The following is a 57,671-nucleotide window of genomic DNA, read 5'->3' as shown; positions in this document are numbered from 1 at the left end:
TCGCCGTTAGCATTCGGGTGGAATCCTGGTTTAGATAACACCTCGATCAGTGTGGGAGGGGGCTTGCTCCCGATGGCCAAGTATCAGCCACTGCATCGGGTGACTGACCCACCGCCATCGGGAGCAAGCCCCCTCCCACATTTGATCGTCGGTGAGATCAGTCCGTGCCGTACTTCGGATTACGCGGACCGTACAGCAGCCCGGTGCGCTGCCCTGCCGAGAGCAGACGCGCACTGGTGATGCCCGCGATCGGATGCGCCGCGTCGGTGGAGCTGTTGATCACTTGCTTGACCGCCGCCGTGATCAGCATGCCCACCAGGCCGCCACCGTTGTTGTTGTTGTTGCCTTCCTCGCTAGACGCGCGCGCCGAGCCGGTCCACAGGGTGATGCCGGTGCGCAGGTCCACCAGTTTGGCCGAGGCGGTCACCGTGGTGTTGCTGGAGATCAGCATGTACTGGGTGCCGTATTCGCTGACGGTGATGTACAGCGCCGCATCCGCACCGAAGATGTCATGCAGTTTGGCTGGCGCCACGCCCTGGATATCGTTGGCGGTGGTCAGGCCGTTCTGGCGGAAGGTTTCGTCCACCAGGGCAATCGGCAGCACGTAGTAGCCGGCTTCGGCCAACGGGTAGGTCACCTGCGAGACCATGCTGTAGGACGCCTGCACTTCCGGCGATTCATTGATCGGCGGCAGTACCAGGATCGACTTCGGCCGCGCCTGTTTGTACGCCGTGTAATCAATGGTCTTGGGGGCAGCGCAACCGCCGAGCAAGGCCAGGGCGAGCAAGGCGCCGGTGAGTTTCAATAGGCTCATTTAGTGGCGACTCCGGTCTTGGCGTTTTTCAGCAAAAAGTCCATGTACGCGACGGACTCGGGGAACAGCGCCTTCTCGGTGCGGAACTCCTGCACCATCTGGTCATCCTTGCCCATGCTCAGGTACAGCATGCCCAGGTGGGCGTGGTAACCCGGCGGCGCTTTGCGGCCACTGGCGTTGATCTTTTGCAGATCGCGCTCCAGGGCCTCGACCTGCGCTTCCTTGGGCTCGCCCTTGAAGTACTCGTAAACCTGCGGCTGGTAGCTTTCCCATTGATACAGGGGTTGGGGCGCCGTCTGGCACCCGGCGACCGTCGCGATTGCTGTCAGCATCAGCGCCAACTTCACTGCCTTGCTCATCCGTGTATTGCTCCTTGAGGTGTTGCTGATCAGTTGCGCGGGTTCCAGGCGCCGGCGTTGATGCCGTCGACCAGGCGGTTGATCGCTTCGCGCATGGCCAGGTCGAGCACCTTGCCATTGAGGGTGGAGTCGTAGCTGGCGGTGCCGCCGAAGCCGATCACTTCACGGTTGGACAGCGCGTACTCGCCGGCGCCCTGGGTGGAATACACCACTTCGGAGGTACTGATGTTGACGATATTCAGCGCGACTTTGGCGTAAGCCACTTGCGTCTTGCCACGGCCGAGAATGCCGAACAACTGGCGGTCGCCGGTTTCTTTGCGGCCGAACTCGGTCACATCGCCGGTCACCACGTAATCAGCGCCTTTGAGCTTCTGCACGGTGCCTTTGATCGCGGCTTCCTGGGAGATTTCGCCCATGTTGTCGCGGTCCAGCACGCTGAAGCGGTTGGTCTGCTGTAAGTGGGTGATCAGGATGGTCTTGGCCTGGCCGCCGAGACGGTCGACGCCGTCGGAGAAAATGCCGCGCATGTAGCTGGAGCGGTTATCGAACTTGCCCACGGCAATCGGCACGCGCACGCCGGAATAGGCGACGTGGGCGCTGGCGACTTGTTCCACCGGCATCGCGCGGTTGCTCTCCGTGGCGCAACCGGCCACGGCCAACAGCGCTGCAGCGGCAAAGCCGGAGAGCAGGATTTGGGACAGTGTTTTCACATGTTGCTCCTAAAGTGAGGAAATCAGCAGAGCTCGGTGTAGCGCAAAACCGGGCACGAGGCGATACCCACTCCTTCAAGGTCGAAGGCGTCGGGCCAAGGGCGGCAGTTTCAGGGAGGGGGGGCAGGCAGGCCTGCGCAAAGGCAAGAACACGCGCGTAACTGACTTCATCCCTGAACATGTCGTGTCGCAACGGCTGCGACATTTTACGGGGTTGAGAGGGGTTCTCAAGGTGTTTCGTCGGATGGCGTGCGGTGACGCACATTCCTCAAGTTTTCGGCCCGCCGGTCGAGACAGTGGCCTGGCTCATTTATTAATAGGGATATTGCGTGTTGAAAAACCTCTTCCGAGCAGCGACCCTGATCGCCGCCCTGTCGATGACCGGTTGTGTGTCCTACACCGTCACCGGCCCCATTGGCGCCCCGCTCCACCCCGCCGCCGTCACCAGCCCGCGCAGCGCACAAGTCGCCGATGTGACGGTGAGCGTCGCCGACGTCAACGACGCCAACAAAACTGCCATCAGCCGCTCGCTCACCGCCCAGCTCAATCAGTACGTGAGTACTGCGGGCTACTTCAAGCAGGTCACCGAATACCCCGTGCGCCTGGGCGAGCAGGACGTGTCGCTCAAGTTCAACATGACCTCCCTCAAGGGCCACCGTGGCATCCACCCGGGCTATGTCCCCGGCGCCTTGCTGACGCTGACGGTCTGGATCTGGGTCAACGGCCCGATCTACGTCGACACCTTTGACGTGGCCGGCGACCTGGTGATCGTCGATCGCGACGGCAAGCAACTGGCGAGCGCCAAACACGAGGTCAAGTTCGAGCGCAACGTCGGCCTCTATGGTCGCGAATACTGGGCGCCAACCATGGGCGCCAAGCAACTGAACGAACTGGTCGCGCAACTGCTCGACAGCGCCACTGCCAAGCTGGCCAAACCGTAATTTCAAGGAGCGACATATGAAAGGATTGATCAAACACAGCCTGGTCCTCGCGGCCATCTTGCTGACAGGTTGCGTGTCTTACTCGCAACACGAACTGCCGCCCGTACAAACCTGGCCGCCGACCGCCAACGCACCGGCGCAAAAACCCAGCGCGTTCGTACGCACCACCGCGCTCAACCAGGTCAACAGCGGCCCGGGCAACACCGCCGCCGGCGCTCCGGCGGCGTTGTGGGAAAAGGCCGTGGCAGATTCGTTTCGCCAGTCCAACCGCTTCTCGCGGGTGAGCACCGACAAGGTCGACTCGGACATCTACGCCGACGCCACCCTGTACAACAACGAACAGTTCAGCATGGCCTCGGCGATCATCACTGGCGTGACGTTCTTCATCATCCCGTCCACGGCGAAGAACACCTTCACCCTGGAAACCGTGTTCAAGGACAAGGACGGCAAAGAACTCGGGCGCGTCAAAAAGAGTGAGTCGGTACGCACCTGGATGCACCTGGTGCTGATCGTGGGCATCCCGTTCCAGGCGGACACGCGGGAAGTGGTCGAGGCGTTGACGCGCAGCACGCTGGATGAAGCGGTGCAGCGCAAGTTGCTGTAACCCCGCCCTCTGTAGGAGCGAGCTTGCTCGCGAAAAACCAGAGAACACCGCAGGCATTCAGCATGCCCGCGGTATCGTTGCCGGCCTCAGTTCACTTGATCAGGTCAGGTCGAGTGGTCTTGAGCATCGCTGCGCTCACCGCACCCTGAACCGAACAGGTGATCATGCCTTTGCTGGTCTTGGCCAGGTCACTGGGTGCGGGCTCGACCATCAAGATGCGTTCGGCCGTATCGGTGACCAGCTTGCCCGCGTTGTCATCGCCGCCCTCCGGTACCCAGGCTGATTGCTTCTGCGACCAGATCTGCGCACGCGCGTAGATACCGTTGGCTTTCTCCAACCCCGTACCCGGAACTTTACTCAGCTGTGCGTAAAGTGCGTCGGGCGCCTGCTCGGTGTAGAAGCCCCAGTTGATGATGCGCGAGCCCATCAGGTCCTGGTCTTCGGCGAAAAAGCCGGTCAAGGTCATACCATCAAGCGTCAGTGGCGTGTCGAACATCCAGCGCTGGCCCATATCGGATTTTGTGCCGCCGCTGAGCGTGATCTTGCCGTTCTCCACCTTATGGGCGACACGCTCCTTGAGCCCTGGCTGGCTTACCTCCGCCAGGGAGTTCTGGTCGCAGGCGAGAAAACTTTGCAGGGCAGGCGCCGCGGCGAAGCTGCTGGTGCAGGTCACCAGCGCAGCGAGCGAGATAAACAGACGATGCAGTTTCATTGAAAGCTTCCTTGGGTCTAAACAATTGCGGGCCGGAAGGGTCGGGCGTTTAGCGGGGGATTTGCGTCCATACGGTGCCACTCCGGCTTATGTCGCGTGTCAGTCAACGAGGGTTGAAGAGTCGCGTGTCAGCCCCTTATCAAGCTAAGTGTGCAAGGCGGATGAACAGCGACAACGGCCAGGCTCCGAGCTCGGCCGCCTTAAGCGCTTTTAACTTACTTGCTTTCTTTTGCCACGGTGCCCAAGGACGCATCCTTGACCAGATAACGGCCTTCCAGATCGCTCAGCACTTTGAGGCTGTTGCGCGCCACGGCAAAGCCCATTTCGACTTCCTGCTTGAGGTAAACCACCTCACCGGCCTTGACGTCGATTGGCATGTCCGCCCAGTTTTCAGCCTTGGAGCTGATCACGTGCTTGCCTGGCGTCACGAAAAAATAGATGTACTGGTTACCGCGGTTGTAACCCATCTCCGAGTCGGCTTCCTTGTCATCCAGGAACACGTTGAACCGTACTAGCATCCCGACGTTGCTAGGGCGCACGACATACACCAGGCCTTTATCGGCCACGGCAGCCTTGGGCAGCGAATAGCTCGCCACGTCAGCCTGCATCTTCTCCACCGACGGGGTCGAAGAACAGCCAAACAGCGTGGCCAGGGACACAACGACAGCGGCTTTGCAGAACAACTTGATCATGTATTTCTTCCTTGTGGGTAGCGGTGGGGCGGTTTCGAAAACGCTGGCGAAGGCCGGTTCAGATTTTTGATGCGTCTGGGCATCACCAGTGTGTCGGCAGCGGATGGCATTGCATGAGGCATTGTGCCATCACTCTGATACCTTGCGCGGTTTTGGGTGAGGGGCTTATAGTCCGGCCGTCGCCCAAATGGCGATCAGGTTTGGCGACCTGACAACAGAGTGCAAAAGCAATCCGCTTTCATGCAGGTGTTTTTGCACCCGCAAAGTCGTGCCTTTTATGGCGGCTGTGCGCGGGAGACCCCCGGGTCTGCCGGTTTACTCTGTTGCCGGTTCGCCAACCTGCGTACAGCTGCCACCCATTCGTTTGGCGACGATTGAGTGGTGGCCTCAACCACTTAACAGAGTGCCAATTATGAACCGTTACATGCCCCTGACCGGCCACGACTGCACCGTCCCCGCGCTGCTCATCGACACCCAAGCCCCCCTCGACGTCCTCCACGAAGCCGCCGTGCACCGGATCCAAGCCGTCACCCAACTCCTGGAAAACCTGGCCTTCCGCGATCAGCTCAGCAGCGATGCCGTGGTGCTGCAGGACTTCGCCCATCTACTGGCGATTCCGCTGCGCGATGGGTGTGATTTGTTGGATGTGATCAGTCGCAGGCTGAACGCCAACCCGTCCTGAGTTATACCGGGCGGCCCGTCCAGGCCGCCCTGCTCAGGTATTGATGACAATTAGAAATAGGGGTCAGACCACCAGTATAAGACTAAGAAAAAACAGCCTTCGGACGACACACCACTCCTCGGATAACTCTCTTTTTAAAGAACAGAACAATAGCCACGAAAACTCCTTAAATGCAAAACGTGGTCTGACCTCTATTTCCTACCATCCCCGCACTGGTGATCGATACGCAAGCACCCCTCGATGTTCTCTATGACGCCGCCGCGTATCGCATTCGTGCGGCAACTAAATTTCTGGAGAACCTCGCATTTCGGGAGGAGATCAGCAGTGACGCGATAGTGCTTCACGACTTTGCGCTGTTGCTGGCTATTCCGCTGCGGTATGGGTGTGATTGGGCGGAAGTTGAATTCACAAAATTCACAAATGAAAATGGACGGTTATTTTTATAACCGCCTTATTTAAAGCATTTCAAATAGATAAAAATAAAAAACTAATTTTTAAAGATCGTAATATTTCAAGGTCAGCTCCACAGCCACTCAAACAAACGTTATCTGACCCCGATTACCCGCTCTACCACCCACCACGCCCGGATATAAAAGATTTCACATAATCCCACCGTGTAACTATCCAGTACACAGCAAATATTCCTGACAAGGGAAATCCAATCCAGATGAACACCCAGTTCGAATCTGTGCGAAGCAGTATACCAACCACTATGGCGACCATCATGCCGAAAAACGTACTCACCCCACACACCACCGCCAACAATGAAACTATCAGCAGCAGGGTATTTATAAGTTTACTTGCTCGCATCGACCGCCTCATTGTAAAGGCTATTGCCTTTCGTGCCCACGGACAGAAAATACAGCAACATTGCACCACCATACGGCGCCTTTTTACCAAGAATAAATTGGTTATTATCAAACTTTCTGACCGTCACATCAAACATTGATTTTTTCTTGTTCAAACCATCAGCCAACCCCATCTTCAGAGGCACTTTTACAAACCCCGGAGAAATAGGGATCAGACCACCATTATAAGACTAAGAAAAAACAGCCTTCGGACGACACACCACTCCTCGGACAACTCTATTTTTAAAGAACCGAACAATAGCCACGGAAACTCCTTAAATGCAAAACGTGGTCTGACCCCTATTTCCTCTTTGCAGCTTTATGCGCATTCAATCTAGACAAAAACCAAATCCCTACTGTAGCAAAAACGGTATAAATCAAAGCACCAGCGATTAAACCTGTTATATCAGACCATCCGAACTTCCATAGACCACCTTTAAGAAAATTTATTACTGCTCCTAAAAGTACTCCAATAATGCTTACGGACATAAACACTACAAAACAATATACAAACAACAGTGCAAATGCTTGCAAACTCGATTTCGGATTAATCATTTCTTGCCCCCCAGTGTTCCGACCTTTCCACCAATAACTTTGGAAGTAAGAAATAGAAGAAATAGGGATCAGGCCACCATTATAAGACTTAGAAAAACAGCCTTCGGACGATACACCACTCCTCGAATAACTCTCTCTTTTAAAGAACATAACAATAGCCACGAAAGCTCCTTAAATGCAAAACGTGGTCTGACCCCTATTCCCTCCAATATACATTGGTGCACTAATCGTGGTCTGACCCCTATTTTCCTTATAAGATTAAGGCATTTCAGCTTAGCCCCCCTTAACGAGAGCAACTCAACACAATAATTGCAAAATATTTTTAAAAAAATGAACAATATCCGCGAAAACCACTTAAATGCAAAACGTGGTCTGCCCCCTATTTCCCCCTGGTTTCACCGCCGAATAGGTGCCTTCAACTTTGCCAAAACCTTTTGCACCGTTACCGTTTCAGCAACTTTTCAAATCTTTATTGCACCGTACAAAACGGGGTTGAACCCACTGGGCCAAACAGTCTCGCTGTCATACTGAGCACCAGACAACTCAGACTCTTCTATTTGTTCGACTAAAAAATTAGCACCACATAGATTAGCTCCTTTAAAGCAAGCCCCTCGCACATCTAAACTCTTTAGATTTGACATCGAAAGATTTGCCCCAGCAAAAATTGCACCAACAGCAATAGCGCCCGAAAGATCGACACCTTCCATTTCTGCACAGGTCAATGTGGCATTCATTAATGCTGCATTACTCATGCAGGAGCCATTCAAAATAGCAAAGTCAAAAATAGCATTTCTTAGATTTGCATTGGCAAAATTTGCATTACTGACATCCAGCCCTTGAAATATAGCACGATGCAAGCTAGCTCCATTAAAATCCAAACCAACAAAACTGTCGCATGAATACTGCAAAGCCTCACCGGTTTCAAAATACAAAGTAATCATTTATTACCCCAATCAGCCGGATCAACTTTGACATCAGATATAGGCTTAGTCATACCCACTTTGTTAGGTGGTAGCACCCACGGTACCACATCAGGCTCTAGCCCCAGTATTTTGGCAGCAATATATCGATGATTTCCATCAACAATTACATTACCGTCCATCTTGATTGCCGGAGCTGTATCTCCAGCAAGAAGTCGATCAACGTATCTCTGAATCGCAGGTAGCGACACAAAATTTTGTGCACTAATAGTCGAATCGACTTGTAAAGCTTTTTGAATAATTTCAGGAGTTACATCCGCCCCCTTGGAAACCAGAGGCGCTTGAACTGTCGCTTTTGGACCTTTGGCGAAATCTGGACCGGCTTGCAGAACGTTTCTATCAACCAAAACGCCGAGCTCCGCGTCAGGTATTGCCCCAACCACGCTCTCATTTTTGGGTGTCATCCCCTTCGTGCTGCCTGCAACCGACTGCCCCTTAAACACGCTCGGCAACCCAGCAGCTGACGCGTTCAAAAGCCCAAGGAAAATGTTTTGGGCGCCGTCGCCCGAATCACCGTTGTAGGTCTGCACCCCACCATAAGTAGCCTGCAATACGCCACTTTCAGCCGTCACCAACCGTATCGCCAAACCCACGCCCCCGCCCAGCACATACAAAGCCGGCGTACCGATTGCAGCCTCTCCTTGGTAGTTCTGTCCGATGCGCAATGTCTTTTGCGCTTCGCGGTAAAGCTGTTCGTTTTCGCTAGGAGTGCGGTTCATCTGCGCCGACAAATCGCCGGGATAGAGCCGTTCCAGTGAAGCGTCTTTAATGGAATTCCCAGCCGCGTACGCCACATCGTTGCTTTGCCGCAGAGGACCGGGCCGCATAAGCGCGTAGATGCGACGATCAGCCTCATCCTGCCCATACGCCGCAACGAGTGCGTTTGCGTAATCCGCGAGGTACGCCAGCGCTGCGGCTTTATCGGCAGCCGACATCGAGTCTGGGTTGCGGCGCAGGCGCTCAACCAGAGCATCTGAAATCTGACCTCGCTGATCGAGCGCGATAAGCGTCTTTGCGTCCTCGACGGTGTACTTGTTGCGCTTGAACGAGTCGCGAGCCTTTTGAAGCAAAGACTCGTTGGATGGGCTCAAAAGGTTATTTTCAACAGCGTTCTTCCCAACCTGCGCGGCTGCCACCGCATTCAGCGCGTCCTTGCCAACCAACGATCCGGAGAGCCCAGCCGCCAACGTCGCGAGACTGGAAATTGTCTGCTTTTGCGCTTCGGACAGGTTTTCGTTACTGACATCGCCATACAGGCTTTCCTTGATCAGCCGCGCGGTTCCCTCCGCAGCGACAGCACCCACTGCACCTGCGAGTGCTGAGTTACCGCCAGCTTTGGCAAGAATGGCACCCAACACCGCGTGAGCCATCACGTTGGCATTCGGGTCTCCCTTGGTCATGTCCTTGACGGTTTCTGCCAGATACGGCGCCGCCGCCCCCGCCAACGCTCCACCAACACTGCCGCCCATGGCCGCTTGCACAACAGCCGTCACTGCCTGGCTGGCTTTCTGAAAGCTGCTCCCTACGCCATAGTCCTGCTGGGCACGTTGGTTGATCTGATCCCGCGTCGGGTTGGTAACCCCTTCCTGCACGAGCTTGTCTCGTGTCGCTTTGTTCACATCGCTGTTAGGGTCGTCGGCGGCCCTGATCCTGGCCGCAGCAATCGCATCGCCAATGCCCTTGGTCAGCTCCATCGAGCTTTTGATCAGGTCCATGCGTTCCCGCATGGCCTTTTCGTCAGGCTTGTCGAGGCGTTGGTTGGCGTTGGCCGTGTCACGGTTAAGGCCGACCAGGTCACCCGCTCCCTCAGGGTTACGCACCACGATCGTGCCTTCGCTAACCGCGCTACGCGTGTAGCTGTGGTCCGAGTCGTTGAGTGCCATGCCGTACAGGGCGCCCGGTGTGAGGGTACTCGCGCCGCCACTGTAGGAACCGGAGACGCTGACGCCGGCCGACTGGCTCTTGATCTCGCTCTTGTTCTTGATGTCGCTGACCAACAGGCGATCCGTCAGCAGCAGGTTTTTGTCGGCCGTGGCGTCACTGGCAATCACCGCACCTTGCAAGGTGGTGTTCTTGGCCACGTCGATGGTGTAGCCGCCCTTACCGGCGAAGAAGCCGCTCTGGTCGGTGACGGCCTGGTAGTCGCTGTTCATTTTCGACGCCGCCAGGCTCGCGGACGCGGTTACCGGGGAGCCATAACAGATCGGCAAAAATAGGGGTCAGACCACCAATATACATTGGTGTACTAATCGTGGTCTGACCCCTATTTCCCCCAACCATTTTTTAAACGCAGAATCGTTATTCAACTGAAAGACATTATTCTTTTTTCTAAGAAATCGATAAAGTTTTTCGCATACAAACTAGAAGTTTGATCAGAAAGTTCAAGCCTATAAACAGGATACTCTCCATCATTAAGACCATCGTCCGTGACAAAATAAAATGATTCCCCTGCACCCGGCGGTTCGCAGATAAATAGCCTCTCCTTCCCACACAACCCATTTCGACCGTTAACGATTGACATATAAACGATATCACCACCCCTTACACTATCAAAATCCATTTCGTAGATACTATAAATCTCCTCCCCAGATATTTCCCCGCCAGAATAAAACTTCAGCCACCATTTATAGCTATCAGGCAACTTCAACCCAAGACGAGCTTCAGCTTTATAAATCCACTCATCAGCAATCCCGTCACCATAATCAGCAAACTCAACGAAATCCGACTCTTCAATAAGATTAATTATTCTCGAATAATCCACGCCTAATTACTCCCCGCTCCGAGCCCGCAACTTCCAATAATCCGACTGATAAGAGTTAAACTCTTTAGCCTGCTTTGTCAATGTTTTTGCATTCAAGTCCGTAGGAACTGAAACATAATCAGTCGTAGGGTTTCTGTATTCTGCAGAGTCTTTGTAACGAGTATACCTAAAGCTTTGAGCGGCATTGGATGGGACATGAAGAACACTGCTATTCTGGCTATGGAAAACAGAACCAACTTCTGCAAGTGAACCACGAGTACCAGCGAATCCATTAACTTCAGTTTGCGAGAGATGATGTAACTCAACTGATTTCCCATCATACCCAATTGGTGCTCGACCCGAGGCCATCCTCTCAAGGTTTGAGCCTTCAACAGTTTTACCTCGTACTCTCCAGGTCGATAGGGCCTCTGGGTCAAAGAGGTCGTTACGTTGATAAACAGTCCTATCTAGAACTGTTGTTTTATTCCAAAAAACATCAACTTTAGGCGTTGTACTTGCAACATTACTACCCGCCGTCGTGCCCGTACCAGCAGAACCTGGCCCTTTTGCACCAAATTATTTATCTTTATAGCGAATATCTTCTCGCATAAGCCGTAAAACTTCAGACCAATTCCACAGTATTCCTGGGATATGATTTTCAGGCACAATCTTTCCGCGGTCACTTTCAGGAAAAATCTTCATTGCCGCTTCGCAATGGCTATAGAACAAATTGAAGCAATCGTCTGTAATATTATCTAGAACGATGAAGCTCTGCGCTTGCTCATCTAGAGCCTCGTATATCTTCCTCATACAGCTACATTGATCATGAGTGAAGAGTGCTCTTGTACCTTCGACAATACAATCAAACACCCCACCTGAAGTCCCCCAGCCTGAAGACTCATTTATTGATATATACATACCCATAGAGATCACCGCAAAATTAATATTTTATTTTGTTGCTCTTGTGGCAGCAACTTAATCCAGCCGTTGACCATCCCTTGGTTACCGGGCGTAAGATTTCTATAGTCGATAGGAACTATATCAGCTTTATTTAAGTGATCAATGAGCTGCCTTTGATTTTGCGCTGCATTATTTGAAAAAAACTTATTAATTTGCGAGGATCGACTTGAGTCAGTCCACATAAAATCAACCGTTTTCCCAGAATATGGCCCATCCGTAAATACAAAGTCAGGATTTTTCTGTCCTAAGATAGGCTCTACCCGTTCCAACGTACTTCCAAACGTATTTTCTAGCTGAACGGCTGCTTGGCCTTCATGCAACGCCAGCTTTCCTTTGTCAGGGTCCATACCTAACTCCTGAATTCTCCCTCGGTTATTTGAGGCAATAGGATTTACAGCGTTCAAACCTGTATCTGTATCTTTAAATACCGGCGATAAGGACGTGCCTACCTCTTTTGCACCGTTTGCCCCAAGGACGAAAACCTCACCTGACGCCTCCGTCGCCAATTTCCTTTTCGCAAAGGCAGCGGCAATGGCCGCCGAAATCCTCGCTCCCAGACCTACACCTGTGAGCGAAAGGGCCGCCTCATCCAACGCCGTGACCGGTTCAGCCGATTTCCTAGCTAATAACAACAGCCTCGACATCGCGTCTTTTGAAGCCAGCTCGTCGGTCGAGACGTTAATGAATTCTGTCGCATGTGCATCTGCCTGCTCCCGACCGTATTGAACCCATTTGTCAAACAAGCTCAATTCGCCATAAAGGCCGTCGCCCAAACCATTAAAAAGGCTCGTGTCTACAAACTGCTCTTTGGTGGAGTTGAACGCATAAACTGCAGAGCCATTGGCAATAATTGCGGTGCCGTCTTTCCACGTTAATGGAATCTTCTGATCAGCCAATTCTTGAATCGCGCCTCTGGCAATCGCCAAATCACGATCAAGCCAATCCCGCGTCGGGTCGCTGCCCCAGTTCTTTTCCAGTGCATCTAAACGGGCGTTTTCGACGGCATCGACCTTTGATCCTGCTGCCATACGCAACAAGTCTTCCCAAGAGGCATCCGATTTTGGCTTGCGCCAGGTTTTCTCTAACTCTTCAGCTTTCTTCTTGAGTAGTGGCACCTCTTGGGTCAGGTGAAGTTGTCGATTGAATACTTCGACGCCGTAACCGGTCCCGGCCCCGACAGCAGCGCCGCCGGTGCCATTCCCGGCGCCTGCTCCAGCGCCGATCCCGGTCGCAACCAACGCGGCGATGTTGTCCTGGCTGGCCTCAGATAATTTGCTGTTTTCCAACGCCTTTGCAATCGAGGGCATCAACGCAGCAGAAGCACCGGCCCCCAACGCGCCACTTTCCACGCTGCCGCTGGACAACCCAATGGCGGCACCTGCCAACGCGTGCAACATGACGCGTGCTGCTCCACCTTCTGCCCATGCGGCTCGGGTGGCCGCATCCGATTTCGGGTTCAGGGATTGCGCCTCGGCGTAATCACCCACTCGCTTGAAGATCTCGCTGGAAGCTGTATTGGCAACGATACCGACTGTCGTACCGACGGGCGCGCCACCAAGCCCCGCGGCGATCAGTCCCGTCGCGATATCGGCCATCATTTTCTTGTCGCCGCCGAACTGCCAACGCTTGGCTTCCGAATAAGCCAGATCAGCAGCACGGGCGGTATCAGCAGCACCAGGCGAGCCTGCGTCTGCTTGTTCCTTCGCCGCCTGCCCAAGCTTCTTGGCCTCATCGGCCTTCGCCCTGCCTACCGCACTGATCACCCCACTGGCCAACTGCGCCGAGCTTTGGATCAGGTCAATACGCTCTTGCATGGCCTTTTCATCAGGCCGGTCAAGTTTCTGATTGGCATTGGCGGTGTCACGGTTCAGCCCCACTAGGTCATTGGCGCCTTCGGCATTGCGAACCACAATCGTGCCTTCGCTGACCGCGCTACGGGTGTAGCTATGGTCTTTCTCCTTGAGTGCTATCGGGATGCTGCCGCCCATCGACGCACCGCTGGTACTACTGGAAGACACCGAAATACCGGCAGACTGACTTTTGATTTCGCTGACATTCTTGATGTCGCTGACGATCAGGCGGTCAGTGCTGAGCCGGTTCTTATCAGCTGACGCTTCACTGGCAATCACCGCGCCTTGCAGGGTGGTGTTCTTGCCGACATTGATGTCGTAGCCGCCCGTGCCCGTATACAAACCGCTCTGGTCGGTCACGCCCTTGTAGTCGCTGTTCATATTGGCGGCGGCAAGGTTCGCCGAGCCCGCTACGGTAGAGCCGTAGCAGAACGGCGGGATGCAGATACTGGCGCCGAAGCCTGCGCTGCTCTGTTTGCTGCGCGAAGACTCGGTGTCTTGGAGGGAGATGATATTGAGGTTGCCGCCAATATCTGCCTTGATACTGTCCGCACGAACCTGGGCGCCTTTGAGGGTGGTATCGCCACCGCTTTGTAACAACAGGCTGCCTGTATCGAGGGTGCTATTGACCTGAGTGACGGAGTTACCGTTGCCATTGTTCTTGGCACCCTGCGCTCCGAGGTCGAGGGTGAAGCCGTTTTGCTCGCCAATATTGAAGCTGGCGCCGATGGCGGTTTTACTTTTCGACCCTTCGTTTTTGCGGTCGGTGGTGTTTTGTGCGCTTTGCATCAACACATCGTTTTTAGCTAACAACAAGGTGTTGGCGGCTTTCAAGCTGCTGCCGGTGATCTGGATATCACCCTGAGTACCCGCCGCAGCGCCCGTGGCAACGATCGACAAGTCTTGCCCTGCGTTGAGCGTGCTCTGCTTGGCGGTGACACTGTTGAATTCGCTGCTGTTCTTGCTGCGGTTATTGGCCAGTTCAGTACCGATCTTGATCAGCGAACCGTTGCCGGGCGTGCCGCCGGTTTTGTTTTTGAAGCCGGAGCTTTGCGCATTGGCGTCCGAAGCCTGGCCGTTCAGGTTGTAGGCGGCTAGGGCTGCCTGGGCGATTTTGACTGCCTTAAGTCGTGGGTCATCAGCACTACGGGCCGCTTTGACGGCGTCGCGCATGCTGGTGGCGGTGTCCACTACCGAGCCCGCGATCACGCGTCCAACCGCCAAGCTCTTGGAACTGTCCTTACTGGTCTGACTGGCAGTCTCCATCCCTGAAGTAACGGTGACATTGGCACCACTCAACTCCATGTTCTTGGTGCTCACCAGATCACTGGCCACCACCTTCAACTCACGCCCCGCCGTCAACGACACATTCCCCGCACTCGAACCAATAGTGCTGCCGGTCAAGGTCATCTCATTGGCCGTGCCGTTGTGCTTCGAGCTGTTGATGTACAGCTTCTGGTTGCCGGTCATGTCATCCAGACCGAGCTTGTTGCCGGTCAACACGCCGGTCAGGTCGCGATTCTTTTCCTTGTGCATGTCGGTGCGGGCGAAGGTGTTCTGCGCCGCGTCGATGGTCAGGTCGCGGCCGGCCTGGACGGCGAGGTCGCCGGTGCTGGCCAGGGACGAGCCGGTGACGGTGGCATCGCGTTTGGCCGCGACGGTGACCGTTTCGCCGGAGACCATGCTGCCCATGGCGGTGGTGCGTTTTTCGTCGACGTTGTCCTGGACCTTGCTCGACTTCAGGCCGCCCCAGCTGCTTTTGCTTTCCTTGCGTTCGTGACGGGCGCTGTCGGCATTGCTGACGGCGAGGATATTCACGTCTTGGCCGGCGACCAGTTGGGTGGCGCCTTTTTCGGCGGTGACGGCACTGCCGGCCAGCAGCAGGTCTGCACCGGCGACGACGGTGCTGTTCGTCCCCGCACTGACCAGGCTGCCAACGTTGTTCACTACATCGGTTTCATCCAGGCGGAATTTTTTGCCCTGGGAGGTTTTCTTGGTCTTGCTGTAGAAGCTGTAGTCCTGGTCTTCGGCGCTGCGCAGGCTGAGGTTTTTGCCGGATACCAGGTACGCCTCGTTGCCGGCATTCACCTGGCTGGCCACCAGTTGCAGGTTCTGCCCGGCGCTCAGGGTGGCGTCGCCGCCGGCCTTGATCACGCTGGACACTTGCTGCACGTGGTCTCCGATGCTTTTGATTTTTTTCGAGTTGTACGTCGAATGCTGCTCGTTGGCTGCCGCGATGGCGTTGAGGTCGCGGGTGGCAATCAGGTTGATGTCGCGCTTGGCTTCGACCTGGCTGGCCACGGCGCTGATGTCGCGCCCGGCGACCACATGCAGGTCGCGGCCGGCTTCGACCACGGAGCCTTGCTGGGCGATGGTGGTGAAGTTCGAACGGCTGCCGATGTTGCCGCTGCTCAGGGTTTGCGAGGCGGTGATGTTGACGTCGCCTTTGGCCTGGGCGGTGGTGTCGGCGCCGCTTTTGAGCACGCCGCCTACGTTGTTGATGTTGCCGCCGGCTTGCAGGGTGAGGGCGTTGGCCGATTCGATGCGGGCGGCGTTGTCGACGAAGTCGCTGCGTTCGGTGCGGTAGTTGCTGGCGCTTTCGTGGGTGGTGACGGTGCGCTGGTTGAGCAGCTCGGCACCGGCGGCGAGGTTGACATCGCGACCGACGATCACGCCACCGGCGCGGTTGCTCAGGTTATTACCGCTGAGCAGGTCGAGGCGCCCGCCGGCTTCCATCAGGCCGCTGTTGGTCAGGTTGCCGCCAGCACTGGCGAGCAGGCTGCTGGTGGCGCGCAAGGTGCCGACGTTGTTGAGGTCGGTGCCGGCCATCAGGCTGAGGTCGCTGCCGGAAATCAATGCACCGTTGGGGGCCAGGCGGTTGTTGGCCTGGGCCAGGTACAGCACGGGCACCAGTACTGGCTGGCCGGCGACGGTAGCGTTTTCCAGCCAGACGATGTCGTGGGTCAGGGCGGCGACCTGTTCGGCGGTGAGGCTGACGCCTACCGACAGGTTGAGCGCGGTTTTGCTGCCGATGGCGTTGTCCATCAAGTGCTTGAACAAGTCGGCGTCGCTGGTCTGGCCGTCGATGAAGCGCTGGCCGGTGCGGGCAAGGACGGCTTGCTGGATCAGGCGTTGTTCGTAGAAGCCGTCGCCCAGGCGCTTTTGCGCGGTGTCGGGGTCGTAGCCGAGCTTGGTCAGCAGGTAATCCGAACCCAGGAACTGACGCATGTCGGTCAGCGCCGGGTTGGTTTCGATCAGGTACTTATGCGGGCTCGCCGTGAACTGGCTGGTGGGCAGGCCGTTGACGCCGTTGCCATCGTTGAGGTGGAACAAGCCGTTCTGCCCGGTGGGCAAACCAAAGCCGGGCAGGCCCAGCGGGTTGATCTGTTGCTGGGCAACATCCGGCGGCAATTGCGAGTTGAGGCTGATCAGGGTGGAGTAACCCGGTGCGCGGGTGTTGGCTTTGACACCGCTGCCCACGTAGGTGTAACCGCCGCGTACAACGCTGTTGTCGATACCGGCCTGGGCCCTCACATCGACCGCACCACCGGCCTGGATCACGGCGCCATAGCGCTGGTCCGAGGGTGCCAGCTCAGTCGTCTTGAGGCCGACCCATTCGCGTTCCATGGTGCCGATAAAAGCGGCCATGGCAGCTTCGACGCCGCTCATGTTCTGCGGATCGTAATTCGCGCCGCCGATCGAATAGCGCTGGCTAAAGGCAGCGGCCGGCCCGGCCCAGATTTCCGGGTGGCGACTGCGCTCGGAGGCGAAGATGCGTTCGCTGAGGGTGTCGTGGGTCACCAGGCCCACGTTGGTCAGTTGGTTGACGGTGGCGGTCAGATTGCCGCCCGCTGCGATGCTACTGCTGCTGTTGAGCAACGCTCCACCAGTGAGCAACATGTTGGCGCCGGAGGTGATGCTCGAGGCCGCGCTGGCTTGCGTGACAATCAAGTGCTCACGCTGGGCAATCAGGTACGGACGGTTTTCCTTGCCGCCGTCGCAGTCGCCGCCGGTGACGTTGAAGATGCAGGCCGTGGGCGTGATGGACGCGCTGTAGATACCCGATTCGCTGGTCAGCATCGTGCGGATATTCTGGATCGTGCTCGCCGCGAGGATCAGGCCGGCGTCGGTCTGGATCGAGGATGAGCTGTTGATAATGCTGCTGGCCAACCCGCCCTGGCCGTCGCGGTCCACGCGCAGGTTGCCCATGGCGTAAATGTCGGCGCCGAGGTTTTTCAGGCGGTCAACGCGCAGGCCCATGTCGCCACCGCTGAAGATCAGACCGTGGTCGTTGAGCAGGCTGGCGGCGGTGACGGTCATTGCCCGGCCGCTGCCGAGGGTGCCGAGGTTGTTGACGGCGGCAGCGCGCAGGCTGAGGTCGGTGGCGGCAGTGACGCGACCGCTGTTGTTGAGGGCCCCGCCGAACGTCAGGTCGAGACTGCCGTTACTGGCGATGGCGCCAGCGGTGGTCCAGTCCTGGCCGCGGCCGATCAGGCTGCTGCTGCCGAGCAATTTGCCGCTGGCGGTCTGCTGCAGGTTGTCGACGTTGACCGTCAAGCGCCCTGCCTGAATTACCGTGCTGTTGGTCCAGCTGGCTTTGTTGAGCGTCAGGTCGCCGTGGGTCACCAGGCTGCCACCGACGTCATCGAGGCTGATGCCGCTGAGGTCGAGCGCGCCCGTGCCCACATGCAGCACACTGCCGCCAGTATTCTGGAACGTGCCGGCGGCGAGGCTCAGCTCGGTGTTGGCGGTTTCCAGGCTGCCGCTGTTGTTCAGCAGGCCATCGATGGCGTAACGGGTTTTTCCGCCGGGGCCGAGTGCCCGCATCTGGCCACTGTTGGTCAGGCTGGCGGTGCCGATGTCGAGGGTCGTGGCGCTTTCTATCAAGCCACGGTTAGTGAGCGAGCCACGCAGCCTGACGTCGACGGTTTGCCCGGCGATCTGCCCGGCGTTGTCGACATTGCCGCCACGCAGGGACACGCGATTGGCGGCGAACACGGCGCCGTTGCCGTTGTTGAACTGGCTGGCGTCGATCAGCACATCACCGGCCTTGGCCGCGAGCCGCCCACCCGTGTTGTCGAGGCTGCCGAGCGTCAAGTCAAGGCCGGCTTTTTCGCTGTGGATCAAACCGTTGGTGCCGTTCTGCACCAGGCCGCTGGTAGTGAGTTTCACGCCAGCGTTGGCCGCCAGCGTACCGCTGTTCTGGTTGTCGATACTGTTGGCGAACAGGGTCAGCAGACCCTGGCTGGCGAGTTTTCCGCCCTGGTTATCGAGGTGGCCGGCACGCTGGACCAGCAACGGCCCGCCACTCGCCAGCTTGCCGTTGCGGTTGATCAGATCACCGATCAGGTCGAGGGTGATCGCGCCGCCGCTGGTCAGGCTGCCGGTGCCGTTGTCCAGGGTTTGGCCGCGCAGCTCTATCGCGCCAGTGCTGTCGATGGAGCCGCCCTGGCTGTTGTCCAGCAAGCCGCTGACGATCAGGGTTTGCGTACCGTCGCTGGAGATCACGCCGCCATGGCTGTTGTTGAGCTGGACGCTGTTGACGGTCAGGGTGTTATCGCTGAGCAGGCGACCTTTGTTCTGGTTGTCGACGCTGTCGGCAGTGACGTTCAGCGCCTGTCGGGCACTCAAGGTACCGCCGCGGTTGTTCAGGGTTTGCGTGGCGGTGGCGGTGAGCGTGCGGTTGGCAACCACCGTGCCGGTGTTGGTGATGTGCTGGGCGTCGAGTTTGACGTCGCCATTGGTATTGCGGGTGTTGTCGGCGTTGACGCCGGCTTCGATGATGCCGTTGTTGGTCAACTGGCCGTTACTGGTCAGGGTGATGCTGTCGCGCGCGGCGAGGGTCTTGCGGTTGTTCAGCTCGCCTTTGGTTTGCACCTTGAGCGTGGTACCGGCGTACACCGGCCCGCCGGCGTCTAGGCTCGCCGCCTTGATGTCTACCGCGCCGCTGGAGGCGGCCTGCGCCATGCTCAAATGGCCATTGGCATCCAACTGAATATCCCCACCACTGGCCGCCAACGTACCGTCGAGCTTCACGCCCACGCCGGCTTCGGTGCCGACCAGTTTGATCGCGCCGGCGTACATGCCGCCCAAGGCGCTGGAGTCGATTGCCAGTTCCGGCTTGGCGCTGCCATCGTCGGCGCGCGCGGTGGTTTTCAGGCTTTGCGCGTCGACGTCATTGCGCCCGGCGATCACGGTCAACTCGCGCGCATTGATCTGCGCATTGATCTTGGCCGAGCGGGTGATGATTTCGAAGCGGTCGACGTTGCTCGCGTTCAAGCCCTGGCCGTCAATGGTCACGGCACCGCCGTCGACCTGGTAGTGGTCCAGGCGGCCGACGGTGTCGATGACGGGTTTGCCGGTGGTCAGGGTGGCGTTGGGGGTGTTGATGAAGCCGCAGCCGTTGCAACTGATGCCGTAGGGGTTGGCGACGATGACCTTGGCCGACTGCCCCGCCACTTCGGTGTAGCCGCGCAACTGGCTGGGGCTGCCGCCGTTGACTTCGTTGAGGATGACGCTGGCCGCGCCGCCCTTGAGGTTGGGGTTGCCGACGATGATCCCGCCCAACTGGGTGTTTTGCAGCGGGCCGCTGGCGTTGTTGAGGATCACGCCGTTGGGGCCGACGTTGTAGTCCTTGAACTGGTTGTGCGACAGGCCACTGCCGTTCGGTGTGGCGATGTTCACCACCGGCACGCCATTGCCCGCGGCGCCGACGCTGGTGCCGGGCGCGCTGACCACGATGCCCTCGGCCTGGGCCAGCAGCGGCTGCCAGAACAGCGCGTTGGCGAGGATCAACGCCAGCCCGCGCTTGGGCAGGCCGAAGAACGCGTCGCGCGGCTTCAGTGCGGCAGAAGGTTGGCGGGCCAGAAAGGCAAATTGGCGAACATCCATTTTCAAATTCTCGATGTAACGGGGCGTTGAATTACAGGAAGAAATCCATACGGAAGTAGATCGGCGCTTCGCGCTCGCTCATCACTGCCGGGCGTTCCAAAGAATGGGCAAACGTCACGCTGGTGCTGACGTGTTTGCCCCGGGCGAACAGCTCCAGGGAGTTGCTCGAGACCCGACCGTGTACGTCGTCGTTGTAGCGACCGTGGCTGATCACACCTTGGTCGTAGCCGACGCTGGCGCCGTATTCGGCAAAGGCCGGGCGCAGCCAATCGAGCGTCACCGGGCGCGCCCAGCGCACGTCGTTGCGCCAGTAGCCGCCGCTGTCGCCGCTCAGTTGCTGGTCTTTGAAGCCGCGCACCGAGGCCGAGCCGCCGAGGCTGATGCGCTGCGGGCTGAACAGCACGTCTTCACTGCGTTGGCCGGTAGCCAGGCTGGAAAAACTGAAGGACTCGCCCCACAGCGTGAACGGCTGCAGGTAGCTGACGGTGGCGGTGTATTTGCGGTAGTTCGGCGTGGACGTGAGGTTGCCCTCGCGATCGCGTTCCTGGTTGTTGCTTTGCGCATCGAAGGCGCCAATACCGTTCTGCATGCCCAGGTCGAAGTTGACGAACCCGCTGCCGATACGCCGCCCGTGGTTGATACCCACCTGCAATTCGCTGAGGCGGTTACTGCTGGGGCCCAGGCGCGCATCGAGCAGGTAGTTGTTGGTGCGCAAATGGGCGAGGCCGACGTTGACCGAGGTCTTGCTCACGTCGTCGCGATGGATCACGCGCTCGGCGCGCAGTTGGTGGTTCTGGCTGTCGCCGTACTGCTTGAGCTTATAGCCATTGAGGTCGGCCAGGGTGCGGTAATCGCTCTCGCTGTAGGTGTAACTGAAGTTCCACCAGCCCCACGGCACGTTGTAGTAGAGCATGCTGTTTTTCGAGGTTTTCTGGTGGTCACTGACGGCATCGTGGCCGCCGCGCAGCACCAGTTGGTCGGCCAGGCCGAGCGGGCTGTCCCACTCCAGGCCGGCGCCCCATTGCTGTTCGCCGGTGCTTTTTTGCCCGTCGTTGTTGCGCGATAGGCTGGCGCGCCAGGGCTTTTGTGGGGTGTTCTTGACCACGACGTCACTGCCGCCTACCTGGGTGCCGGGGGTCAGTTCCATTTGCGCCTGCTTGGAGGGCAAACGGCTGAGCTGGTCCACCAGTTGCTCGACTTCGCGCAGGTTGAGCGCCGCGCCGACCTTGCCGGGAAAGGCCATGGCCAGTTCGCGATCGGTCACGCTGCTGCCTTGGGCGCCTTTGAGTCCTTCGAGTTTGCCTTCGACCACCAGCACCTGGAGGTGGCCGCTGGAAAGGTCTTGCTGCGGCAAGTAGGCGCGGCTGGTGACCCGGCCTTTGTCGATGTAGTAATCGGTGATGACCTTGAGCAGTTCATTGAGCTGCGACACGCCCAGGCACTGGCCGACATAGGGTTTGAGCAGGCGTTGGCGGTCGGCGGCGGGCAGGCTGTCGGCGCCTTTGAGCGTGATGTCCCGGATCGGGAAGCAACGGCTGTCGGCGGGCGTGGCCGGGGCCTGGGGCTTGGCTTCTTTGCCGGGCAGGTCCTTGAGCTCGTCGAGGCGCCGGCGCTGCTCGTCGAGCAGGCGGTTCTGGCGGTCGCGGATCAGGTCCTGATCGCCCGGCGTGGGGGCGGCCGTGGCGCTGTTCAGGCTTAACCCGGCGAGCAACAAAGTACACAGAAGATACCGAGTCCGTGGCAATAACAAAGACATGTTCGATCCGTCGAAAATCAAGGCGCGGCAAACTAACATCGAACTTCGGCTGACCCAAGAAAATGGATTAGTTGCACGTCAGTTCTAGTTAGTTATGCAATACACTGATTAATAACAATAAAAATAATCAAAAAAGACGAAAGGTTCTTCATCGGAAGTATTGTTCCGACAAACGGCAACTATTTTGATGTTGATTCAGCGAATACCTTATTAATTGCCACTACTTGGCCATCAAGTTATTGCCGAGTTAGGTTAGTACCGGGAAAGACGGAAAAGTTCGCAAGAATTTTGTGAACTAGAGCTCATTTATCGACATTGCAGGGAAAGCCGATTGGGGACGAGCGGCAAGCCTGATGCGGCAGAGCCGGTGGAGGCGCTGTAGAGCCTCGCCGGGGCTCCACAGCGACCACAAAGGGCGGCTTGGTTTGACCTTCAGCCGATGTCCTTGCCTTTTTCCTGGCCGGGCACCAGGGTCAGCGGCGGGCGTTCCACGTCGCGCGAGACATGCGACTTCACGTCCTCGACGCCGCCATGCTCATCGTTGTGGATGACCAGCACACCCGGCCTGCGCAGTTGCTCCAGGGCTCCCTCCTCCAGCTTAAAACTTTCACTAAGGTGCTTGTCACTGAGCACATTGGCCTCGGCACGGCGCTGGGCGAACTTGCGCCCCTTGCGTTGCTGGTAACGCGCCCAACTGATCAGGATCACCGCGTTGAACAGGGCGATCCACAGGTAGATTTGCAGGGTGTTGAGCGCCGCGAAAATCGGCGCTTCCAGGCGTGGGCCGCCATGGCTGTCAAGCATCGACGCAATGCCGCGCATCATCAGCCAAATCAGCCCGCCCCAGGCCAGCAGGGTCAAGAGCACATCGATGCCCCACATCACCGGGTGTTGACGAGTTCGGACCAGTTTCATGATCACACGTCCTCATTGGCAGGTTTGATACCGCGATCCGGGCTGACCCAGCGCGCGCGCTTCTGATGCTGTTTGAACAACACCTTGGGAAAACTGACCAGCGTGGTGAACAAGCTGACCAGCCAGAACACCATCGGGTACCACACGGTCCAGAACAGGGTTTTCCACAGGTCCTTTTCGTAGCGCCGGTCGATCAGGATGCTCACGGCAAACTGCACCAGGCACACCATCGCCAGCACCAGCCCGGTAAACGCCGGCGGCACCAGGGAGTCCACCGCAATCGCTTGGGGCAAGACCATGAATTTGCCCAGCCCCCAGAAGATCACCGACAACAGGAAGGTGAAGGCCCAGCCGGTGGACAGGCAGTATTCGAACAGCAGCGGCCACAGGTAGCGATGCCGCCATTGCCAGATGCCACGGATGTTCTTGAACAGCACTTCGGCGCCACCCTGGGCCCAGCGCAGGCGCTGTTTCCACAGGCCTCCGACGGTTTCGGGCATGAGAATCCAGCACAGGGCACGTGGCTCGTAGAAGATGCTCCAGTGATCGAGTTGCAGCTTCCAACTGACATCGATGTCTTCGGTGATCATGTTGGTGCTCCAGTAGTCGATGCGGTCGAGCGCCTTTTTACGGAACGCCACCACCACACCGGACACCGTGAAGATCCGCCCGAATACGCGCTGGGTGCGCTTGATCAAGCCGATGATCGAGGAGAACTCGCCCACCTGCACGCGGCCGATCAAGGTCGAGCGCGTGCGGATGCGTGGGTTGCCGGTCACGGCACCCAGGCGCGGGTTGTCGAGCATCGGCGCAACCAGGTAGGCCGCCGCGTTTTTGTCGAGCAACGCGTCGCCGTCGATGCACACCAGGTACTCACTGCGCGCCGCCACGGCGCCCATGCGCAAGGCCACGGCCTTGCCCTGGTTCTGCGCCAGGTGCAGCACCCGCAGGCGTGGATGCTCCAGGGCCAAGGCGTCGAGCACCGCCGCCGTGTTGTCCTTGGAGCCGTCGTTGACAGCGATCACTTCAATGTTCGGGTACGACTGGCCCAGCGCCGCATGAATGGTTTCGGCGGCGTTATCGCCTTCGTTGTAGCAAGGGATGATGATCGAGATCAGCGGGTTGCCGGCCAGGGTCGGTGCCGGCGTGTCTTCTTCCCAAGGCCAGTGGCGTTCCCAGTGCAGCCAGAAGTACAAGCCGCCGGCGATCCACAGCGCCGACATGAACAGCGGGTAGAAGAACACGAAGTCCATCAGGAATTGCCCGGTGATCAGGAAGATCAGCCCCAGAGGCACGCCCAACACCAGCGCCAGTACGAATAAAGCCAGGATTCTATCGAACATGGTCAAGGGTTCCATTGGTTGGAAAGGGCCGGACGCACTGTCTTCAGGTCCGGGGAGTTTTCCAGGAAGTTGTCCGGGTAGTAGCCAAAACTCGTGACCCCCTGGCGTTTGAGTACACCCATCCACTCAGCCAATTGCGCACCGCTCAGGTCCGGCGCGGCCTTGGTGCGCCAGTCTTTGGCTTGCAGTTCGAATACGGTACGGTCCAGTGCGCCGGGGCGCGCCTTGACCGTGGCGACCAGTTTTTCCAGCCAGGCGTTGGAATTTTTGAGGGTCTCGCCTTCCATCAGCGGCATGGCCATCGGCGCGGTCCAGTCATAGGTCTGGAGGAAGTCGTCGAGGTTCTGCGCAAACCACGCTTCGCTCTGCGGATTGAGCATCGGCTCGGCGAAGATGTTGCGCGCGGTCTGCACCTGCGGACCACCGATGGCGCGGACCTTGGCAGTCAACTCCTGGGTGAAATCGATCAGGTAACGACTCTTGAAGCGTGTCCAACGCTGCATCACCGCCGGGTCGGCGCGCAGGGCCGCAATGCTGGCGGGCAAGCCGTTGGCGGCATAGACCTTGAGCGCGGCGGGGCTGGCGTCTTCGAAGTCGGACAGCAACGCATCGTCGTGGTACAGCACGCCGTCGATGGCATTGTTGCGGGCCAGGTCCTCATAGATCTCGCCAATGATCTTGCGCACCTGCGGGTCGAACGGCGACAGGCGCTGGTATTGATCCGGGTCGAGGCCGACCTTGCCGGTCTCCGGGTCCCAGCGGGTCACGCGGGGCAGCTTGGGGTCGAGGGCAAAACTGAGCACCGGCATCCAGGCATACACGCTGGCATGGGCACGGGTGTGCAACTGCCAGGCGACACGGTTGAACAGGTCGGCACGCACCGGCAAGTGGCGGTTGGGGAAGTACAGTTGATGCACCAGGCCGTCACCCTTGGGGTCGGCGAAGGCTTGCAGGAACACGGTGCCCGCGCCCATGTCCACCACGCGCTGCACCAATTGGTCGAGGTTGCGCGCTTGTTGGGCCGGGTCCGGGTCGTAGACGTTGTCCAGGTCCACATGCAGCACCCGCAGCGGTGCCCGGGTTTGCACCGCGACGATGCTGTTGGCGAAATGTTCGCCGTCCGGGTCGGACGCCACCAGGAAGCGCGGGCTGTTCATCAGGTTAGCCGAGCTATCGAGGCCATCTTCCAGGGTCAGGGCCATTTCATAGCCCTGCTCGCCGACGATCGCCAGCGAGGTGCCCTTGGCCGCGCCATAGGGCCATACCCACACCCGTGGCGCCTTGCCGGTGACGCTGCGGATCTTGTTGGAGATCGCCACGACGTCCGCGCGCATCCGCGCCTCGAACTGCGCCTGGGTTTCATAGCGGCCCGTGGCCGGATCGAAGCGCAGGGAGGTCGCAGCCGGTTCGAGGTTGCCCTGGGGGTTGGCCAGGATCCCTTTGTGACTGGCATCGGTGTGGGCAGCGATTTCCACCAGGCCGGAGCGGGACACTTCGCGGATCTGCTCCCAGGTCAGGAACTCACCTCGCGGGCGCGGTGAGCCGGCGAAGTCCACCGGTTGGTTCAACGGCGTATCGATCCAAGCGCCGACCGGCGCGAGCAGGGCCGGCCAGTGGTAGGCCCGCAGTATCGGCATCACGCGGGTATAGAAGCTCGAATAGCCGTCATCGAAACTGAGCATCACGGCTTTGGGCGGCAGCGCCGGACCGCCACGGCGGGCGGCGAGGATCTGGTCAACACTGACCGCCTGGTAACCGTTCTCCCGCAGCCAGGCCAACTGCTCGATCAAACGTTCGGTACGCACTGCCACTACCGTCTGGTCGGGGTCGCGATCCTCGACATCGTGGTAGGCAATGCCCAGGAAATGGTTTTTCGGCCACGGCGCTTCGTTGGCCGAGGTCGGCCGCTCGGCGGGTGGAGTGAAGGGGGCGGGCTGCTGGGCGCAGGCACTGGCCAGCAATACACCCAGGACCAGCAAGCAACGGCTGAGGACAGTCATGGTCAGGCTCTTCTAGAAGCGGTAAGTGAGGTCGACGAGCAGACGCAGATCGCGTTCGCGAACACCGTCATAGGGTCGGCTGATCAGGCTCAGGTTGGCGCCGGCTTCCAGAACGTCGTTCCAGCGAACGCGTTGGCCGTAACCGATCAAGCCGACGCCGCCGGTGGAATAATCCTTCTGGCTATACGTACCCGCACCGACTTGGAATTGCTGACTCCACTGGGTCTCGTAGCGGTGATAGAGCACATGGTTGACGGTGACGGTGGGCAACACGCTGAAGTCCGACTTCGGATTGAAGTACACCGTGTCGGCCTTGCTGTTGCGGCTGGCGCTGACTTCCAGGCCCAGGTCCACTTGCACGCCCGGCGAGCTATAGATGCCCTCGCGGCCGGTGAGCAAGGTTTCGACGCGGTCGTTGCCATCGCTGAAGTGCGACGGGCTGAGGGACAGCTTCCACTCACGGCTTTCATTGGCGCGCCAGCGGATGAAGCCGCTGCCGCCGTTGGCCGTGATGTCGGCATTCAGCGCACGTAACGGTGTGGTAGCCGAGAGGTAATCGAGGCTGCCGCCGTATTGCCAGTTATCGTTGATGTCGCGGGCGATCGACACGCGCGCGCCTTGTTTGGAGCCAAAGCCGTAGGAGTGGTTGGACACCTCGGCTTCCAGGGTCATGTCGCGGGTCCGCCGCTCCACGCCCACGCGCTGCCAACGGTGCTGGCCGGTGCCTTCGGAAAAGTCGGCGGTGGCGTAGCCGGCGCCGGCGAACAGGCGCCAGTCTTCATCGATGGGCGGCGTGTAGATCACGCTTTCAATGCCCCAGTCACGGCTGCCGGTGACAGCCCCCACGTCACCGTTATTACCGCCGCCATAGCTTTTGCCGGTGTAGGCCTCGACGCGCACCTCGGCCATGTCGTGGACGTTGCGCAGACGCTGGAGGCGCTGCACCTGGCGGCTGTCGGGGTTGCGGGCGATGACGTCGTCGGCAAGCACGTCGAGTTGGCGCCACTCCTGCAGATCCATGGCGGTGTAGGCCTGGGACACTTCCAGGCCGATGTCACGCGGCACCTGGGCTTCGGTTTCCTTGAGGATCGCTTCGGCGCGCCGTGGCAGGTCGCGGGCGCGGTACATGTCAGCCTGGGCCAGGTGCAGGCCGACGTTGCCCGGCGCCCGTGCTACCAGCGCATCCAGGCCGGCTTCGCTGCCCGGCAGATCGCCGCCGTACACGCCGGACTGGGCCGACAGTTGTTGAGCATCCATCCACGCGTCGTTGGGGTTGCCGATGGGCAAGCCTTTGAGTTCGACCCGAGGTTTCTGGTTGTTGGCGAGGGTATTGGCGACCTCGCGGGCGTCGACACCTTTGTCGCTTTCCTGCAGGGCGTAGAACAAGGCCGTGCTGTCTTCGACCCGGTCATCGGGCTCGGCGTCGGTGGCGCTCAGCGCCTGACGATAGAGCGGCTCGGCCTTTTCCGGCTGGCGCTGGTCGAGGTAAGACGCTGCCACCCAGCGCACCGCATAGGTTGGCAGTTGCACGCCTTCGGCCGTGAGGGTTTCGTACTCGCGAATCACCTCGGCGGTGCGCGCCCGAGCCTTGAGCGCGCCCAGGCGGTCGATGCGCCAGCGCACCACGTCGTCATGGGCGCTGGCATCGGGGGTCCAGCGGGCGAGCAGTGTGTCGTAGTCCTGCAGGGCACGGTCGGCGATCACGTAGCGTTCTTTCTCGGTGCGCGTGGCGAACTCGGCCATGCGTACCCGCTCGGCGGCCAGGTCGCCTTCGAGGCGGCGCTGGGTGACCGGGTCGAGCAGGCCCGGGCGCTGGGCCGCCAGGCGCAAGGCCGGCTCTGGCAGGCGGGCCTTTTGCAGGGCGACGATGTATTCGCGGGCCACTTCAGGCTTGTCGCCAGCGCGGATAAACGCTTGGTCGAACTCGAACAAAGCGTCGTAGTTCAAGCCGGCGCGGGTCAACGCGTAGCCCAGGGCCATGCGCCGGTTGGGTTCGTCGGGTTTGGCCGCGACCAATGCGCGGGTGCGCTGCACCGCCTCGCTGGCTTGGCCGCCGTCGGCCTGGGTCAACGCCAGGCCGAGTTGCAGGTCGACATTGCTCGGTTCACGCAGCAACGCCTGGCGATACACCGCCTCGGCCTTGGCCCACTGCTGTTGGTTGCGATAGGTGCGCGCCACCGTGGCGAGCGCCTGGGTGCTCAGGTTGCGATTCTTGCCCTGGGCCTCATACACCTTCAGCACTTCGGCGTCCTGGCCGGCCCACCCGGCGATCACCAGATGGTCGCTGACCTGGCCAGGCGTCTGGCGTTCGGCAGACAGCTGGCGCAGTTGGGTCAGCGCGGGGGTGAAGTTGCCGTTGCGCGCCTGGATGATCAGGGCGTCATAGGCCGGGTCGGCCACGGCAAAGGTGGGCATCAGCAACTGGCTGCACAAGGCGACCCCGACGAGCAGTCGCAACCGGCCTGATGCACTGAGTGGTGGGTTTGGCAACATATCGTGAGCTTCCTTACACACGGAAAGCTGTAACGATAGGTGGTCCTGAGCAATTTGCTGCAGGGTGCCGGCGTCTCGGGACCCGGCCTAGCTTTCCTGTAGGAACTATCCCTTAAGAAAGTGAGAAAAAGGCCAACTCATAACAATTGTTCAGAATTGCCCGACACACTAAAAAATGAATACGGGGGCGGACTTGCCGGGGATAGCGGGGTATCAGCCAATCGCGATGGCGACTATTTGACCCGTATCACCCGCAACCCCGCCCCCGTTATTTTTTCCTGAGTGGTGCAGAATTTTTTACTGCGCGCCGCTCATCGCACCGACTTTGGACATCACGAAGGTGAGGAATTGTTCAACCGTCATCTTCTGGCCGTTGAACGTCACTTCGTTGTTGGCGTAGTGCAGCTTGGACACCACGTCGCTGCCGACCAGGGTCGCCAGTTGCGTGCCGACGGCAACGCCGCTGACCATCTCGCTGGCCATCTGGGATTGCTGCTCGATCGCTTCAGGTGCGGTCACACCGGCGAGCTGCGCCTGCAGGGCGGCAACGTCAGCGATCATAGGCTTAGACAGGCTCAGGTTGGCATCGAGCAACGCGATGATCTGCTTGCCCAGCTCCATCGGCGGCAGTTCCATGCTGCTCGGCTTGGCCAGGTCCACGATCAGGTTGAATTTGCTTTCGCCACGGGTGGTTTTCAGCGACAGGTTTTCCACCGCCACTTGCGGCTTGGCGCTCAGCAATTGGTTGACGTTGGTATCGGCCAAAGCCTGCTCGGCCTCGCTCAGTTGCAGCTCAGGCGCCGGCTCACCGGCGGCGGCAGCGGCCTGCACCGGCGCCATTTTGTCCTGATAGAGCTTGGTCAGCACCAGCATCGACGGCACGTCGACGTTTTTCATGCTCAGCGCCATGGCGGCTGAACCCACGGGTTTGCCCTGGTAACCGATCTCGTCGATCTTGTAGTCGACGCGGCCGGCCAGGTTGTTGTCCTTGGTTTCGCTGGTGTCTTTCTGCTCGAAGCCCTTGAGGGTCAGCACGGCCTTCTGCGGGCCCATGGTGAGCTTGGTGTCGGTCAGTTCCACGGTGTTCTGCCCGGTGTAGAAGCCGAACGTGGATTTCTCCAAGTTGCTGGCCACGGTCAGCCCGGCCAGTTCGGCTTCGAACGGCGAGCCATTGGCGTCGACTACGGCGACCTTGAGGCTGTTCATGTAGCCGTCGGCCTTGACCTTCTTGCCTTCGGCGCTGCTGTCGAAGTTCAGGTTGGCGCCGGAGAAACTCACGGAAGACTTATCGTCCTTGAACTCCAGCGGCAGCAGTTCGACGTTGCCGTTGACCGAGCGGCTGTAGCCGATGTTGGCCACGCCTTTGAGCGGCGATACGTCTTTGGCGGCGGCAAACCACTTCTCGGTGGTGGGGTTCTTTTCCAGCTCATAGTGACTGGTGGCCATGACTGGCAGCCATTTCAGCGTGACCAGGCGCGAGACCGGCAGCGGGCCGTGTTCGATATGGTCGACGAACAGCAATTCAGGGTTCGGGTTGTCTTCGCCGAAGACCGCGCCTTGTGCTTTCAGGCGGTAATGGGCGGTGCTGCTGAACACGCCACGGTCCAGGGACACCAGCTCAAGGGCCATCGTGCCGTCGACACCGGCCATGGAGGTCTTGAGTTCCTTGTTGGCGTTCTGGATCGCGGTTTGCAGCACCGGTTCCAGTTGTTTACCGGTAAACCAGGCGCCGCCTGCACTGACGACGCCAACGGCGACAACGAAACCCAAAAGAACGACTGCTGGCTTATTCATGAAGTGACCTGATCAAATCCTGTGAGAAGTGGGCTGTCTTCCTTGAACCCCAAGTGAGGTTGGCTCAAGCCCGCCGAAAAACGGGGGGAAGATTAGCACTGGGGGCCGCGAACGGCCCAGACTTTCAGAGGGATCAGTTCTACACAAGTTCAGGAGTATTCCATTTCGATCTCGTCCAACTGGTGGTCGAAACTCTTCAAACGGGCGGTCCAGGTGTACACCAACACCTCGAATTCACGGTGTATTACGGCATTGCCGGGGGTATCGACCTTGGGATCACAGAAGTCCAATTGGTAGCGCTCTCGGGCCATCTGCGTGGCGACATCGGACAATTCCCGCGCGTTATTCAGCCAATGCCTACCCTCGGCAATTTGTCGATCGAGCAGCACGCATTGTTTTTTCAGGGTTTCGAGACTTTTTTCCAGGGGCGTGCCGGTCAGGTCGCCCATGACTTCCTGGAAGGTACGCCCGGGCTGCCAATAGCTGCCCCAGAAATAGCGGTCGAACACGGTTTCGACCCGGCGCAGGGCGACCTTGGTGTCCCAGATCGCAACGCGGGTCTTGCCTTGTTCGAGGAGCTTTTTCTTCACCCGTAGATTTTGGTAGGACGCCCAGGCCACGACGCCGATGGACAAGGTGCCGATCACCAGGCAGGCGCTGTCGAGAAACACCATGGCCGTGTCGATTCGGTGAGCGAGCATGACGCCGTAGAAGTAAGCCGCCGATAACAACACCAGTGCGAAGCACACGCACCAGAAAGCGGGAGCATAAGGGTTTTTCATTATTGGAATCCCCATGAGCAAACGCGAGCTGTGTCAGGCGGGCTCTCTGCCAGTCAAAAAGCATGGCGGCCCGCCTGACAAAGCATAGCTACCTGCTCAGGGTTTGCCGGGCTGTGAGGCTTGCGTTCGTCCGCTTTCCCAACCGCCGCCCAGGGCCAGGAACAGATCGATCTGGCTCATGGCAACCTGCGTGTTGGCCGCCGCCAGTTGCCCACGCACATCGGTGTAGGTGCGCGTGGCTTGCAGGTCGGCCAGGAACGACGCGCGGCCGGCCTGGAAGAAGCGGTGGGTCTGGTCGGCGGCTTCCTTGGCCGACGCGTCGGCTTCGGCCAGCGCATCGCGACGCTGTAACTGCGCGGTGTACTGCGCCAGGCCGGTCTGGGTTTCGCGGATGGCGTTGAGCACCACCCCGTCGAAGTGCGCCAGGGCGCCCTGGGTCGCCGCTTCGGACTCGTGGATGCGCGCACGGGCGCCATTGGTCGGTACGGTCCAACTGATCATCGGGCCAACCCCCCAGCGGTTGGTGGCGGGCGTGCCGAGGTTGTCGAGCAGCCCGACCGTGCCAATGCTGGCGCCGATGCTGATGTCCGGATACAGCGCGCCCGTGGCCACGCCGATACGTGCGGTGGCGGCGGCCAGTTGGCGTTCCGCCTGGCGCACATCGGGGCGACGTTTAAGCAGCGTCGCGCCATCGCCCACCGGCAGCAGTTGGGCGATGTGGGGGAGTTCGGCGCACGTGCCGGTGCCCGCCGGCAGTTGATCCACCGGCTTGGCCAGCAGCATCGACAGGCGGAACAGCCCGGCCTGGCGCGCAGCTGCATAGCGCGGCATATCGGCGCGCAAGGATTTGTACTGGGTTTGCGAGCGGGTGACCTGGGTTTCATCGCCGCGCCCGGCGTCGCGCAGGCGCTGGGTCAACGTCGTGCTCTGGGCTTGCAGGTCGAGGGATTGGTTGGCGATCGCCAGTTCTTCGTTGGCCGCGCAGACTTGCGTATAGGAACGCACCACATCGGCGACCAGGGTGATCCGCGCAATATCGGCTGCGGCCTGGGTTGCATCGGCGCTGGCCTGGGCGCTTTCGATGCCGCGTTGCAGGGTGCCGAACAGATCGAATTGATACGAGGTGGTGATGCCCACGCTACCGATATTGCCCACCGGGACTTTTTCCGAGAGCAAAAACGCTTCACCGGACTCTTGCAGGCGCTGGGCCTCGGCCTTGGCGCCGGCACTCCAGCCGCCGACAGATTGAGCCTCCTGTACCTGATAGCGCGCCCGCTGCAAGTTGGCGGCGGCGACGCGCAGGTCGGTGTTGGAGGCCATGGCCTGGCGCACCAGTTCATCCAGGCGCGGGTCTTTGTACAGCTTCCACCAGTCGGCCGGCACCGGCGCCGAGACCACGTTGTTGCCCTCGCCCGCCAGTTGCCCTTGCAGGTCGCCACGGTTCATCGCGGCCTTCTCCGGCAGTCGGTAATCCGGGCCGACCACCTGGCAGGCTGACAACAGCAAACCCAGCGCAGCGGTTGCCACAATCTGCTTCATGGCTGGGCTCCGTCCTTGGGCTTGTCGCCGATGATCGACACCGTCGCCGTGCGGCCGGCGATCATGCGAAAGTCCGCCGGCACCTCGTCAAACGCAATGCGCACCGGAATCCGCTGGGCCAGGCGCACCCAACTGAACGCCGGGTTGACGTTGGGCAGCAGGTTGGCGCCGCTGCTGCGGTCACGGTCTTCGATACCGGCGACGATGCTCTGCACATGGCCGTGCAGGCGTGCGCTGTCGCCAATCACGCGGATATCGACGCCCATGCCGACGTGGATGCCGTCGAGCTTGGTCTCTTCGAAGTAGCCGTCGATATGGAAGGAGTTGCTGTCCACCACCGACAGCACCGGGTGCCCGGCGGTGACGAACTCCTGCGTGCGCGGCGCACGGTCGTTGACGTAGCCGTCCACCGGGCTGCGGATCACCGAGCGGTCGAGGTTGAGTTGGGCCGAGTCCACCGTCACTTGCGCTTCGGCCAGGGCCGATTGGGCACGGGCGACGCGGGACTGGCTTTCTTCCAGTTGCTCGCTCGGCACCAGGTTGCCCAGGCCACGGTTACGCTTGTACTCGCGCTGGGCCTGGGCCAGGGTTTCCTGGCGGTCGGCCACGGCGGCCTGGGCCTGGCGCAGGGCCAGCTTGAAGCGGTCCTGATCGACGGCGAACAGCACCTGGCCTTTGCTCACCAGTTGGTTGTCGCGCACGTCGACCCGCTGGATCAACCCGGACACGTCCGGGGCAATCTGCACGATGTCGGCACGGATGTGGCCGTCACGGGTCCAGGGCGCATACATGTAGTACATGACCATGCGCCATACGACGACGACCGCGAAGCTCACGATCAACAACGTCAGGACGACACGGCCGATGGTCAAAAAGGGTTTTTTCATGTCATCAGGTATCGACTGAGTGAGTCCACCGCGCCCAGCAACAGCGCATAGAGCCCCACGTTGAACAATGCCCGGTGCCAGACCAGGCGATAGAAGTGGAGACGGGTCAACAACCCATGCACCACCAGAAACAACACGTAAGCAATGCCCATCAGCACCAGCAACGTGGGCAGGAACACCCCGCTGATATCCAGATCACCGATCATAAAGGCGCTCCATCAGGCAGCGGCGCCTCTGTCTCGGTGCCGCCAATCATTTCCACGCCGGGCAACAGTGCCAGGCGCAGGCCCGCCAGGGCGTGCAGCAGATGCAGGCGGGTGTCGTCTTCGTCTTGCAGGCCTTGGCCGTTGAGGGCGCGGCGCGTGCGGTCGAGGGTCAGCAGCAGACCGCTGGGCGAAGGCAAGCGTTCACCCGCCTTGAGGCAGGCCTTGTAGTAAGCGCCGACGCCTTCCACCACTTGGTCGAGCAACACCCGCGGTACGCCGTAGATCCGTGGCGAGTAGGCCAGCAGGTCGAGCAGGTTCAGCGCCACGCGCAAATCGCGCAGGGCGATGCCCGTGTCCTGGCCGATGATCGCCAGGCGCGGCAGGTGCTGCATCAGGCGGTCGAGCATTTGCGCGGCCAGGTGCCGGTGTTCGGCCAGGGTCGCCGGTTCGGTCAGGCCGACGATGTCGCGCCAACTGAACCGGGTCAGGCGCTTGGCGGCCAACTCGGCACCGAAGGGCCGGGCGATCAGCGTCCACACAAAGGCAAACAGCAGGCCCACGGGCCCGGCCAGGTTGACGTTGGCGAAGTTGAGGAAGTCGGCGTCATAGGCGCCCTGGATGCTGATGAACGACGAGGTATTCACCAGCGTCAGCAGCATGCCCAAGTAGAAACGCGGCTGTACCGTGAGCGTGCCAATGCAGATAAACGGCACGGCGAACGCCAGCACCAGCATGGGGAAATCGTGCAGGTTGGGCAGTACCAGGAACAGATACAGGCTGGCGAACAGCACCGACATGGCGGTCCAGAAAAAGAACCGGTAGATCTGCGGCGCCGGGTCGTCCATCGACGCAAAGAAGCTGCAGGCGACGGCCGCCAGGATCACGGCGCTGCCGCCGTCGGTCCAGCCCAGCAGAATCCACAGCACCGAGGCGACGATGATCGCGGTGACGGTGGAAAACGCCGAATAGAGCATCAGGCCACGGTCGAGAAACGGCGTCAGCCGGCCCAGGCGCCAGTGGCGGTACACGGCGCGCCAGGTGTCCTGGCTTTCACATTGGATCGCGGCCTGCAGGCTGCGGCAGTCTTGCCACAGGTCGATCCACTCACCCAGGCGATACAGGGCGTTGGAGAACAGCAGCGTGTGGCGGTCGTCCAGCGCTTCGCCTGCCGGTTGCAGGGCGTCAAGTTGGTCACGCAGGGCGCGCCAGCGTTCCAACGGCGCGGATTCGGTGGTGCTGTGCAGCCACTGATCCGTCGCCGCCAGCAACGGCGCGAGCGTTTCGAGAAACTCCGGCGCACGGTGCTCGATGGCGTACAGCGCATCGTCGAGCGCATCCACCACCGGCAGCAGGTGGATCATCCGCCCGCGCAATTCCTTGGTGTTGCGCACCGTCTGCGGCCGGGCGCCTTCGTGGGGCAACTGGCCGATCATCAACTCCAACGTGTTGAAGGTGGCGACCATGCCGCTGCGCAAGGCGCTGACTTCTGCCGGCGCCACGTTGCGGCTCAGAAAGCGCTGGCTGTAGACCTGGGCGTCGCTGAACCACTTGGCCACCGAACCATCGAACACCGGCATCAGGCGCCGTGGCCAGAACATCGCGCCGACCACCGCCGCCACCGCGATACCCAGAAAAATTTCCTCGGTGCGCGCTTCGGCCACGTCCCACACCGCCAGGGGATTATCCACCACTGGCAAGGCGATCAGCGGCAAGGTGTAGCCGGCCAGCATCAAGGCGTAGTTATTCGCGGTGCGCAGGTGCATGGAGAGAAACAGCAGGGTGCCCGTCCACAACGCAATCACCACCACCAGCAGGTAAGGCGACTGCACGAACATCGGCACAAACACCACCGCCGCCGCCGCGCCCATGAAGGTGCCGATGGCGCGGTACAACGCCTTGGAACTGGTCGGGCCGACAAACGGGCTGGAGACGATGTACACCGTGGCCATCGCCCAGTACGGACGCGGCATTTGCATGAGCATGGCGATGTACAACGCGATCATCGACGCAGCGAACGTGCGTACCCCGTAGAACCAGTCCTTGGCCGGCGGCATGCCGGTAAAAAATCCCCTCAAGATGCCGCAACCGCTGGAGGTTGATGGGCGGCTTCAAAGGCGCGCAACACACGCAGCGCAACCTCCATGTCGGCAGGCGCGATATCGGCCAGCACCTCGCGGCGCAGACGCACCAGTTGCGCCTCCACCGCCTGCACCAGCTCACGGCCACGTGCGGTGAGGCTCAACGCCTTGGCGCGGCGGTCGTGGGCGTCTTCGGCGCGGCACACATAGCCGCCGCTGCACAGTTGGTCGAGCAGGCGCACCAGCGACGGGCTTTCCATCCCCGACGCCTGGGCCACTTTTACCTGATGCACCCCGTCGCCCAGGCGGCCGATCATCAACAACGGCACGGCGCAGGCTTCGGAAATACCGTAGCTCACCAGCGTGTTCTGGCAGATTTTGCGCCAGTTACGGGCGCCCACCACCATGCTGCTGCTGAGGTTCATCTGGAGTTGTTCGAGGGTCTTGGGCACTGGATCATTCGCATACAGTTAGTTTGCTAACTATCAATATGGTGGATGGAGCCGAATGCGTCAAGTTTTGAAACAATTTAGCGGGTGGGTGGAGATGGAGGTCAGTAAAGCGGGTTTGAGCGCGGGTGTTGGATTTTCAGCGATAGCCGCAACGCCGCATGACCCATGTGGGAGGGGGCTTGCTCCCGATAGCGGAGGTTCAGGCAATACATGGTTGACTGATCTACGGCTATCGGGGGCAAGTCGAATCGTCGCACCGCCCCTCCCACATTTGGATCGGCGTCGGCTTCAGGATCGCTGTGCAGCCTGCCATTCAGGCGGCGCCTGGGTAAGTAAAGCGGGTTTCAGCGTGAGGGTTGGATTTTCAACGATAGCCACAACGCCGCATGACCCATATGGGAGGGGGCTTGCTCCCGATAGCGGAGGTTCAGGCAATACATGGTTGACTGATCTACCGCGATCGGGGGCAAGCCCCCTCCCACATTTGGATCAGCGTCGGCTTCAGGATTGTTGTGCAACCGGCTTATTGACCGCTCAGTCTCCTAAGTGGCTCTGCTGGAAAATATCAGCACCTTTTGCTCCACCGCCAGACGCTCCAGACTTTCACTGCCTCGGATACAACAACTAACGCAGCCATTAACACCACGTTGTAGTTAGGCACAAGCTGAGCACCTACCAGCAACAGCGAAACAGAAGGCACAATAAAAGCCAATCGCAAGGGTGTTTGAAGGTAAGTAACCCACCTCACCTGTTCACGTCCAAGAAAGAACAGTAGGCACGAGATCACGATGGAAACTTGCAGCAGCATGGCAAAGCCGAACAGGTATAACTGCACAACGCTATGATCACGCAGCACCCATAAAGCACTTTCAAGATCGCTTAAATAAGGAATCCTTCCCTCTATTGCGCTGACCACTGCATACCGGATCAGATAAAGGGCATCCATGGCTCCCCAAAACCAAAAAACATGCTTGCGTGTCATTTTTTTACATCCTTGTATTCATAGGCCACATCAGGTGTTACAGGTTGCCAGTGCCAGGATTTTCCACCCTGTTGCCAATTGTCATCCCCATCCAGATAGCGTTGTTTGATATGCCGTAGATCACCATACCGACGCTCAACCGATCTGTGAGTAAGCTGATCATCGCGACTGTCAAGCCTCACCCACCGTTGAGTCATAACCCTAGTGGTGTTCGCGAGATCCTTGCCATCCGATAAGAACATTCGCCCCTCATCACCCATGGAAACTAACCGATTAGCCACCAATAGTGCGGTGTTTTTAATGCCATCGTAATCGATGCTGACTTTTTCCCACTTACCCGGCCCGACATAAAGCCGACGGCCCATCAGATGCCCGTATTTAACGCGACACGCTCTACTTAAAGGAACGAAGGGATGGTCCGTCACGAATAACCAATCACCTGCCGCGAGTTTATCCAACACTCGCCGTTGATCTTTTTCCTCAGGACAACAAACAGGGGAAATATTGCATTCACTAAGAAGTTCACTCAGTCCCTGCAACGCATAAGGCGCACGAAAAAATTCCCTTACTTTGCTGCCGGCAAAATAGGGACTCTCGATTTTTGTGAGGTCATATTGTTCAATTTCAGCGCGGGGGATCAGTCGTTTCATGTTGTGTCCAGAAGAAGGAGTCAGCCCCTGTTGATAAGGGTTCCTCACTCTGCCCACCATCATCTACTTCCTTTTAGTCGATAGGAAATTTCCCAACCTCGTGTATCACCCGCCCCAGCACGCAGGTCGATTGCCATGGTGCGAAGCTTTCCAGAAAAAATTAACTGGGTCGCTTACAGCCCAGTTTTTTTTACCGCACACCATTTTTTTTTACATTACCGCGCGTCATAAAAGATTTTTTTACACCTCTCGACCACGCCGCAACATCAGGTTCAACTCATCCACCACTTCAGCCCAATCCGCATCCACCAGAATTTCCTCACGCAAAAACGCCTTCTGGCTATCCGTCCAGAAAAACGCATCGGCCAGTTGCAGCTCCGGCTTGAGCGGTGAATGTGTGGTGATGAACTGCTCGATGCCGGCCGCGTCATCGTCCAGGCCGAGTTGTTTGAACAGGGAGGGCAAGCTGTGTTCAGGCGATTGCATGATGAGCTCCGGATAGGTGGGTTTATCCGAGTCTAGTCCTCCCCCGCAGCAGGAGCGAACTCGCGCTACAGGGTTTGCAACCATGCCTGCAGTTGTGCGCCGCATTGCTGCGCGGATAGCTGGCCGGAGCGGGATAAGCCGGAGATAACGTTATATCTACAATCCGTTCACCACTCAGTAGGACAAAAATCCATTTGTGGGGCGAACCGTAATTGATGATTACAGAGCTCCCTAGAAATCAATTGCCACTATTTTGGTATTCCACTCATTCCGAATGGGTATTAGCGACACCCCTCAGGCTGCGACGGCTCTGGGCCGAGGCATAGCACGAACAACCGCGCCCTGGCACCACCGCCATCTTGCTGCATAATTTGACGCCACCCATGCGGCAGCGGCGCGAAATCGTCCGGCGCTTCGTTGCTGCTGATCAGCCAGACACGGCGGGTATCCGCCGGCAACTCCGACAAACGGTCGAGGTAAATACGCCCGCCGTCCTGATCCACCAGGGTGCCGAAGCCATAGGCATTCGGCCGCGTCGGCGTGCCATCAGGCTTGGGCGGTGTGTAAAGCTGCAATTGCGCGTCGGTCTGGTCGTAATACACGTAGCTCAAGTACCACAGCATGTCGCTGAGGACGATGCGGTCAGCTTCTTGGTAGTTGCGATTGACGAACTCCACCGGCCCGCTGAATTGATCATGCACATCCACCGTGGAATTGTTCTTCAACCCCAGCAGTTCCACCCCGACGACCAGCACGAACAATGCCGCGCCCAGCAATGAAAAGCGTCTGGGCAGGCGGTCGATGGCCAGGCCCAGGAGGATCGGCAAGCCTAGGGCGTAGACCGTGAGGTAACGCTCGATAAACACCGGCGAGATGAACGACACCCCGTACACCAACAGCAGCGGCAGCAAAAAAAACAACGCCAGCAGCACGGCCGGCCGGTAGCGCGCCCGATCGCGCCAGGCGCTGACGCCCACCACGGTCACCAGCAGCAGCGGAAAAAACCAGAACAGCACTGGCCATAAGCCAAGACCTTCGTCCTGCAACATGAACTGCCAGATCATCGACGGCACAGAGAACAGGCTGACCGGCGCTTCCCAGCCGATGTCGCCACCGACCTTGAGCTGCTCGACATGCTGCAGCAGGCCCACCAGGTTCGGCAGCCACGGCAGGTACACCAGCACAATCGCGACGTTGGCCGCCCACCACGCCGGACGCGTGATCAAGCGCCGGCCAGGTGGCTGGGCCGCGCTCAACAGCCCCAGCCAGGCCCAATGCACCAACACACACAGCGCGCTGAAGTAATGGGTGTAGAAACCGGCGGCCATCAGCAGCCCATACGCCAGCAAGTAGCGCGTGCGCTCGGGTTGACGCACCCAATACACCAGCGCCAGCGTCGCGCCCAGCAGCCACACGGCGAGCAGCGAGTACATGCGCACTTCCTGGCTGTAGCGCACCGCGCTGGGGAACAGCGCCAGCAGCACACCGGCCAGCACAGCGGCGCGACGGGTGGACAGCTGCCGCACAAGCCAGATGCCCAGGCCCACCACGACCACACCGGGAATCGCACTCATGCTGCGAATCGACCAGATGCCATCGCCGAACAGCTCGATCCAGCCGCGCAGCAGGAAAAAATACAGTGGCGGATGCACATCGTGGGCGGCGTGAAACCACAGGTCCGCCGCAGCATATTGGCTGAGCAGCAGGCTCGAGCCTTCATCGCCCCAGATCGCTGCGGCCGTCAGGCCATAAAAACGCACGGCCAGCGCCAGCGCCAGAATCGGCACCCACCATAGGCGGCGTAACCAACCCTTACCTTCCCGGCTCCCCGCGAGGCGATTGACGGCAGAAATTGCCCCAACCTTGTCGTCTTGCTCTACCACAGACCGTCGCACCCCAATTCCCCTGCCACTGCCCGTTTTCAGGGCCAAACCTGCGCTTGCGCAAACAGGCGCCACTCTAGGACAAAAACCCCGGATTCGCTCGCTGTTTCGCAACCGGCAGGCAGCGCGCCAACCCTGCGTCTACGTGCTGGGATCACGGCGGATCAACGGGCTTTACAGCCCCTGAACAGCGCACATCCGCAGAGGTCGGCGCCGCCGATCCAGATCCAAAGCGCGACCGATGCGCCCCGTCAGAGCCCGCTTTCCCGCTCGGCGCCAGGCCACGCCCAGCGCCGACCTCCCTGACGAGGTGCGCAACCTAGGGCAGCGGAGTTGAATTGCCACTACCCCCAGTCAGACAAATCAGCAATTTTTGTAGGCCTTTGCCGAAGCATTCGCCGGATCACGTTATGATTGGCGCCCTCCAAGGATTCAGGATCAAGGACACGTCATGCGCATCGGTTTTCTGTCACCCCTGGCACTGGCACTGCTCGCCGGTCTCTCCCAGCCGGCACTCGCCAGCTCCGACGACTCGTGCTACCCCGACTGGAGGGTCTCGCGGGACAGCCTGGACACGTGCAACAACCTGCCGTTCCTGAGCCCCGGCAATGACAGCCGAACCAACCTGCGCCTGTTGCTGGCCGACAAAAAAGCCGCGCCCCTGGCGCCGAACGCCTTGAGCGAGGACGACCTGTCCCAAGGCTTCGGTCCGGTGCCGTTCCCGGTGTACCGCCTGGTGCCGATCGCCGCCACACCGGCCGAACCGGATAGCACGCCGCACGCCTCACCCAGCGCCGAACTCGATACTCTGCTCCAGCCATTGGGCCTCAAGCGCGACGAATACAAATCCGCGGGTACTGACTTCCTGAATGGCGAAGGCAGCCGCTGCCGCAGCAACGACGATGACAGCGCCACCGCGTTTATCCGCCAGGTGATCAAGGCCGACATGCCGGCGGCCGAGCGCGAGTTGCTGGTGAAGGCGCGTTTGCAATTGCTCACGGCCTGCTCCTGGGAAGGCCAAGTGGTGGACGCACAGCAGATCCAATCCACCGAAGGCCAACTGCTTCGCACTTATCTGCAAGCCGCCGCCGACTTCTACAGCGGCCGCTTCAGTGACGCCGAGCGCGGTTTTGCCGGCGCCAGCAGCAGTCATCTGCCCTGGCTGAAGGAAACCGCGCTGTACATGACCGCGCGGACATCACTGAACCAGGCGCAGGCCGACGCCTTCGACGAATACGGCATGCCGCAACTCGAGCATGTGGATAAGTCCGCCCTGAGCGACGCCGAAGCAGGCTTCCTCGGTTACCTGAAGACTTATCCACAGGGTGATTATGTCGCCTCCGCCCGTGGCCTGCTGCGCCGGGTGTATTGGCTGGCGGACGATCACGCCAAGCTCGCTGAGGCCTATGCCTGGCAATTGACCCAGGCCACCGACGCCCAGCGCAATGTGTCGGTGGATGAGCTGGTGGCCGAAGCCGACCTCAAGCTGCTGATGGTCAACGGCAAGGCAGTCAAGAACCCGATGATCCTGCTCGTCAGCGACCTGATGCTGATGCGCGCGCATACGCCGCCGACCCTCACCCGCGCCGACCTCGATGGGCAAAAAGCCGTGTTTGCCGACGAACCGGCGCTGTTCGACTACCTGCAAGCGGCGTATGCCCTGTACGTCGAGCATCAACCCGACAGCGCGTTGAAACACCTGCCCCAGGACGTGCCCTCGAACCCGGATTACTTCGCCTTCAGCCAACAGACCCTGCGCGGCCTGGCCCTGGAAGCCAAGCAAGACTGGAAAGCCGCCGAAAAACTCTGGCTGCAACTGCTGCCGCTGGCCAAGCAACCGCTGCAACGCGACCAGTTGGAGCTGGCACTGGCGATGAATTACGAACGCAGCGGCCAGTTGGCCAAGGTGTTCGCCGCCGATTCGCCGATCAGCGCCAAACACGTGCGCTACATCCTGCTGCGCAACAGCGCCGGGCCGGACTTGCTGCGCCAGCAGATCGCCCAGGCGCACGACCCGCTGGAGCGCCAGACCGCGCAATTCGTGCTGCTCTATAAAGACCTGCTGCGCGGCCAGTTCGCCACGTTCGACGACGACCTCAAGCAACTGCCGGCGTCGGCCCCGGACGACAAGCTGGGCACCAGCCTGGGTTATGTCTACAGCGCCGGCCAGACGTTGAAACTGTTCCAGTGGAACGGCGACAAGGCCGAATCCGGCTACGCCTGCCCGAGCATTGCGCAAACCGCCGCAACCTTGCAGAACGACGCGAAAAACCCACACGGCCTGAACTGCTTCGGCGAGTTCATCCTGCGCAACAACCTCGATAGCATGCCCCTTGAGCAGGCACGCGCCGCCGGCAGCCTGGGCAGCACGCCATCGGACTTCAAGGGCGACACCTTCTCGCGGCTCGACGGCTACCAACAGGTGATCGGCAACCCCAAGGCACCTAAGGCCGACAAGGCCTACGCGCTGTTCCGCGCCCTTAATTGCTACGCGCCGTCTGGCTACAACAGTTGCGGCGGCGAGGACGTTACGCCGGCCGTGCGCAAGGCCTGGTTCCGCCAGCTCAAGACGGGCTTTGCCGACACGCAGTGGGGCAAATCGCTGCAGTACTACTGGTGAAACCGTTGTGGCTCGGCTTGCTGTTGCTGGCAAGCCCGGCCTTCGGCGCCGTCGACGCCCGCGACTATGACGCCTTCTGGCTGTGGAGCGGCGTCACACCACAGCCGGTGCTCAAGCAGGCGAAAACCCTGTACATCCTCCAGGGCCAGATCAACGCCACCCGCCGCGCGCCCCAACGCGGCGTGCAATTAATCGCCCAGGGCATGAGCGTGCCGCGCATCACCCAGGGCGACATCTGGCTGGTCTACCGCGCCCACACCCTACGCTGGCCAGACCGGGTCTACACCCAGTTGCTCGGCCAGGTACAACGCTGGCGCGACGCCGGCAACCCGGTGATCGGCATCCAGATCGACTTCGACGCCCGCACCCAGTACCTGCACGAATACGCCGGTTTCCTGCGCGACCTGCGCCAGCGCCTGCCCGCCGACCTGCGCCTGAGCATCACCGGCCTGATGGACTGGAGCAGCAACGCCGACCCGGCCGCCATCGCCCAGCTCAACGGCGTGGTGGATGAAGTGGTGGTGCAGACGTACCAGGGGCGCCAGAGCATCCCGGATTACGCCGCGTATCTGCCACGGATGAATCGGCTGGGGCTGCCGTTCAAGATCGGCTTGATCCAGGGCGGAGAATGGGAAACGCCGGGGTATTTGAAGGGGAGTGAGTGGTTTCGGGGGTATGTGGTGTTTTTGCGCAATCCTTGAAGGCGCGTGTCTGGAAAATGCTTTTTGGAAACACGTGTCCACCGTGCATGGACACGTGTTTAGCGCAGCGAAAAAACTCAGTACGGCCCGGGTGGGTTGAGCGCCAAAAATGTCGTCAGCGCCCAGAAACTCATCCCGATGAGTATCCAGATGCCATTGGCCCAGGTCAGTCGATGGTTGGCTTTGCCCTCCGCGTCATCTTCAACACGATTCACCGCATGCTGAAGCTGCACCGCCAGGGCTGCATAGACGATCAAAAGGCAGAGGTTGAGTTTCAGTGCTGTCATCGGCGCTACAAACCAGACATAGGCCTGCGGCAGCAGTGCGCTGAAGGTCAACCCAAGCGCCAGGCACCGTGGCCACCAGCGATGCGGCGTATTGGTCAGTTCAAACTTTCGCCGTACCTTCATCGCGAACGAGTAAAAGAAAAACACCGCAAAAAAGCCTCGGGCCCAAGGCCAAATGCGGGCACCGGTTGCCTGACGATAATAGGCCCACTGTTTGTAACTCCAATAAACCATGTACAAACCTTGGGACAGCAAAATCATCAGCAACAATTTGCGCGGCGCAACAACAAAGAACATCGGTTGATCAGCGGCTGACTGACTCAGATCGGCCAGTGGAGCAGCGTAGGGATTTTCGACGGACATAACGAAGTCTCTTAAGGTTAACCGTCGAAAGGTTAATGCCTAGGCTTGTTGATCGTTCAACGGGACAAAAATCAGGAACGCTCCTACACGCCGGCGGGAGCAAGTCTGATCACTCATTGATCAAGCCAGCCTCAGCGCTGCATGCCCCACCGCTTGACGGTCAATCGCTCGAAGGTGTCGAACACCAAATTTTCCACCAGCAAGCCGATCAGGATCACCACCGCCAGCCCGGCGAATACCTTGTCGGTGTACAGCTCATTGCGGTTCTGGAAAATGTACCAGCCCAGGCCACCTTTGCCGCTGGTGGCGCCGAACACCAGTTCGGCGGCGATCAGCGTGCGCCAGGCGAATGCCCAGCCGATTTTCAGGCCGGCGAGGATCGACGGCAGTGCCGCTGGAATCAGGATGAACAGCACAAAGCGCATGCCCTTCAACCCATAGTTGCGACCGGCCATGCGCAGGGTTTCGGACACGCCGAGAAACCCCGAGTAGGTGTTGAGCGCCAATGCCCATAGCACCGAATGCACCAGCACGAAAATCAGGCTGTTCTGGCCCAGGCCAAACCACAGCAGCGCCAGCGGCAGCAGCGCAATCGCCGGCAGCGGGTTGAACATCGAGGTCAGGGTGCTGAGCAGGTCGCGGCCCAGTTGGGTCGACACCGCCAGTGTGGTCAGGGCAAATGCCAGCAGGATGCCGATCAGGTAGCCCTTGATCAGCACCACCAGTGAGATGCTGACTTTACTCAACAACTCGCCACTGAGCAGGCCGTCGTAGAGCGCGTGAAACGTCTGCAGAAAACTCGGCAACAAAAGGTCATTGTTTTGGTAGCGCGCAACCGCTTCCCAGAGGATCGCGAGCACGATCAGGATCAAGCCTTTGCGCAACCAGCCTTGTTGCCACAGGCGCTGGCGCAGGGGCAGCTCGCGTTCCACGGGGACGCTGAGCAGCGGTTCGAGGGTGACTTCATATTCCTGGCGCATGAGCGGGCCCCTTCAGTAAGCGATGCGGATATCGGCGAAGCCCAACTCACGTTCGGCTTCGGGCGCTTCATCGAACAGCAGGCGATGAATCCTTCGCGCCGATGCCTGGAATTCCACGCCGCCCAGGCTGTGCAGGTCGTATTGATGGCTGTGGATTTCCGCGCGTACCCGTCCCGGATGGGGCGACAACAACAAGATGCGATTGCCCACCACCAGCGCCTCTTCGATGGAGTGGGTGACGAACAGCAAGGTGAAACGCACTTCCTCCCAGAGCCGCAGCAACTCTTCCTGCATCTTGCGGCGGGTCAGGGCGTCGAGGGCGGCGAAGGGTTCGTCCATCAGCAGGATTTTCGGCTGCATGGCCAGGGCGCGAGCGATGGCCACGCGAGCTTTCATGCCCCCGGAGAGGGTGTGCGGATAGGCGTCGGCAAAGGCGCTGAGGCCGACTTTGTCGAGGTAGTGCAGCGCGCGTTCTTCGGCTGCACGACGCTTGAGGGTGTTTGACGCCAGCAGCGGGAACATCACGTTTTGTTTGACGGTTTTCCACGGCGGCAGCTGGTCGAATTCCTGGAACACCACGATGCGATCAGGACCGGGGCGTTCGACCTTCTGCCCCAGCAGGCGGATCTCCCCTTCGCAAGGCTGGATAAACCCGGCGATGGACTTGAGCAAGGTGGATTTGCCGCAACCCGACGGGCCGAGCAATACGTAGCGGTCGGCCGGGTCGACTTCGAAACTGACCTGGTGCGTGGCCCGCACCACGCGCTCGGGGGTACGGTATTCGAGGCTGACGTTATCCACCGCCAGCAGCGCGGCGGCAGCGGACAGGTTGCTGGCCGCGTGGCCTGGCAAGGGCGCGTTCATCTCAGCTTCCTTGCAGGGGCTTGGCGTCCTGGAAGAAGTAGTCCTTCCACGATTCAGGCTTGTTCTTGATCGCGCCGACGCGGTAGAGGAATTCCGCCAGCGGGTAGGTGTTTTTCGGCGTGACGCTGAATTCGAATTGCGGGTTGTCGATGATTTTCAGCAGCTCGGCGCGGTCGATCTTGGCCTTGGTCACGCGGATGTAAGTGTCGGCGGCGGCGCCTTTGTCGTTCTGGGCGAACTGCGCGGCTTCGGTCAGCGCGTCGACAAAGGCCTGGTAGGTTTTCGGGTTGTCGTTGCGGAATTTTTCAGTGGCGAACAACACCGTCGGCGAATTCGGGCCCAGCAGGTCGTAGGTGTTGAGCACCACATGCACATTGGGGTTCGCCAGGGCCTGGTCCTGGAACGGCGGGTTGGAAAAGTGCGCGGTCAACTCGGTGCCGCCGGCGATCAGCGCTGCCGTGGCGTCAGGGTGCGGGACGGCGACGGTGTACTGATCGAGGCGATTGAATTCCTTGTCGCCCCACTGCTTGGCGGCCGCGTATTGCAGGAAGCGCGACTGCACCGACACTCCCACCGCCGGCACCGCGATGCGGTCTTTATCGGTGAAATCGGCGATGGTCTTGACCTTGGGGTTGTTGCTCACCAGGTAGTAGGGAAAGTTACCGAGGGAGGCGACGGCCTTGACGTTCTGCTTGCCGTGGGTGCGGTCCCAGATGGTCAACAGCGGGCCGACGCCAGCACCGGCGATGTCGATGGAGCCGGAGAGCAGCGCATCATTAACGGCCGCGCCGCCGGAGAGTTGGGTCCAGTCGACCTTGATATCGAGGCCTTCCTGTTTACCGTATTTTTCGATGAGGTGCTGATCGCGCACCACGTTGAGCAACAGGTAGACGATGCCGAACTGCTCGGCGATGCGAATCTCACCTTCAGCCTGCGCAACCGCTGGGGCGACGAGGCTGCCAGCCAACAGGCTGATACCCAGGCCGAGCGTTACGGCCAGCCGTGCAAATGGAATGTTCCTGGACATGGTCATGCTCCGAATCAGAAAGGCGCGTCGCCCTGGATGGTGGTGCGGTACAGCTTGCGGCGCAGATGGCTCGGGCAACCGGCAGCCAGGTGGATCAGCGAGCGGTTGTCCCAGAACACCAGGTCGTGGGGCTGCCATTGATGGCGGTAGATATTTTCCGGCAGCACGCTGTGGGCATAGAGCTGGGCCAGCAGATCGCGGCTTTCATCTTCCGGCAGGCCGATGATGCGGGTGGTAAAGCCTTCACTGACGAACAGCGCCTTGCGGCCGTTTTCCGGGTGGGTGCGCACAATCGGGTGGACCACTTCGGCGACTTGGGCGAGCTGCTCGGGGGTCAGCGTCGGGCGCCAGTTGCCTTCGAATTTGCTTTCGCTGTAACGCGCGGTGTAGGCGTGCGCGGCGCTGCGGCCGTGTATGGCTTTGCGTAGGTGCTCGGGCAGTTGGTCCCAGGCCTGGTGCATGTCGGCAAACAAGGTGTCGCCGCCTTCGGCTGGCAGTTCCTGGGCGTGCAGCATCGAGCCCAGGCTGGGCAGTTCTTTATAGGACAGATCCGAATGCCAGAATTTGCCCGCATCGCCCAGGCCGATGGATTGGCCGTTTTCGATGATGTTGGAGACGATCAGGATTTCCGGGTGGTTGGCCAGCAGGAACTGCTTGAGCACATGGATCTGCAGCACGCCAAAGCGGCGGCTGAAAGCGATTTGCTGTTGGGGGGTGATGCGTTGGTCGCGAAAGATCACCACATGCTGATCCAGATGTGCGCGGTGAATGCGGGCGAAATCCTCGTCGTTGACCGGACGGGACAAATCCAGGCCGATGATCTCGGCCCCCACGCGGCCGGGGAGTGGACGAATCTCGAAGGTTTGGGCGTTAGGGGTCGCTGCTGGAACAGTAGAGGTGGCGGACATGAATTCACTCCCGGTCGGACAGGAGAGTGACTTTATAGGTATAAGAACGGCACTTTAAATACCGTTAGTGAATATGCATAGATAGGAATGTAGCGCCGATCACCTGCGCTGGGCGCTGGCAATGGAATAAACGAGGGCGGTGAAGTGTTCAATTCAGAGCAATCTGACACCGGCGTGTAAGACACCGCAAAAGCTTGATGTGGGCGCTCAGAGTCGCGTGTTTAGCCGCTTACAAGCCGAAAACCTTGCTCGTTTGACAAGCCTGTAGGCAATCTCTAGTGTGCATTGGATCCAATAAGCCATACCCATTCTATAAGGAGGCTAGCGTAGCCGTGACGCAAAAGCCGAGCCCTTTGAGCAGTATCAAGGTCAGCGGGCCTATTCCCGCCCATCTTGCTCGTTCCGTAATCGAAGAAACCTTGCGCAATGCCATCCTCGATGGCCGATTGCCTTGTGGTACCGCCATGCGCCAGCAAGAGCTGGCCAGCCTGTTCGGCGTCAGCCGCATGCCCGTGCGTGAAGCCCTTCGGCAGTTGGAAGCCCAGTCGTTGCTGCATGTCGTGACGCACAAGGGTGCGGTGGTTGCACCGCTGATCGAAGACAATTCAGCCGAGACCTACGCCTTGCGCATGCTGCTGGAATCCGAAGCGCTGCGGTTGTCGATTCCGTTGCTCAGCGCAGACGACATTGCCCAGGCGGATGCCTTCATCACGGCGCTGGAGCAGGAGAAAGACTATACCGAGATTGGCCGGCTCAACCGCCTGTTCCACATGGCGCTGTATGGCAAGGCGCCCAACCGGCGGCTACTCACGTTGGTCGAACACGGTTTGAATGAAGAGGAGCGCTTCCTGCGCTTCAACCTTGAGGCGATGGGGTTGGGCGAGACGTCCCAGGAAGATCACCGCGAACTGCTGAGCCTGGTGGCGCAGAAGAAGGTCGCCGAAAGCATCCTGACGCTGCGCAATCACCTAATGCGAGGCATGGAGGTCATCAGCACATACCTAAAGGGCCTTGAGGCGGCCGGCAAGTAAGGTTTTCCGCCGAATTCACCCTTTAAGCATTGCGGGGCTGTCTTCCTCCTGGGAAAGCCCCGCGTCAAGATGCCCCGGTTAACACTATTCGACTGCGTAATGCCCGGGAAACTTCCCACGTTTAACAATACAACTTACCCACAACCGGAATCTTTTCGAAAAAACATCTAATACATTTATAAGCTCGCCCAAACGTTTAATCAGCTTATTATCACTCTTCAATAAACCAAACACCTCAACCGCCTGCACGAACCCCTGTTTGGGCAGCGCTGCGCGCGTGGCTTGGCTAAACCGTTACCTGTCTGCTTTTTGGCTGCAAAAGCCCATCACTGTTTTCAGAGCAGTCGCAACAACTTATAGGCATCAACCATGTATCAAGTTCTACTTAAACAAAAAAAGCTGCAGTTATGCAGTCACCCGTTATTTGAAGAAATAACTTCACTTGGCAAGTTACAACTTTTTATGGAGAGCCATGTATTTGCCGTTTGGGACTTCATGACCCTCACCAAACGCCTGCAACGGGACCTGACGTGTACGCAATTGCCCTGGCTCCCGCCGAGCGACCCGCAAGCCGCCCGCCTGATCAACGAAATCGTGCTGGGCGAGGAGTCGGACGAACACCCCAGGCGCGGTCATTGCAGTCACTTCGAGCTGTACCGGGAAGCCATGCTCGAAGTGGGCGCCAGTACCCACGCCATCGATACCTTCATCGCGCTGCAACGGCGGGGCGTCGGGGCCAATGCCGCCTTGGGTCAGGTCGATCTCCTGCCCGGCGTGGCCCGCTTCGTCGCGAGCACGTTGCACATCGCGTTGAATGCGCCCACCCACTGTGTGGCCGCCGCCTTCCTGCACGGCCGCGAAAGTATTATCCCAAGCATGTTCGAACGGCTGTTGCAGGGCAGTGAAATCATCGATCGCCAAGCGCCTACATTGGGCTACTACCTCAACCGCCACATCGAACTGGACACCCAAGGCCATGAGCCAGCGGCACAGAGGATGCTCCAAGGCCTGACCCTCAGCGCTCCCGAGTACCAGCAACAAGCCGTTGAAACCGCGATCAACGCCGTGGAAAACCGCATCAAGCTCTGGGACGACGTGCGTACCTTGCTGCAACAGGTGCGCCCATGAACGTCGCCGACTACCGTTCCATCGCCGAAGACTGGGAACGCCGCGCCACCATCCGCACGCGCCCTCGCCGCCTGCTGGAAAACGACGACAAGCTGATCTATCCGCTCTGCCGCCAGCCCCTGGTCCTCAGCACGACCTTTCTTGAGCATTGCCCGCAGTGGCGCGACTTCGTGCTGCTGCAAAGCTTCTACAAGTTCATCAATGACGTGGTGATTTTCGAAACCGAGATCGTCGACAAGACCGCGCGCAACATTGCCAAAAACCGTTTCGCGCTGCCCTTCCCCCTTGTGTGTCGCTACGACGCGATGACCGTCGTGGTGGACGAGGATTATCACGCCCTGGTCGCACTGGACTTCCTGCAACAGACCGTGGAAATGACCGGCATACCGCCACTGGACCTGCCCCTGCAAATCGAACTCAGCCGCGCCCTGCCGGCGGCGCAGGCACAGGTCCCGGCGCACCTGCGCGATGCGGTGGAATTGATTGGCGTGGCCATCGCCGAGAACACCGTGACCCATGACGTGGCGGCGTTTTCCAAGGACCACAGCGTCAAGGCTTCCATCCGTGGCTTGATGGCCGATCACCTGTTCGACGAAGGGCGCCATGGGCAGTTCTGGACGCGCCTGGTGCGCCTCTATTGGCAGGCGGCAAGCCCGGATGAGCGCGACAGCATTGCCCCTGTCTTGCCCATCTTCCTGAAGCACTACCTGACCAACGAGCTGCAAAAATCCTTCGACCTGCAACTGATCGATCAGTTGGACGTGAGCACTGACGTTCGCCATGCACTGAGGGCCGACATAGCGGCACTGGATTTCCCCATCACCCGCCACCACCCGCTGATCGGCAACATCATGGGCTTTCTGCAGCACAGCGGCTTGCTGCAGACACCGAGCGTAGCCCAGGCACTGGCCGACTATCTGCCAGTGGCCGGGAGAGCGGCATGAGACGTCTGACAATTGGATGGTTCGGTATCAGCCATGCCCTCGATGCGCTGAGGCTGGAGCTGGAGCAATATGGTCATCTGTCGAGTCATGACGCTGCCGACCTGGTAATTGAGGACGGTAGTGCGTCACTGCCGACACACCTGGCCGCCGCTCCACGCATCAGCCTGCGCCTGGGCGTCGGCCCGCTGACGGAGTACGGGTTGCCGCAGCTACAGTTGCGCGCGTATGACGCTGGCCAACGCTGGGGGGTCGTGTTGGACCTTGTCGAAGAGCCCAGCGGTAATGGCCAGCGACTGCGCCTGCGAGCGGTAACTGCGCTGGTGGAATGGGTCGCTGTGCTGGTGAGCGGCTTCGCCCGCGACCCTGAGTATTTTCCCGCAGGGGCCGGCGCCAATGCCTGGCCCGAACACGGCTTGCAAAGGCTCGAAGCGCTGGCGTTTGTGCATCGGTTCAATCACACGACCGACGTGCAACTGCTGCAGGCGGCGCAGGTGCCGATGATCGAACGATTGCAGGCCAGCCTGCTCACCTTCGCCACACGGCCGGCGCTGAACATTGCCGGCCGCGTGCTGACCTATCGGCAATTGCACACTCAAGCACGGGCGATCCAGCAACGGCTCGGCCCACTGCTGGAAGGCGTCGAGGCACCGCCGGTGGTCGGGGTGTGCCTGGAAAAAACAACCGCGTTGTACGCCAGTATTCTTGCGGTGCTGGGCTGCGGCGCGGTTTACCTGCCACTGGCCCCTGACCATCCACCGCAACGCCAACAGGCCATGCTGGACAGCGCGGGAGCCAGGGTGTTGCTGGATGATGGCCGCCACCCACTGCGCGATGGCTTCGTTTCATTGGATGTCAGTGCAATCGATCAGCGCGACACGTTGCCGCCGCTGCTGCGGCATCGCCCCAACCCCGATGCACCGTGCATGGCGCTCTTCACCTCGGGCACCACCGGCCGCCCCAAAGGCGTGCTGCTGAGCCAGGGCAACCTGGCCCATTTCACCGCCTGGTTCGGCGGTTGCATGGGGCTGAATGAGCAGAGCCGGGTGTTGCAGTTCGCTTCGTTGAGCTTCGATGCCTCGGTGATGGATATCTTCCCCAGCCTGATTGCCGGCGCCGAGTTGATTGTCCCAAGCGAGACGCAACGACGCGACCCGCAGCAACTGTTGGAGCTGATCCGCCAGCAACGTATCACCCATGCCTTCCTGCCGCCGGCGCTGCTCAGCATCCTGCCGCTGGATCAACCGCTGGGCCTGGCGCACCTGCTGACCGGCGGCGACGCCTGTGAGCCCTACGTGATCGAACGACTGGCCGGCCAGTGCCAGTTGCACAATCTCTATGGCCCCACCGAAGCCACGGTACTGGTCACCCATCGGACGTTGCGGCCTGGGGATAGCAATCGCAACGTCGGCCGCCCCATCGCCAACAGCCAGGTGCTGATACTCGATGAGCACTTGCAGCCGGTGGACGAGCAGGTGATGGGCGAGCTGTACATCGTGGGGCCCGGCGTGAGCCTGGGGTACTTGAACGCAACACAACGGCGCGACGACCCTTTTGTCGAACTGGCATTGTCGGGCGGCCAGTCCTTGCGCGCCTACCGCAGCGGCGATTGCGCAAAGTGGACCGCCGACGGCATCGAACTGGGCGGGCGTCGGGACGAGCAAGTGAAGATTCGGGGGTTTCGAGTCGAGCCCCAGGAGATCGAACAGTGCCTGCGCGCCAGCCGGCTGTTTCGTCAGGTGGCGGTGGTGATCGACGGTGATCACAGGATTAGCGGTGTGGTCGCCCAGCCGGAGCCTGGCGCCACGATAGACGCCCTTAAGCAGTACGCAAGGCAGTGGCTGCCTGACTACCTGCAACCCGAGCGGTGGATCGAATTAGCCGGCATGCCTTACGCGGGCAACGGTAAAGTCGATCGCCTGGCCTTGTTGCAACTGCCGGCGGCGCCCCCGTCGAATCGCACCGCAGAGGCCGCACAAACGCCGCTGCAGGTTGAACTGGTGCGGCTATGGAATGAGTTGTTGCAGCTTCCCGCAGGGACGTTGTCCATCGATGACAGCTTCTTTAACGTCGGCGGCCATTCCATTCTGCTGTCGAGCCTGCTGCTACGGGTTCGCGAACAATTTGGTCGCAGTCTGCCTCTAAACAGCTTTTTTGAAATGCCGACCATTCGTACACTCGCGACGCTGCTGGAGGACGGCCCGCGCGCCGAAGCACCCTCCGGCCAGGCGGTTCAAGACGCACAGCGCAAACCGGCGCTTGAGGTGCTGCCCGAGGCCTGCGCCGGTGACCGCCGCAAAGTGATCGTGACGGGCGCCAACAGTTTTATCGGGGTACACATCGTCGAAGCGTTGCTGGCCCGCGGTGCTACGGAAGTGGCATGCCTGGTGCGGGAACTGCCGAACCAGTCGGCACCGGTACGGTTCACCCAGGCGTTGCATGAATACCGCTTGGAACATCTGGACCAGAGCCGGGTGCGAGTGTACGCCGCCGATATCAGCCAGCCTGGCTTGGGCTTGGCAGGTGAGGTGTACGAGCGCCTCGCCAGGGACTTTGGCGCGCTGGTGCATAACGCGGCGCGGGTCAATCATGTGATGGACTACGCGGCGCTGGTGAAAGACAACGTCGACCCCGTACTGGAATGCATGCGCCTGTGTGAAACACACAGCAAAAAGGTCTTCAACTTCATCTCGACACTGTCGGCATGCAGCGCCATCGACGCCACGGGACAGGTCCTGGAGTCGCCGGCGGCGGCAACGCTGCCGATCTACATCAAAAATGGTTACAACCTGTCCAAATGGGTGGCCGAACGGCTATCGGGCCGTGCGCTGGAGCAAGGCGCCTGGGTGAATATCTATCGTCCGGGCAATATCAGCTTCAACAGCCAAAGCGGTGTTTGCCAACCACAGAAAAATCGCCTGATGCTGATGCTGATGCTCAAGGGCTCGCTGCAATTGGGCCTGGTCCCCCGTTTAGAGGTGAACTTCGACCTAATGCCGGTGGACTTTTTTGCGCGTTTTATCGCGCGCCACTGCACACATTTTGCAGCCGGGCGCAGCGTGTACAACCTGCATAACCCACAACCCTTGAGCTGGGAGCAGTACCTCGATGCATTCAGCGACGCCGGCTACACATTCGACCGGGTCAGTGTTGCGCAATGGCAACGGCAACTGCGAACAGTGGGCCGCGAAAACGCACTGTTTGGCGTGCTGGGTTTTTACCTGGACGGGTTGGGTGAAGACATCGGCGATACGTCGATGATCCGTCACGACAATGCACGCCGGGGCGTGGAAGAAATGGGCACACCGTACCCCGAGAAAAGCCCCGCGCTGTTAGGCAAAGGCTGCGACTACCTCAAGGCCATCGGCTTTCTCTGAACCGCTTCAGGACAACCTCATGAAACCGTTGCAACCCGATACATTGATCCGCAACCCACGGGGCACGCCAGTGGTGGCCTCTGTCGTAGTCGCCTGCGAGGCCGCCAGGCTGTGGGGCTTGGTGGGTGAGTTTGCAGGCTTTGATGCGTTCATTCCCGCCTTGTCGCACATTGAAATAATCGGCACCGGTGTAGGCGCTTTGCGCACGAAGTACTTCCACGATGGCCATTGTGCCGTGGAGCAACTCAACAGCCGTGACGAAGAGGCCATGTACATGACCTGGACCACCGTCTACAACACCTTGGGCGTGGCCCGCCTGTGGGCGGCAATGCGTGTGGAAGCAATGGATTCAGGCTGTTCCAGGGCGACCTGGACGCTCATCGGCGAACCGGTCGATACCGCGCAGGAAGGGTTCGAACACTTTATGCAGAGCTTCGCCGACGGCGCATTGGATAATGTCCGACAGATGCTTGGCTAAGCAGTAGGAGCGAGAGGCCTCACTCCTCTGCCATCGGGGTCAGATCTTGAAACTGTCGACCAGTTGTTTTAAGCGGTTGGCCTGTTGGGACAGTGCGTCGCAGTCTTTCAACGTTTCGTTGAGGTTGACCACGCCTTGCTGGTTCAACAGGTTGATCTGGTTGATATCGACGTTGAGGGTTTCCACTACGGCGGTCTGCTCCTCGGTGGCGGCGGCGACCGATTGGTTCATGCCGTCGATTTCAACAATCCGTTGCGTCACGCTGATTAGGCGCTCGCCGGCCTGGTTGGCGACTACGACGCTCTCTTCGCTGGAGGTCTGGCTGGCGTTCATGGTGGTCACCGCCTCACGCGAACCCACTTGCAGCGAAGTAATCATTTTGTGGATTTCTTCGGCCGACTCCTGGGTACGGTGAGCCAGGTTACGCACTTCATCGGCGACCACGGCAAACCCACGGCCAGCTTCCCCGGCACGGGCGGCCTCGATCGCGGCGTTGAGCGCGAGCAGGTTGGTCTGCTGGGAGATGCCTTTGATTACATCAAGAATGTGGCCGATGTTATCGGTGCTGGCATTCAGAGTCTCGATCTGGGTGCAGGACAGGCTAATCTTTTGCGACAGTTCCGACATCGCCAGGATGGTTTTCTCCACCACTTTGCGCCCATCGTCAGCCTGCTCGCTGGCACCGCTGGCGTGCTGGGAAGCATCGGCTGCGTTACGCGCGATTTCCTGGGTAGCGGCGCCCAGTTCGTTGATTGCCGCCGCGACGCTGTTGGTGCGCGCACTCTGCTCGTCAGAACCGATGATCGAGGCGTTGGACGACGCCATTACGCGCTGCGACAGGTCATGCACCTGGCGCGTTGCCGAGGAAACCTCGGAAATGGAGGCGTGGATACGCTCGACGAACTGGTTGAACGCGCTACCTACCTCGCCAAACTCATCTTTGCTGGTCACATTCAGGCGGCGGGTCAGGTCACCCTCGCCCTGAGCGATGTCCTGCATGGCAACGCCCATGGTTGTCAGCGGCCGTAGCAGCACTTGGATCAGCAGGCTCAAGAGCACTGCAATCGCCACCACGGCAATCAGCATGGCAATCAGCGCGGACGTGCGGAATTTACCCAGAGGGGCGTAGGCTTTATCTTTATCGATCGACAAGCCGATGTACCAGTCTGCACCCGGCAAACCGCTGATAGGGGTGAAGGACAGAATGCGATCCTGGCCGTTGAGGACAACATCCTGGTTTAGCTTCTCGATGCTTACGCGGGTGCCTGGGTAGATGTCCTTGAGGTTCTTCATCACCTGGTCCTGATCAGGACTAACGATGACTTGGCCGTCGCCGCTGACCAGGAACGCATGGCCGATGCCGCCGAAGTCTACCGAATTGATGATCTTCACCAGGGTTTGCAGGCTCAGGTCACCGCCGACCACGCCCAGCAACTCGCCATTCTTTTTCACCGGCATGGCGATGGTCACGATCTGTCCGCCAACGGCAGCCATATAAGGCGGCGTCAGCATGGTTTTGTCAGCAGCCACGGCTTGCTTGTACCAAGGGCGCTGGCGCGGATCATAACCGTCGGGCATTTTTGCATCGGGGCGTTGGGTGAACACGCCGTTGGTTTGGCCGACGTAAGTGAACTGGAAGTTCGAGGTGAGCGCGGGTTGATCCACCAAGCCAGGAAGGTCTGCAGCGCTCCCCTGATGAGCCACGTTTTGCGCCAGGTTTTCGAGTACCAACACACGGCCACTGAGCCAGTTCTGCACACTGCTTGCGGTGAGCTCACCGGATTGCTGGATGGAAGACTCCAGGTTTTGCTTGATGGTGGTGCGTTGCAGATAATCGTTGTACAGCGTGAATAAAGCGAAAGCCAGGACGACGACGCCTGACGCGGCCAACAGAATTTTATGACTGAACTTTAGATTCATTTCATCGACTTCTTTTGCCAAAGGGGGGGAGCGTGCAGGGTGGAACATCCATGTAACGCATAGGTGGACGCTTGGGTCGCCCTAAATCGGTGCACGCATGGCTCATCAGGCTTTCGGCCAAATGAAGTGGAATCTTAAGGTTTTGTGAGAAAGATCCTCTTTTTGAGTGGGAAACCGACCGGTGGTCCCGGTAAGGTGCCCGAAACTGCAAAGTCTTGCAGTCTTTCAAGAAGGTTGGCCATTGATCATAGGCCGCGGGTTATCTGAGCGGATGTGTGGCCAAAGCAAACGCCATAAACGACAAAACCCCTGTCTGCGCTAGCAGACAGGGGTTTCGAAATTCAATCTTGACGATGACCTACTCTCACATGGGGAAACCCCACACTACCATCGGCGATGCATCGTTTCACTGCTGAGTTCGGGATGGGATCAGGTGGTTCCAATGCTCTATGGTCGTCAAGA

45 protein-coding genes, 1 rRNA gene and 1 pseudogene are annotated in these 57,671 nt (G+C 59.7%); 12 read left to right on the top strand and 35 right to left on the bottom strand.

All coding sequences use genetic code 11. From position 1 onward, the window contains the following. Positions 1-157 precede the first annotated feature (157 nt). From ACP7CJ_RS26770 to ACP7CJ_RS26760, 3 genes are read right to left on the bottom strand one after another with little or no spacing between them, the layout of a single operon-like run. Positions 158-814, bottom strand: coding sequence for a DUF799 domain-containing protein (locus ACP7CJ_RS26770; protein ID WP_426102779.1), 657 nt, complete (start codon positions 812-814; stop codon positions 158-160). Beyond that, positions 811-1,173, bottom strand: coding sequence for a DUF4810 domain-containing protein (locus ACP7CJ_RS26765; protein WP_426102777.1), 363 nt, complete (start codon positions 1,171-1,173; stop codon positions 811-813). The genes ACP7CJ_RS26770 and ACP7CJ_RS26765 overlap by 4 nt, the downstream gene beginning before the upstream one ends. Before the next feature lie 29 nt (positions 1,174-1,202). Further along, the gene (locus ACP7CJ_RS26760) at positions 1,203-1,883 is read right to left on the bottom strand and encodes a CsgG/HfaB family protein (RefSeq protein ID WP_426102775.1); all 681 of its coding nucleotides are present in this window, start codon (positions 1,881-1,883) and stop codon (positions 1,203-1,205) included. Positions 1,884-2,212: 329 nt separating this feature from the next. Between ACP7CJ_RS26760 and ACP7CJ_RS26755 the strand changes: the two genes are divergently transcribed. Together ACP7CJ_RS26755 and ACP7CJ_RS26750 are read left to right on the top strand one after the other, a co-directional pair. Continuing rightward, the gene (locus ACP7CJ_RS26755) at positions 2,213-2,824 is read left to right on the top strand and encodes a hypothetical protein (protein WP_276195750.1); all 612 of its coding nucleotides are present in this window, start codon (positions 2,213-2,215) and stop codon (positions 2,822-2,824) included. A 16-nt stretch (positions 2,825-2,840) separates the two neighbouring features. Further along, positions 2,841-3,428, top strand: a complete 588-nt coding sequence (locus tag ACP7CJ_RS26750) for a hypothetical protein (protein WP_426102773.1) — start codon at positions 2,841-2,843, stop codon at positions 3,426-3,428. A 91-nt stretch (positions 3,429-3,519) separates the two neighbouring features. Here ACP7CJ_RS26750 and ACP7CJ_RS26745 read toward each other — a convergent pair whose 3' ends face one another. After that, positions 3,520-4,140, bottom strand: coding sequence for a hypothetical protein (locus ACP7CJ_RS26745; RefSeq protein ID WP_426102771.1), 621 nt, complete (start codon positions 4,138-4,140; stop codon positions 3,520-3,522). Between the two features lie 215 nt (positions 4,141-4,355). Then, positions 4,356-4,748 (bottom strand): DUF2846 domain-containing protein, encoded by a 393-nt coding sequence (locus ACP7CJ_RS26740; protein ID WP_247401806.1) that lies wholly within the window; start codon positions 4,746-4,748, stop codon positions 4,356-4,358. Between the two features lie 508 nt (positions 4,749-5,256). Between ACP7CJ_RS26740 and ACP7CJ_RS26735 the strand changes: the two genes are divergently transcribed. The 3 genes from ACP7CJ_RS26735 (at position 5,257) to ACP7CJ_RS26725 (ending at position 6,463) form a co-directional block, all read left to right on the top strand. Then, positions 5,257-5,514, top strand: coding sequence for a hypothetical protein (locus ACP7CJ_RS26735; protein WP_426102783.1), 258 nt, complete (start codon positions 5,257-5,259; stop codon positions 5,512-5,514). Between the two features lie 203 nt (positions 5,515-5,717). Then, positions 5,718-5,960, top strand: a complete 243-nt coding sequence (locus ACP7CJ_RS26730) for a hypothetical protein (protein WP_426102781.1) — start codon at positions 5,718-5,720, stop codon at positions 5,958-5,960. Positions 5,961-6,181: 221 nt separating this feature from the next. After that, positions 6,182-6,463, top strand: a complete 282-nt coding sequence (locus ACP7CJ_RS26725) for a hypothetical protein (RefSeq protein WP_426102769.1) — start codon at positions 6,182-6,184, stop codon at positions 6,461-6,463. Between the two features lie 199 nt (positions 6,464-6,662). On the opposite strand, the gene ACP7CJ_RS26720 is transcribed toward ACP7CJ_RS26725, so the two are convergent. The 23 genes and pseudogenes from ACP7CJ_RS26720 to ACP7CJ_RS26610 all read right to left on the bottom strand — a co-directional run bounded on the left by ACP7CJ_RS26720 (position 6,663) and on the right by ACP7CJ_RS26610 (position 40,596). Continuing rightward, positions 6,663-7,079, bottom strand: a complete 417-nt coding sequence (locus ACP7CJ_RS26720; protein WP_426102767.1) for a hypothetical protein — start codon at positions 7,077-7,079, stop codon at positions 6,663-6,665. Positions 7,080-7,378: 299 nt separating this feature from the next. After that, the gene (locus tag ACP7CJ_RS26715) at positions 7,379-7,858 is read right to left on the bottom strand and encodes a pentapeptide repeat-containing protein (protein WP_426102765.1); all 480 of its coding nucleotides are present in this window, start codon (positions 7,856-7,858) and stop codon (positions 7,379-7,381) included. Further along, a pseudogene (locus ACP7CJ_RS26710) lies at positions 7,855-10,104 on the bottom strand (VENN motif pre-toxin domain-containing protein); the annotation flags it as partial. The gene ACP7CJ_RS26715 and the pseudogene ACP7CJ_RS26710, both read right to left, overlap by 4 nt. Before the next feature lie 95 nt (positions 10,105-10,199). Then, positions 10,200-10,658: an SMI1/KNR4 family protein gene (locus ACP7CJ_RS26705; protein ID WP_128591908.1), complete on the bottom strand. Its 459-nt coding sequence runs from the start codon at positions 10,656-10,658 to the stop codon at positions 10,200-10,202. Positions 10,659-10,664: 6 nt separating this feature from the next. Beyond that, positions 10,665-11,006 (bottom strand): HNH/ENDO VII family nuclease, encoded by a 342-nt coding sequence (locus tag ACP7CJ_RS26700; protein WP_083351518.1) that lies wholly within the window; start codon positions 11,004-11,006, stop codon positions 10,665-10,667. Positions 11,007-11,213: 207 nt separating this feature from the next. Beyond that, a complete protein-coding gene (locus ACP7CJ_RS26695) occupies positions 11,214-11,561 on the bottom strand; it encodes a hypothetical protein (protein WP_426102763.1) in 348 nt (115 codons plus the stop codon). Between the two features lie 5 nt (positions 11,562-11,566). Next, entirely contained in the window at positions 11,567-20,338 is an 8,772-nt protein-coding gene (locus ACP7CJ_RS26690; RefSeq protein WP_426102761.1) for a hemagglutinin repeat-containing protein, read from the bottom strand. A 31-nt stretch (positions 20,339-20,369) separates the two neighbouring features. Then, a complete protein-coding gene (locus ACP7CJ_RS26685; RefSeq protein WP_426102759.1) occupies positions 20,370-22,094 on the bottom strand; it encodes a ShlB/FhaC/HecB family hemolysin secretion/activation protein in 1,725 nt (574 codons plus the stop codon). A gap of 432 nt (positions 22,095-22,526) precedes the next feature. Continuing rightward, complete coding sequence (gene pgaD / locus ACP7CJ_RS26680) at positions 22,527-23,009, bottom strand: poly-beta-1,6-N-acetyl-D-glucosamine biosynthesis protein PgaD (protein WP_426102757.1); 483 nt, start codon at positions 23,007-23,009, stop codon at positions 22,527-22,529. A 2-nt stretch (positions 23,010-23,011) separates the two neighbouring features. Further along, positions 23,012-24,352, bottom strand: coding sequence for a poly-beta-1,6-N-acetyl-D-glucosamine synthase (gene pgaC / locus ACP7CJ_RS26675; RefSeq protein ID WP_276195736.1), 1,341 nt, complete (start codon positions 24,350-24,352; stop codon positions 23,012-23,014). Positions 24,353-24,354: 2 nt separating this feature from the next. Further along, positions 24,355-26,352 (bottom strand): poly-beta-1,6-N-acetyl-D-glucosamine N-deacetylase PgaB, encoded by a 1,998-nt coding sequence (gene pgaB / locus ACP7CJ_RS26670; protein WP_426102755.1) that lies wholly within the window; start codon positions 26,350-26,352, stop codon positions 24,355-24,357. Between the two features lie 12 nt (positions 26,353-26,364). Further along, positions 26,365-28,845 (bottom strand): poly-beta-1,6 N-acetyl-D-glucosamine export porin PgaA, encoded by a 2,481-nt coding sequence (gene pgaA / locus ACP7CJ_RS26665; protein ID WP_426102753.1) that lies wholly within the window; start codon positions 28,843-28,845, stop codon positions 26,365-26,367. Positions 28,846-29,142: 297 nt separating this feature from the next. Further along, positions 29,143-30,639, bottom strand: a complete 1,497-nt coding sequence (locus ACP7CJ_RS26660) for a YdgA family protein (protein WP_426102751.1) — start codon at positions 30,637-30,639, stop codon at positions 29,143-29,145. A gap of 149 nt (positions 30,640-30,788) precedes the next feature. After that, entirely contained in the window at positions 30,789-31,421 is a 633-nt protein-coding gene (locus ACP7CJ_RS26655) for an NADH:ubiquinone oxidoreductase subunit N (RefSeq protein WP_276195732.1), read from the bottom strand. Positions 31,422-31,517: 96 nt separating this feature from the next. Beyond that, positions 31,518-32,960 carry an efflux transporter outer membrane subunit gene (locus ACP7CJ_RS26650; protein WP_426102749.1) on the bottom strand — a complete coding sequence of 481 codons (1,443 nt, stop codon included), beginning with the start codon at positions 32,958-32,960 and terminating at the stop codon, positions 31,518-31,520. Further along, positions 32,957-33,847 (bottom strand): efflux RND transporter periplasmic adaptor subunit, encoded by an 891-nt coding sequence (locus ACP7CJ_RS26645; protein ID WP_276195728.1) that lies wholly within the window; start codon positions 33,845-33,847, stop codon positions 32,957-32,959. The genes ACP7CJ_RS26650 and ACP7CJ_RS26645 overlap by 4 nt, the downstream gene beginning before the upstream one ends. After that, positions 33,844-34,053 (bottom strand): DUF1656 domain-containing protein, encoded by a 210-nt coding sequence (locus tag ACP7CJ_RS26640; protein WP_276195726.1) that lies wholly within the window; start codon positions 34,051-34,053, stop codon positions 33,844-33,846. Before ACP7CJ_RS26640 ends, ACP7CJ_RS26645 begins: the two co-directional genes overlap by 4 nt. After that, a complete protein-coding gene (locus ACP7CJ_RS26635; protein WP_276195725.1) occupies positions 34,050-36,128 on the bottom strand; it encodes an FUSC family protein in 2,079 nt (692 codons plus the stop codon). Before ACP7CJ_RS26635 ends, ACP7CJ_RS26640 begins: the two co-directional genes overlap by 4 nt. Then, positions 36,125-36,556 carry a MarR family winged helix-turn-helix transcriptional regulator gene (locus ACP7CJ_RS26630; protein WP_276197879.1) on the bottom strand — a complete coding sequence of 144 codons (432 nt, stop codon included), beginning with the start codon at positions 36,554-36,556 and terminating at the stop codon, positions 36,125-36,127. Before ACP7CJ_RS26630 ends, ACP7CJ_RS26635 begins: the two co-directional genes overlap by 4 nt. Positions 36,557-37,148: 592 nt before the next feature. Next, positions 37,149-37,565 (bottom strand): hypothetical protein, encoded by a 417-nt coding sequence (locus ACP7CJ_RS26625; protein ID WP_426102747.1) that lies wholly within the window; start codon positions 37,563-37,565, stop codon positions 37,149-37,151. Further along, positions 37,562-38,215 carry a hypothetical protein gene (locus tag ACP7CJ_RS26620; protein ID WP_426102745.1) on the bottom strand — a complete coding sequence of 218 codons (654 nt, stop codon included), beginning with the start codon at positions 38,213-38,215 and terminating at the stop codon, positions 37,562-37,564. Before ACP7CJ_RS26620 ends, ACP7CJ_RS26625 begins: the two co-directional genes overlap by 4 nt. 240 nt (positions 38,216-38,455) lie before the next feature. Then, positions 38,456-38,701 (bottom strand): DUF2789 domain-containing protein, encoded by a 246-nt coding sequence (locus ACP7CJ_RS26615; RefSeq protein WP_426102743.1) that lies wholly within the window; start codon positions 38,699-38,701, stop codon positions 38,456-38,458. A gap of 281 nt (positions 38,702-38,982) precedes the next feature. Next, positions 38,983-40,596 (bottom strand): glycosyltransferase family 39 protein, encoded by a 1,614-nt coding sequence (locus ACP7CJ_RS26610; protein ID WP_426102741.1) that lies wholly within the window; start codon positions 40,594-40,596, stop codon positions 38,983-38,985. 439 nt (positions 40,597-41,035) lie between these two features. On the opposite strand from ACP7CJ_RS26610, the gene ACP7CJ_RS26605 reads away from it, so the two are divergent. Beyond that, positions 41,036-43,204: an outer membrane assembly lipoprotein YfiO gene (locus ACP7CJ_RS26605; RefSeq protein WP_426102739.1), complete on the top strand. Its 2,169-nt coding sequence runs from the start codon at positions 41,036-41,038 to the stop codon at positions 43,202-43,204. Then, entirely contained in the window at positions 43,201-43,905 is a 705-nt protein-coding gene (locus ACP7CJ_RS26600) for a DUF3142 domain-containing protein (protein WP_321849799.1), read from the top strand. Before ACP7CJ_RS26605 ends, ACP7CJ_RS26600 begins: the two co-directional genes overlap by 4 nt. Positions 43,906-43,982: 77 nt before the next feature. Here ACP7CJ_RS26600 and ACP7CJ_RS26595 read toward each other — a convergent pair whose 3' ends face one another. From ACP7CJ_RS26595 to ACP7CJ_RS26575, 5 genes are all read right to left on the bottom strand, one after another. Next, on the bottom strand, positions 43,983-44,555 hold the full coding sequence (locus ACP7CJ_RS26595; protein ID WP_426102737.1) for a hypothetical protein: 573 nt from the start codon (positions 44,553-44,555) through the stop codon (positions 43,983-43,985). 131 nt (positions 44,556-44,686) lie between these two features. Then, positions 44,687-45,535 carry an ABC transporter permease gene (locus tag ACP7CJ_RS26590; RefSeq protein WP_247397856.1) on the bottom strand — a complete coding sequence of 283 codons (849 nt, stop codon included), beginning with the start codon at positions 45,533-45,535 and terminating at the stop codon, positions 44,687-44,689. Between the two features lie 12 nt (positions 45,536-45,547). Then, a complete protein-coding gene (locus ACP7CJ_RS26585; protein WP_426102735.1) occupies positions 45,548-46,399 on the bottom strand; it encodes an ABC transporter ATP-binding protein in 852 nt (283 codons plus the stop codon). Between the two features lies 1 nt (position 46,400). Continuing rightward, positions 46,401-47,426, bottom strand: coding sequence for an ABC transporter substrate-binding protein (locus tag ACP7CJ_RS26580; protein WP_426102733.1), 1,026 nt, complete (start codon positions 47,424-47,426; stop codon positions 46,401-46,403). A gap of 14 nt (positions 47,427-47,440) precedes the next feature. Beyond that, the gene (locus ACP7CJ_RS26575; protein ID WP_426102731.1) at positions 47,441-48,334 is read right to left on the bottom strand and encodes a TauD/TfdA dioxygenase family protein; all 894 of its coding nucleotides are present in this window, start codon (positions 48,332-48,334) and stop codon (positions 47,441-47,443) included. Between the two features lie 332 nt (positions 48,335-48,666). Between ACP7CJ_RS26575 and ACP7CJ_RS26570 the strand changes: the two genes are divergently transcribed. The 5 genes from ACP7CJ_RS26570 to ACP7CJ_RS26550 all read left to right on the top strand — a co-directional run bounded on the left by ACP7CJ_RS26570 (position 48,667) and on the right by ACP7CJ_RS26550 (position 55,289). After that, complete coding sequence (locus ACP7CJ_RS26570) at positions 48,667-49,365, top strand: GntR family transcriptional regulator (protein ID WP_276195701.1); 699 nt, start codon at positions 48,667-48,669, stop codon at positions 49,363-49,365. Positions 49,366-49,734: 369 nt separating this feature from the next. Beyond that, the gene (locus tag ACP7CJ_RS26565; RefSeq protein ID WP_426102729.1) at positions 49,735-50,493 is read left to right on the top strand and encodes a DUF3050 domain-containing protein; all 759 of its coding nucleotides are present in this window, start codon (positions 49,735-49,737) and stop codon (positions 50,491-50,493) included. Beyond that, complete coding sequence (locus ACP7CJ_RS26560) at positions 50,490-51,437, top strand: diiron oxygenase (RefSeq protein WP_426102727.1); 948 nt, start codon at positions 50,490-50,492, stop codon at positions 51,435-51,437. Before ACP7CJ_RS26565 ends, ACP7CJ_RS26560 begins: the two co-directional genes overlap by 4 nt. Continuing rightward, the gene (locus tag ACP7CJ_RS26555) at positions 51,434-54,811 is read left to right on the top strand and encodes an amino acid adenylation domain-containing protein (protein WP_426102725.1); all 3,378 of its coding nucleotides are present in this window, start codon (positions 51,434-51,436) and stop codon (positions 54,809-54,811) included. Before ACP7CJ_RS26560 ends, ACP7CJ_RS26555 begins: the two co-directional genes overlap by 4 nt. A 19-nt stretch (positions 54,812-54,830) precedes the next feature. Then, complete coding sequence (locus tag ACP7CJ_RS26550) at positions 54,831-55,289, top strand: SRPBCC family protein (protein WP_276195696.1); 459 nt, start codon at positions 54,831-54,833, stop codon at positions 55,287-55,289. A 39-nt stretch (positions 55,290-55,328) separates the two neighbouring features. On the opposite strand, the gene ACP7CJ_RS26545 is transcribed toward ACP7CJ_RS26550, so the two are convergent. Then, positions 55,329-57,209 (bottom strand): methyl-accepting chemotaxis protein, encoded by a 1,881-nt coding sequence (locus ACP7CJ_RS26545; RefSeq protein WP_276195695.1) that lies wholly within the window; start codon positions 57,207-57,209, stop codon positions 55,329-55,331. 345 nt (positions 57,210-57,554) lie between these two features. Beyond that, positions 57,555-57,670, bottom strand: a 5S ribosomal RNA gene (gene rrf, locus ACP7CJ_RS26540). Position 57,671: the final 1 nt, after the last annotated feature.

Origin of the sequence: Pseudomonas sp. PSPC3-2 (genome assembly GCF_049897085.1) — a bacterium.
Classification (GTDB): Bacteria; Pseudomonadota; Gammaproteobacteria; order Pseudomonadales; family Pseudomonadaceae; genus Aquipseudomonas; species Aquipseudomonas paraveronii.
Note: the sequence above shows the minus strand (reverse complement) of the source record. Positions and strands in the feature narration are given on the sequence as shown.

Bases quoted from the DNA above. Each gene is read 5' to 3' on its own strand.
- ACP7CJ_RS26595 (WP_426102737.1), bottom strand. From the start codon at position 44,555: ATGTCCGTCGAAAATCCCTACGCTGCTCCACTGGCCGATCTGAGTCAG.
- ACP7CJ_RS26555 (WP_426102725.1), top strand. From the start codon at position 51,434: ATGAGACGTCTGACAATTGGATGGTTCGGTATCAGCCATGCCCTCGAT.
- ACP7CJ_RS26765 (WP_426102777.1), bottom strand. From the start codon at position 1,173: ATGAGCAAGGCAGTGAAGTTGGCGCTGATGCTGACAGCAATCGCGACG.
- ACP7CJ_RS26630 (WP_276197879.1), bottom strand. From the start codon at position 36,556: ATGAACCTCAGCAGCAGCATGGTGGTGGGCGCCCGTAACTGGCGCAAA.
- ACP7CJ_RS26560 (WP_426102727.1), top strand. From the start codon at position 50,490: ATGAACGTCGCCGACTACCGTTCCATCGCCGAAGACTGGGAACGCCGC.
- ACP7CJ_RS26660 (WP_426102751.1), bottom strand. From the start codon at position 30,639: ATGAATAAGCCAGCAGTCGTTCTTTTGGGTTTCGTTGTCGCCGTTGGC.
- pgaA (WP_426102753.1), bottom strand. From the start codon at position 28,845: ATGTTGCCAAACCCACCACTCAGTGCATCAGGCCGGTTGCGACTGCTC.
- ACP7CJ_RS26605 (WP_426102739.1), top strand. From the start codon at position 41,036: ATGCGCATCGGTTTTCTGTCACCCCTGGCACTGGCACTGCTCGCCGGT.
- ACP7CJ_RS26690 (WP_426102761.1), bottom strand. From the start codon at position 20,338: ATGGATGTTCGCCAATTTGCCTTTCTGGCCCGCCAACCTTCTGCCGCA.
- ACP7CJ_RS26550 (WP_276195696.1), top strand. From the start codon at position 54,831: ATGAAACCGTTGCAACCCGATACATTGATCCGCAACCCACGGGGCACG.
- ACP7CJ_RS26740 (WP_247401806.1), bottom strand. From the start codon at position 4,748: ATGCAGGCTGACGTGGCGAGCTATTCGCTGCCCAAGGCTGCCGTGGCC.
- ACP7CJ_RS26725 (WP_426102769.1), top strand. From the start codon at position 6,182: ATGAACACCCAGTTCGAATCTGTGCGAAGCAGTATACCAACCACTATG.
- ACP7CJ_RS26565 (WP_426102729.1), top strand. From the start codon at position 49,735: ATGTATCAAGTTCTACTTAAACAAAAAAAGCTGCAGTTATGCAGTCAC.
- ACP7CJ_RS26575 (WP_426102731.1), bottom strand. From the start codon at position 48,334: ATGTCCGCCACCTCTACTGTTCCAGCAGCGACCCCTAACGCCCAAACC.
- pgaB (WP_426102755.1), bottom strand. From the start codon at position 26,352: ATGACTGTCCTCAGCCGTTGCTTGCTGGTCCTGGGTGTATTGCTGGCC.
- ACP7CJ_RS26590 (WP_247397856.1), bottom strand. From the start codon at position 45,535: ATGCGCCAGGAATATGAAGTCACCCTCGAACCGCTGCTCAGCGTCCCC.
- ACP7CJ_RS26650 (WP_426102749.1), bottom strand. From the start codon at position 32,960: ATGAAGCAGATTGTGGCAACCGCTGCGCTGGGTTTGCTGTTGTCAGCC.
- pgaC (WP_276195736.1), bottom strand. From the start codon at position 24,352: ATGTTCGATAGAATCCTGGCTTTATTCGTACTGGCGCTGGTGTTGGGC.
- pgaD (WP_426102757.1), bottom strand. From the start codon at position 23,009: ATGAAACTGGTCCGAACTCGTCAACACCCGGTGATGTGGGGCATCGAT.
- ACP7CJ_RS26735 (WP_426102783.1), top strand. From the start codon at position 5,257: ATGCCCCTGACCGGCCACGACTGCACCGTCCCCGCGCTGCTCATCGAC.
- ACP7CJ_RS26640 (WP_276195726.1), bottom strand. From the start codon at position 34,053: ATGATCGGTGATCTGGATATCAGCGGGGTGTTCCTGCCCACGTTGCTG.
- ACP7CJ_RS26625 (WP_426102747.1), bottom strand. From the start codon at position 37,565: ATGACACGCAAGCATGTTTTTTGGTTTTGGGGAGCCATGGATGCCCTT.
- ACP7CJ_RS26545 (WP_276195695.1), bottom strand. From the start codon at position 57,209: ATGAATCTAAAGTTCAGTCATAAAATTCTGTTGGCCGCGTCAGGCGTC.
- ACP7CJ_RS26655 (WP_276195732.1), bottom strand. From the start codon at position 31,421: ATGAAAAACCCTTATGCTCCCGCTTTCTGGTGCGTGTGCTTCGCACTG.
- ACP7CJ_RS26695 (WP_426102763.1), bottom strand. From the start codon at position 11,561: ATGGGTATGTATATATCAATAAATGAGTCTTCAGGCTGGGGGACTTCA.
- ACP7CJ_RS26700 (WP_083351518.1), bottom strand. From the start codon at position 11,006: ATGGCCTCGGGTCGAGCACCAATTGGGTATGATGGGAAATCAGTTGAG.
- ACP7CJ_RS26585 (WP_426102735.1), bottom strand. From the start codon at position 46,399: ATGAACGCGCCCTTGCCAGGCCACGCGGCCAGCAACCTGTCCGCTGCC.
- ACP7CJ_RS26615 (WP_426102743.1), bottom strand. From the start codon at position 38,701: ATGCAATCGCCTGAACACAGCTTGCCCTCCCTGTTCAAACAACTCGGC.
- ACP7CJ_RS26750 (WP_426102773.1), top strand. From the start codon at position 2,841: ATGAAAGGATTGATCAAACACAGCCTGGTCCTCGCGGCCATCTTGCTG.
- ACP7CJ_RS26685 (WP_426102759.1), bottom strand. From the start codon at position 22,094: ATGTCTTTGTTATTGCCACGGACTCGGTATCTTCTGTGTACTTTGTTG.
- ACP7CJ_RS26770 (WP_426102779.1), bottom strand. From the start codon at position 814: ATGAGCCTATTGAAACTCACCGGCGCCTTGCTCGCCCTGGCCTTGCTC.
- ACP7CJ_RS26620 (WP_426102745.1), bottom strand. From the start codon at position 38,215: ATGAAACGACTGATCCCCCGCGCTGAAATTGAACAATATGACCTCACA.
- ACP7CJ_RS26645 (WP_276195728.1), bottom strand. From the start codon at position 33,847: ATGAAAAAACCCTTTTTGACCATCGGCCGTGTCGTCCTGACGTTGTTG.
- ACP7CJ_RS26580 (WP_426102733.1), bottom strand. From the start codon at position 47,426: ATGTCCAGGAACATTCCATTTGCACGGCTGGCCGTAACGCTCGGCCTG.
- ACP7CJ_RS26715 (WP_426102765.1), bottom strand. From the start codon at position 7,858: ATGATTACTTTGTATTTTGAAACCGGTGAGGCTTTGCAGTATTCATGC.
- ACP7CJ_RS26745 (WP_426102771.1), bottom strand. From the start codon at position 4,140: ATGAAACTGCATCGTCTGTTTATCTCGCTCGCTGCGCTGGTGACCTGC.